At 41.9% G+C, this 57,671-nt stretch carries 59 protein-coding genes and 1 pseudogene (2 of these 60 cut by a window edge); 21 read left to right on the top strand and 39 right to left on the bottom strand.

Translation table 11 applies throughout. The annotated features are described in order from the left end of the window. From ltrA (RH061_RS10135) to RH061_RS10125, 3 genes are all read left to right on the top strand, one after another. Positions 1 to 912 carry the final stretch of a group II intron reverse transcriptase/maturase gene (gene ltrA / locus RH061_RS10135; protein WP_311075791.1) on the top strand. The gene continues 1,017 nt to the left of window position 1, outside the view, so 912 of the gene's 1,929 nt are visible here — the last part of the coding sequence; its start codon lies beyond the left edge, outside the window; the stop codon is at positions 910 to 912. Between the two features lie 333 nt (positions 913 to 1,245). Next, complete coding sequence (locus RH061_RS10130; RefSeq protein ID WP_311075790.1) at positions 1,246 to 1,824, top strand: RNA polymerase sigma factor; 579 nt, start codon at positions 1,246 to 1,248, stop codon at positions 1,822 to 1,824. Next, the gene (locus tag RH061_RS10125) at positions 1,814 to 2,923 is read left to right on the top strand and encodes a DUF4179 domain-containing protein (RefSeq protein WP_311075788.1); all 1,110 of its coding nucleotides are present in this window, start codon (positions 1,814 to 1,816) and stop codon (positions 2,921 to 2,923) included. Before RH061_RS10130 ends, RH061_RS10125 begins: the two co-directional genes overlap by 11 nt. Positions 2,924 to 3,818: 895 nt before the next feature. Here the strand turns inward: RH061_RS10125 and RH061_RS10120 are convergent. The 15 genes and pseudogenes from RH061_RS10120 to RH061_RS10055 form a co-directional block, all read right to left on the bottom strand. Next, positions 3,819 to 4,748 (bottom strand): DNA/RNA non-specific endonuclease, encoded by a 930-nt coding sequence (locus RH061_RS10120; RefSeq protein WP_311075787.1) that lies wholly within the window; start codon positions 4,746 to 4,748, stop codon positions 3,819 to 3,821. Positions 4,749 to 4,967: 219 nt separating this feature from the next. After that, complete coding sequence (locus tag RH061_RS10115) at positions 4,968 to 5,492, bottom strand: ribonuclease H-like YkuK family protein (protein WP_311075786.1); 525 nt, start codon at positions 5,490 to 5,492, stop codon at positions 4,968 to 4,970. A 162-nt stretch (positions 5,493 to 5,654) separates the two neighbouring features. Further along, a pseudogene (locus RH061_RS23085) lies at positions 5,655 to 5,858 on the bottom strand (hypothetical protein); the annotation flags it as partial. A 28-nt stretch (positions 5,859 to 5,886) separates the two neighbouring features. Further along, positions 5,887 to 6,651 carry a phosphatase PAP2 family protein gene (locus RH061_RS10110; protein WP_311075785.1) on the bottom strand — a complete coding sequence of 255 codons (765 nt, stop codon included), beginning with the start codon at positions 6,649 to 6,651 and terminating at the stop codon, positions 5,887 to 5,889. A gap of 101 nt (positions 6,652 to 6,752) precedes the next feature. After that, on the bottom strand, positions 6,753 to 7,247 hold the full coding sequence (locus RH061_RS10105) for a hypothetical protein (protein WP_311075784.1): 495 nt from the start codon (positions 7,245 to 7,247) through the stop codon (positions 6,753 to 6,755). A gap of 264 nt (positions 7,248 to 7,511) precedes the next feature. Further along, entirely contained in the window at positions 7,512 to 9,686 is a 2,175-nt protein-coding gene (locus RH061_RS10100) for a transglycosylase domain-containing protein (RefSeq protein ID WP_311076355.1), read from the bottom strand. A 531-nt stretch (positions 9,687 to 10,217) separates the two neighbouring features. Beyond that, on the bottom strand, positions 10,218 to 11,045 hold the full coding sequence (locus RH061_RS10095; protein ID WP_311075783.1) for an STAS domain-containing protein: 828 nt from the start codon (positions 11,043 to 11,045) through the stop codon (positions 10,218 to 10,220). 130 nt (positions 11,046 to 11,175) lie between these two features. Beyond that, positions 11,176 to 11,670 (bottom strand): DMT family transporter, encoded by a 495-nt coding sequence (locus tag RH061_RS10090; RefSeq protein ID WP_311075782.1) that lies wholly within the window; start codon positions 11,668 to 11,670, stop codon positions 11,176 to 11,178. An 18-nt stretch (positions 11,671 to 11,688) separates the two neighbouring features. Further along, the gene (locus RH061_RS10085) at positions 11,689 to 12,387 is read right to left on the bottom strand and encodes a Crp/Fnr family transcriptional regulator (RefSeq protein ID WP_311075780.1); all 699 of its coding nucleotides are present in this window, start codon (positions 12,385 to 12,387) and stop codon (positions 11,689 to 11,691) included. A 25-nt stretch (positions 12,388 to 12,412) separates the two neighbouring features. Continuing rightward, positions 12,413 to 12,838 carry a DMT family transporter gene (locus RH061_RS10080; RefSeq protein WP_311075778.1) on the bottom strand — a complete coding sequence of 142 codons (426 nt, stop codon included), beginning with the start codon at positions 12,836 to 12,838 and terminating at the stop codon, positions 12,413 to 12,415. Between the two features lie 144 nt (positions 12,839 to 12,982). Beyond that, positions 12,983 to 14,002 carry an STAS domain-containing protein gene (locus RH061_RS10075; protein ID WP_311075777.1) on the bottom strand — a complete coding sequence of 340 codons (1,020 nt, stop codon included), beginning with the start codon at positions 14,000 to 14,002 and terminating at the stop codon, positions 12,983 to 12,985. 215 nt (positions 14,003 to 14,217) lie between these two features. After that, entirely contained in the window at positions 14,218 to 15,225 is a 1,008-nt protein-coding gene (locus tag RH061_RS10070; protein WP_311075776.1) for a FecCD family ABC transporter permease, read from the bottom strand. Further along, a complete protein-coding gene (locus tag RH061_RS10065) occupies positions 15,222 to 16,202 on the bottom strand; it encodes a FecCD family ABC transporter permease (protein ID WP_396654891.1) in 981 nt (326 codons plus the stop codon). Before RH061_RS10065 ends, RH061_RS10070 begins: the two co-directional genes overlap by 4 nt. Positions 16,203 to 16,286: 84 nt before the next feature. Then, a complete protein-coding gene (locus RH061_RS10060) occupies positions 16,287 to 17,207 on the bottom strand; it encodes an iron-hydroxamate ABC transporter substrate-binding protein (RefSeq protein WP_311075774.1) in 921 nt (306 codons plus the stop codon). Further along, the gene (locus RH061_RS10055; RefSeq protein WP_311076353.1) at positions 17,158 to 18,003 is read right to left on the bottom strand and encodes an ABC transporter ATP-binding protein; all 846 of its coding nucleotides are present in this window, start codon (positions 18,001 to 18,003) and stop codon (positions 17,158 to 17,160) included. Before RH061_RS10055 ends, RH061_RS10060 begins: the two co-directional genes overlap by 50 nt. A 162-nt stretch (positions 18,004 to 18,165) precedes the next feature. On the opposite strand from RH061_RS10055, the gene RH061_RS10050 reads away from it, so the two are divergent. After that, complete coding sequence (locus tag RH061_RS10050) at positions 18,166 to 19,212, top strand: NAD(P)/FAD-dependent oxidoreductase (protein WP_311075772.1); 1,047 nt, start codon at positions 18,166 to 18,168, stop codon at positions 19,210 to 19,212. A gap of 152 nt (positions 19,213 to 19,364) precedes the next feature. Then, complete coding sequence (locus tag RH061_RS10045) at positions 19,365 to 20,303, top strand: endonuclease I family protein (protein WP_311075770.1); 939 nt, start codon at positions 19,365 to 19,367, stop codon at positions 20,301 to 20,303. 139 nt (positions 20,304 to 20,442) lie between these two features. Here RH061_RS10045 and RH061_RS10040 read toward each other — a convergent pair whose 3' ends face one another. Next, positions 20,443 to 20,823 carry a hypothetical protein gene (locus RH061_RS10040; RefSeq protein WP_311075768.1) on the bottom strand — a complete coding sequence of 127 codons (381 nt, stop codon included), beginning with the start codon at positions 20,821 to 20,823 and terminating at the stop codon, positions 20,443 to 20,445. 146 nt (positions 20,824 to 20,969) lie between these two features. Between RH061_RS10040 and RH061_RS10035 the strand changes: the two genes are divergently transcribed. Further along, complete coding sequence (locus RH061_RS10035) at positions 20,970 to 21,788, top strand: MBL fold metallo-hydrolase (RefSeq protein ID WP_311076351.1); 819 nt, start codon at positions 20,970 to 20,972, stop codon at positions 21,786 to 21,788. Positions 21,789 to 21,845: 57 nt separating this feature from the next. Here the strand turns inward: RH061_RS10035 and RH061_RS10030 are convergent, their stop codons facing one another. From RH061_RS10030 to RH061_RS10020, 3 genes are all read right to left on the bottom strand, one after another. Next, positions 21,846 to 22,286, bottom strand: a complete 441-nt coding sequence (locus tag RH061_RS10030) for a GNAT family N-acetyltransferase (RefSeq protein WP_311075766.1) — start codon at positions 22,284 to 22,286, stop codon at positions 21,846 to 21,848. Positions 22,287 to 22,307: 21 nt separating this feature from the next. Then, positions 22,308 to 23,153, bottom strand: coding sequence for an alpha/beta fold hydrolase (locus RH061_RS10025; RefSeq protein ID WP_311075765.1), 846 nt, complete (start codon positions 23,151 to 23,153; stop codon positions 22,308 to 22,310). Between the two features lie 70 nt (positions 23,154 to 23,223). Further along, entirely contained in the window at positions 23,224 to 24,429 is a 1,206-nt protein-coding gene (locus RH061_RS10020) for a TolB family protein (protein WP_311075763.1), read from the bottom strand. 177 nt (positions 24,430 to 24,606) lie between these two features. On the opposite strand from RH061_RS10020, the gene RH061_RS10015 reads away from it, so the two are divergent. After that, positions 24,607 to 24,801 (top strand): hypothetical protein, encoded by a 195-nt coding sequence (locus tag RH061_RS10015; RefSeq protein WP_311075762.1) that lies wholly within the window; start codon positions 24,607 to 24,609, stop codon positions 24,799 to 24,801. A gap of 38 nt (positions 24,802 to 24,839) precedes the next feature. Here RH061_RS10015 and RH061_RS10010 read toward each other — a convergent pair whose 3' ends face one another. Together RH061_RS10010 and RH061_RS10005 are read right to left on the bottom strand one after the other, a co-directional pair. After that, entirely contained in the window at positions 24,840 to 25,295 is a 456-nt protein-coding gene (locus RH061_RS10010) for a PaaI family thioesterase (RefSeq protein ID WP_311075761.1), read from the bottom strand. A 48-nt stretch (positions 25,296 to 25,343) separates the two neighbouring features. After that, positions 25,344 to 25,829: a DUF4871 domain-containing protein gene (locus RH061_RS10005; protein ID WP_311075760.1), complete on the bottom strand. Its 486-nt coding sequence runs from the start codon at positions 25,827 to 25,829 to the stop codon at positions 25,344 to 25,346. 457 nt (positions 25,830 to 26,286) lie between these two features. Between RH061_RS10005 and RH061_RS10000 the strand changes: the two genes are divergently transcribed. Further along, positions 26,287 to 26,619 carry a hypothetical protein gene (locus RH061_RS10000; RefSeq protein ID WP_311075759.1) on the top strand — a complete coding sequence of 111 codons (333 nt, stop codon included), beginning with the start codon at positions 26,287 to 26,289 and terminating at the stop codon, positions 26,617 to 26,619. 482 nt (positions 26,620 to 27,101) lie between these two features. Here RH061_RS10000 and RH061_RS09995 read toward each other — a convergent pair whose 3' ends face one another. Next, a complete protein-coding gene (locus tag RH061_RS09995) occupies positions 27,102 to 27,794 on the bottom strand; it encodes a DUF421 domain-containing protein (RefSeq protein ID WP_311075758.1) in 693 nt (230 codons plus the stop codon). 242 nt (positions 27,795 to 28,036) lie between these two features. Between RH061_RS09995 and RH061_RS09990 the strand changes: the two genes are divergently transcribed. Next, a complete protein-coding gene (locus RH061_RS09990; protein ID WP_311075756.1) occupies positions 28,037 to 28,789 on the top strand; it encodes a L,D-transpeptidase family protein in 753 nt (250 codons plus the stop codon). A 74-nt stretch (positions 28,790 to 28,863) separates the two neighbouring features. Here the strand turns inward: RH061_RS09990 and RH061_RS09985 are convergent, their stop codons facing one another. Next, entirely contained in the window at positions 28,864 to 29,418 is a 555-nt protein-coding gene (locus RH061_RS09985) for a protein kinase family protein (protein WP_311075755.1), read from the bottom strand. 433 nt (positions 29,419 to 29,851) lie between these two features. Here RH061_RS09985 and RH061_RS09980 point away from each other — a divergent pair, with 433 nt between their 5' ends. Genes RH061_RS09980 through RH061_RS09955 form a run of 6 tightly spaced genes read left to right on the top strand, consistent with a single transcriptional unit; the run spans position 29,852 to position 36,350 of the window. Then, positions 29,852 to 30,508 carry a PIG-L deacetylase family protein gene (locus RH061_RS09980; protein WP_311075754.1) on the top strand — a complete coding sequence of 219 codons (657 nt, stop codon included), beginning with the start codon at positions 29,852 to 29,854 and terminating at the stop codon, positions 30,506 to 30,508. Further along, entirely contained in the window at positions 30,505 to 31,845 is a 1,341-nt protein-coding gene (locus RH061_RS09975) for a glycosyltransferase family 4 protein (protein WP_311075753.1), read from the top strand. The genes RH061_RS09980 and RH061_RS09975 overlap by 4 nt, the downstream gene beginning before the upstream one ends. Before the next feature lies 1 nt (position 31,846). Further along, complete coding sequence (locus RH061_RS09970; protein WP_311075751.1) at positions 31,847 to 33,019, top strand: carboxylate--amine ligase; 1,173 nt, start codon at positions 31,847 to 31,849, stop codon at positions 33,017 to 33,019. 6 nt (positions 33,020 to 33,025) lie between these two features. After that, positions 33,026 to 34,087: a phosphotransferase gene (locus RH061_RS09965; protein ID WP_311075750.1), complete on the top strand. Its 1,062-nt coding sequence runs from the start codon at positions 33,026 to 33,028 to the stop codon at positions 34,085 to 34,087. 31 nt (positions 34,088 to 34,118) lie between these two features. Further along, positions 34,119 to 35,429, top strand: coding sequence for a glycosyltransferase family 4 protein (locus tag RH061_RS09960; RefSeq protein WP_311076350.1), 1,311 nt, complete (start codon positions 34,119 to 34,121; stop codon positions 35,427 to 35,429). Between the two features lie 6 nt (positions 35,430 to 35,435). After that, positions 35,436 to 36,350 carry an NAD-dependent epimerase/dehydratase family protein gene (locus RH061_RS09955; protein WP_311075748.1) on the top strand — a complete coding sequence of 305 codons (915 nt, stop codon included), beginning with the start codon at positions 35,436 to 35,438 and terminating at the stop codon, positions 36,348 to 36,350. A 414-nt stretch (positions 36,351 to 36,764) separates the two neighbouring features. On the opposite strand, the gene RH061_RS09950 is transcribed toward RH061_RS09955, so the two are convergent. The 3 genes from RH061_RS09950 to spxA form a co-directional block, all read right to left on the bottom strand. Further along, a complete protein-coding gene (locus RH061_RS09950) occupies positions 36,765 to 37,103 on the bottom strand; it encodes an IDEAL domain-containing protein (RefSeq protein ID WP_311075747.1) in 339 nt (112 codons plus the stop codon). Between the two features lie 70 nt (positions 37,104 to 37,173). After that, positions 37,174 to 37,596 (bottom strand): RrF2 family transcriptional regulator, encoded by a 423-nt coding sequence (locus tag RH061_RS09945; RefSeq protein ID WP_311075746.1) that lies wholly within the window; start codon positions 37,594 to 37,596, stop codon positions 37,174 to 37,176. Positions 37,597 to 37,666: 70 nt separating this feature from the next. Continuing rightward, the gene (spxA, locus tag RH061_RS09940) at positions 37,667 to 38,062 is read right to left on the bottom strand and encodes a transcriptional regulator SpxA (protein WP_311075745.1); all 396 of its coding nucleotides are present in this window, start codon (positions 38,060 to 38,062) and stop codon (positions 37,667 to 37,669) included. A 237-nt stretch (positions 38,063 to 38,299) separates the two neighbouring features. Between spxA and RH061_RS09935 the strand changes: the two genes are divergently transcribed. The 3 genes from RH061_RS09935 (at position 38,300) to RH061_RS09925 (ending at position 40,632) form a co-directional block, all read left to right on the top strand. Continuing rightward, entirely contained in the window at positions 38,300 to 39,172 is an 873-nt protein-coding gene (locus RH061_RS09935) for a LysM peptidoglycan-binding domain-containing protein (RefSeq protein ID WP_311075744.1), read from the top strand. Between the two features lie 120 nt (positions 39,173 to 39,292). Then, entirely contained in the window at positions 39,293 to 39,937 is a 645-nt protein-coding gene (locus tag RH061_RS09930; RefSeq protein WP_311075743.1) for a glycosyltransferase, read from the top strand. A 374-nt stretch (positions 39,938 to 40,311) separates the two neighbouring features. Beyond that, complete coding sequence (locus tag RH061_RS09925; RefSeq protein ID WP_311075742.1) at positions 40,312 to 40,632, top strand: hypothetical protein; 321 nt, start codon at positions 40,312 to 40,314, stop codon at positions 40,630 to 40,632. 82 nt (positions 40,633 to 40,714) lie between these two features. On the opposite strand, the gene RH061_RS09920 is transcribed toward RH061_RS09925, so the two are convergent. The 4 genes from RH061_RS09920 to RH061_RS09905 form a co-directional block, all read right to left on the bottom strand. Beyond that, positions 40,715 to 41,350 (bottom strand): LysE family translocator, encoded by a 636-nt coding sequence (locus tag RH061_RS09920; protein ID WP_311075740.1) that lies wholly within the window; start codon positions 41,348 to 41,350, stop codon positions 40,715 to 40,717. Positions 41,351 to 41,384: 34 nt separating this feature from the next. Beyond that, complete coding sequence (locus tag RH061_RS09915; RefSeq protein ID WP_311076348.1) at positions 41,385 to 42,623, bottom strand: cysteine desulfurase-like protein; 1,239 nt, start codon at positions 42,621 to 42,623, stop codon at positions 41,385 to 41,387. Between the two features lie 140 nt (positions 42,624 to 42,763). Next, positions 42,764 to 43,018: a hypothetical protein gene (locus RH061_RS09910; RefSeq protein WP_311075738.1), complete on the bottom strand. Its 255-nt coding sequence runs from the start codon at positions 43,016 to 43,018 to the stop codon at positions 42,764 to 42,766. Positions 43,019 to 43,104: 86 nt separating this feature from the next. Further along, a complete protein-coding gene (locus RH061_RS09905; protein ID WP_311075736.1) occupies positions 43,105 to 43,518 on the bottom strand; it encodes an Lrp/AsnC family transcriptional regulator in 414 nt (137 codons plus the stop codon). A gap of 118 nt (positions 43,519 to 43,636) precedes the next feature. On the opposite strand from RH061_RS09905, the gene RH061_RS09900 reads away from it, so the two are divergent. Beyond that, positions 43,637 to 44,398, top strand: a complete 762-nt coding sequence (locus RH061_RS09900; RefSeq protein ID WP_311075734.1) for an MBL fold metallo-hydrolase — start codon at positions 43,637 to 43,639, stop codon at positions 44,396 to 44,398. Between the two features lie 254 nt (positions 44,399 to 44,652). Here the strand turns inward: RH061_RS09900 and RH061_RS09895 are convergent, their stop codons facing one another. The 4 genes from RH061_RS09895 to RH061_RS09880 form a co-directional block, all read right to left on the bottom strand. Then, complete coding sequence (locus RH061_RS09895) at positions 44,653 to 45,105, bottom strand: DUF5946 family protein (RefSeq protein ID WP_311075733.1); 453 nt, start codon at positions 45,103 to 45,105, stop codon at positions 44,653 to 44,655. A gap of 119 nt (positions 45,106 to 45,224) precedes the next feature. Then, positions 45,225 to 45,425: a helix-turn-helix transcriptional regulator gene (locus RH061_RS09890; RefSeq protein ID WP_311076346.1), complete on the bottom strand. Its 201-nt coding sequence runs from the start codon at positions 45,423 to 45,425 to the stop codon at positions 45,225 to 45,227. Further along, positions 45,412 to 45,948: a DUF6773 family protein gene (locus tag RH061_RS09885; RefSeq protein ID WP_311075731.1), complete on the bottom strand. Its 537-nt coding sequence runs from the start codon at positions 45,946 to 45,948 to the stop codon at positions 45,412 to 45,414. Before RH061_RS09885 ends, RH061_RS09890 begins: the two co-directional genes overlap by 14 nt. 275 nt (positions 45,949 to 46,223) lie before the next feature. Further along, complete coding sequence (locus RH061_RS09880) at positions 46,224 to 46,970, bottom strand: alpha/beta hydrolase (protein ID WP_311075729.1); 747 nt, start codon at positions 46,968 to 46,970, stop codon at positions 46,224 to 46,226. Positions 46,971 to 47,358: 388 nt separating this feature from the next. Between RH061_RS09880 and RH061_RS09875 the strand changes: the two genes are divergently transcribed. Further along, a complete protein-coding gene (locus RH061_RS09875; protein ID WP_311075727.1) occupies positions 47,359 to 48,912 on the top strand; it encodes an IS1182 family transposase in 1,554 nt (517 codons plus the stop codon). A gap of 143 nt (positions 48,913 to 49,055) precedes the next feature. Here RH061_RS09875 and RH061_RS09870 read toward each other — a convergent pair whose 3' ends face one another. The 5 genes from RH061_RS09870 to RH061_RS09850 all read right to left on the bottom strand — a co-directional run bounded on the left by RH061_RS09870 (position 49,056) and on the right by RH061_RS09850 (position 56,776). Next, entirely contained in the window at positions 49,056 to 50,612 is a 1,557-nt protein-coding gene (locus tag RH061_RS09870; RefSeq protein WP_311075726.1) for a SagB family peptide dehydrogenase, read from the bottom strand. 11 nt (positions 50,613 to 50,623) lie between these two features. Beyond that, positions 50,624 to 52,573, bottom strand: a complete 1,950-nt coding sequence (locus tag RH061_RS09865) for a TOMM precursor leader peptide-binding protein (protein WP_311075725.1) — start codon at positions 52,571 to 52,573, stop codon at positions 50,624 to 50,626. Next, on the bottom strand, positions 52,570 to 54,474 hold the full coding sequence (locus RH061_RS09860) for a putative thiazole-containing bacteriocin maturation protein (protein WP_311075724.1): 1,905 nt from the start codon (positions 54,472 to 54,474) through the stop codon (positions 52,570 to 52,572). The genes RH061_RS09865 and RH061_RS09860 overlap by 4 nt, the downstream gene beginning before the upstream one ends. 169 nt (positions 54,475 to 54,643) lie before the next feature. Continuing rightward, positions 54,644 to 55,903 carry a group II intron reverse transcriptase/maturase gene (gene ltrA, locus RH061_RS09855; RefSeq protein WP_311070432.1) on the bottom strand — a complete coding sequence of 420 codons (1,260 nt, stop codon included), beginning with the start codon at positions 55,901 to 55,903 and terminating at the stop codon, positions 54,644 to 54,646. A gap of 603 nt (positions 55,904 to 56,506) precedes the next feature. Next, positions 56,507 to 56,776 (bottom strand): heterocycloanthracin/sonorensin family bacteriocin, encoded by a 270-nt coding sequence (locus tag RH061_RS09850; RefSeq protein ID WP_311076344.1) that lies wholly within the window; start codon positions 56,774 to 56,776, stop codon positions 56,507 to 56,509. Positions 56,777 to 57,126: 350 nt separating this feature from the next. Here RH061_RS09850 and RH061_RS09845 point away from each other — a divergent pair, with 350 nt between their 5' ends. Then, positions 57,127 to 57,671, top strand: the 5' portion of a protein-coding gene (locus RH061_RS09845; protein WP_311075723.1) for a TIGR00266 family protein. Its footprint extends 247 nt past the window's final position; only the first 545 of its 792 coding nucleotides appear in the window; the start codon lies at positions 57,127 to 57,129; its stop codon lies beyond the right edge, outside the window.

Raw genomic sequence — 57,671 nt, 5'->3', positions numbered from 1 at the left:
ATCACTAATCTGAAAAGAGAATCTAGTGAATTCTTAGGTTTTACCTTCCAAATGATAGAAAAAGGAAAGAAGAAATCCAACGAACCAAAATTCGTTGTGAAATCTAATGTTTCTCCTAAAGCTATCAAAAGAATTCATGCCCAGCTACGAAACCAAATTAAAGCAATCAAGAAATGTTCTAGAGGACAAGAAGCCCTTGCTGAAATGAATAAGTACAACAGTATGGTCAATGGTATTCACAACTATTACCAGATAGCCACACATGTAAGTACCGACTTCGGAAAACTAGGGTTTTACATTCTAAAAGTCCTCAACAACAGACTTACTGGATTGACTAGAAAAGGGAAGTATGAGGGAAAGCATAAAGGCATCCTAGCCTATATGAATTCTTCCATGATCAGATATTACAGGAAGTACCCAATACTACCCATTGGCTATGTAAAACATAAGAATCCTTTAAACATTAAACGCTCTGTCAATAAATACACAGAGCAGGGGCGATTGGAAATTCATAAGAAATTAACTGTCATTCCCGAATGGAAATTAGAGTGGTTGAGAAATAACCCTGTAGTGAATAAAAGGGCAACAATCGAATTTGCAGATAATCGTATCTCTAAATTCATTGCTCAAATGGGGAAATGCTCGGTATCAGGTGAAGAATTAGAACTCGATACCGTGCAATGTCACCACATTATTCCTTATCACATTAAACAGGATGACTCATACAACAATCTAACGATTGTAAGTTATGAGATTCATAAACTCATTCACGCTACCAATCGGAAAGTTATTGAGAAATTCCTAAATGCTCTGAACTTAAACAAAGAGCAGATAGAGAAACTCAATAAGTTTAGGAAAAAAGTAGGAATTGACACTTTGGAACTCCCTTATGAAATAAACAAGGTCGCATAATGAATAACTATTCCCGAATTAAATTGCTGTGAGGAAACAGAAAATCTATTAATGTCGATGGAACGCCGTATGAGTTGAAAGGCTCACGTACGGTGTGGGGCGGGGGAAAAGGCAGAGATAATATCAAAGCCTTACCTATCGCTATTATCTAACATGTATCTCATCCCCTCAGTCAATGGCTTTGATAAGTATTCTAGCATAAATATCCAAGTTCAGGAGTTGTTACATTATATAATAGGACTGTACATAGCTGAGTGATTTTTTTCGCAAAAATGAAACCTAGACACTCGTCAGAACGACATACTAGTGAAAATAACTTATGGAGGTTGCCCAGTGAGTGATGAACAGAGATTATTAAACCAAATCCGGGCAGGTAATGGAGAAGCATTCAGCCAACTGGTAGAAACCCTGCTTTCTTCAGCTTACCGGACGGCTTACCTCATACTTGGTTCGCGGGAGCTGGCTGAGGATGCTGTCCAGATTGCCCTGGAGGACTGTTACCTCAGTGTTATGCGAGATGTGGAGATCCGCCATTTTAAAGCGTGGTTTTACCGGCTCGTCTATACCCGTTCGATCGACGTTTACCGTAAGCAAAAGCGAAATCAGTTTATTGATTTAGAGGAAAACCCAGAAGCAATCTCCAAAATGAAATCCGAGTCTGCTCAGGAAAAGGCTGTTGAAATGGAAACTCGCCAGGAACTGCTGCAGCTGATTACCCATTTAAAGGAGGACCAGCGCGTTCCTTTGCTGCTGTTTTATTATGAAAACTTGTCCATCAAGGAAATCAGCCTAATTCTCAATGAAAATAGCAATACTGTGAAAACGAGGTTGTCACGGGGCAGGAAAAAGCTCGGAGAATTGGTGAAAAAGGATAAGCACTTTCAAATGGAGGAGAATTCATATGGGTTATGACAAAGATGAAATGCAAATCCCCGTTTCGCTTGAAAAGTTTACAAAGGAGCTGCCAGAGCGGTTCTCTTCTGGAGAATTTGACGATGAACGGAAGGATCGAGTGGCCCGTGAACTTGCTGATTTCAATAAATCTTTTAAAAAGCAATGGACCGTTTGGAAAAAAGTCGGTGTGACTACTGCCGCGATAGCCGCGAGCTTTATGTTATTTGTTGGTTCAGGATTTGTCTCCCCTACAATGGCGAAAATGGTAGCAAAGATCCCTCCATTAAGCTCAATCTTTGATAGTCCTGAGCAAGGCTTGTCGGAGCGACTAACTCAAGCATTGAAAAAGGAAGGATACCCTGTGAAGCAAGTGACCGAGTTTGTTGGCGGAAATAACGAAGGATTGACCGTTTCTTTGGAGGCATCTAAAGAGCAGGTCAAAGAGATGGAAGCAAGTGTGAAAAAAATCGGGCTTTCCATCGTCCAGGGCAAAGAATTCAAAGGAACGAGAATCGAGGATTATTTTATAAAAGTAAGACAGCACCGTGAGCCTACACAAAAATGGAAACAGGAACAAGAAGAAATCCAAAAGGAAAGTGATGAAGTGTTCCGAATCGTCCAGGCAGCCCTGGAACCATTTGGTTACCAGAACCCTGTCGGATACATGATTGATAAAGTTGAAATCGAGGTTCCAAACACTGAAAAGCAGGACAAAATTGATGAAATGAGAAAAGCTATCGAGGATGCCCTTGCTGCCAACGATAAGGATTATGTAGAGGTCACTATCAGGAAGTTTGATGTAGTCAAACGTGATCAATACGCACGCTGGAGCAATGCAGTTTCAGGGATCGCCCATGAATTTAAAACCTATAAAAAATACAAAGTCTCCGGCGTCGGCTATAAAAGCAAAGATGGGTTGATGACCATATTCATCACTATGGAAATGAAAAGCACTGACAAAGGTGCAGCCGAACATGCCAGCGACCTGTACATCATGGCCGAAGAATTTGTCAAATCAGATGAAATATGGCCACACGTTAAGCAAGATCCATATAGGATTGTAGTAAGGACAAAGGATAAAAAAGAGTATAGTTATGAGGATAAAGTATTTAAATAAAAATTGCCAAGGGAGTTATTCCCTTGGCCTCCTTTTAATTTTTCTGTTTCTCCAATGAACAGAATCCATATCACTTACCAAAACCGGTTATGACAGTTTTTTTGACAGATTTGTACTCTGATCCTCCAAACCTGTCACAATAACGAGCTTTTCTTGACAGCTTTAGCTCCTACACCTTCAAACCTGTCACAATAACAAGGTTTTCTTGACAGCTTTGCCCTCTACTCCTTCAAACCTGTCACAATAACGAGCTTTTCTTGACAGCTTTGCCCTTTACTTCTTCAAACCTGTCATAATAACGAGCTTTTCTTGACAGCTTTGGCCTCTACTCCTTCAAACCTGTCACAATAACGAGCTTTTCTTGACAGCTTTGCCCTCTACTCCTTCAAACCTGTCACAATAACGAGCTTTTCTTGACAGCTTTAGCTCCTACACCTTCAAACCTGTCACAATAACAAACTTTTCTTGACAGCTTTGGCCTCTACACCTTCAAACCTGTCACAATAACGAGCTTTTCTTGACAGCTTTGCCCTCTACTCCTTCAAACCTGTCAAAATAACGAGCTTTTCTTGACAGCTTTAGTCCTAACTCATTCAAACCTGTCATAAAAACGAGCTTTTCTTGACAGCTTTGCCCGCTACTCCTTCAGACCTGTCACAATAACAAGCTTTTCTTGACAGCTTTGCCCTCTACACCTTCAAACCTGTCACAATCACGAGCTTTTCTTGACAGCTTTGCCCTCTACTCCTTCAAACCTGTCACAATCACGAGCTTTTCTTGACAGCTTTAGCTCCTACACCTTCAAACCTGTCACAATAACGAGCTTTTCTTGACAGCTTGGGCCTCTGTGCCGCCAAACCTGTCATAATAACTTCAACATACAAATTTAGATGTCTTACTCACCTACCATACCGTCCCCATCACGATCATCCATATAAGGGTATAACCAATGATCACTCGTTATTGGCATGCTGAAACCTGCGGCTTTTGCTTCTTTAATCGTCACCTGTCCATTACCGTTTGTATCAACACTAGAAATATCCCCATCCGTATTTGAACTGGTTGAATCGGAAGGCTCACTGCCTGTTGAACCGAGTGATTGGTTTATCGCATCAGGGTTCACATTGTCGAATGTATCAATGATTTCGTTACCCATTAAAGTATAGGTATACTGATAACTTGAAGGAATCTGGGTTTGATTATTCGGATATGTGATAATTGCTTCAAAGTTAGTTGCTCCACCTGCGGTAAGGATCGATTTTTCCATATAAGCTTGATCACCATGACGGTTAAGTGTGCTATCTTGTGGGGTAATATTATAAGCATTCGATACCCCTCCAAGAGAATCAGCAATGACATGCCCTTCATCTATAACGTCACTTACGACACCGGGAACCTTTGCTTCATCAGAGTAGTATCTGCCAGAAGATAATACAGGTTCGCTACGGTCATCTTGGAGAATAATTTCTTCAGCAATGACGCGTACTAGCTGCCCGTACTCATTCGTAAATGCCCAATATTCACGGTCTCCGTATCCAATATCTACGACGACGTTAGGTTCACGATATCCTGACAGATCACCACCATCAACTTCAATTAGTTTGTATCCTGAGAACATTTCTTCATTTGATTGGGTTGGTTTTTCCTCAACTACTGGTTCGTCGACAACCGTGGTAGTTTCTTCTTTTTCACTATTTTCATTTGTATTACCCGTAGATACTTCTTGCGAATCTGTTTCTTTATCTGTAATAGGTGCATCTTCTACATTGGTACAACCCACCATGAAAATGGTTGTTAAAAGTAAGATTATATAGTTCTTTTTCATTTTAGGATTCTCCTATAATTGTTTCATATTGTCTATTCTATAAATCATGTAATGTTAACATAGATTAACATCGTTAACCAATTGATAATAGGACTTTCCGAGATCAACCTTTATTATATCTCTTTCAATGGCAGTTGAGAATAAAGGAAAATTGATTTCATTTGGACTCAACCAAAACAGGGATCATGAAAAATTACTTAAAATAAAGATGCATGCCCCTTATTTTGTATACCTGTTCGCATAACTGGATGCGACAAATGATTCAGGTTTGATTTGCGCCTCGAGCCCGATTGATTCGATTCGCTTTATCATTTCATCCACATATATTCTCGTTTTGTTTTTCGTTCCCCGGCCCAGGTCCAAATGCCCTACCATCTTAAAACTGGCACCTTTCTCGACATATGGAAGCACTAGATCGATAATTTGTTTTTGTTTTTTTGGTGTGAACATGCAGGCAACTTCCTGCGTGAGGTTTGTTTCCAATGAAACCTTCTCCTGTATGGTTTCAATTCTCCTTGCTATATTAACGGACCGGTAACACGCCCATACACCTTTACCTTCCCTTTGTATGACTACTCCTGTGATGAATCGGGTGTACGAACTATGTACTTGAGAGTCCGTGCCGATGATCAATCTGTGATTGCCATTTGGCTGCACTTGGATGAACGACAGTATATGCTGGAAGACCTCTTCAAAATCCATGTTCCGTTTAGATAAATTCTGAAAACCTTTTTGTAGTTTCATCTCACTCACCTGCAATTCGGAGAATAGTTGTACTCATTTATATGCTACAACACTGGTGGATATCAGCATTTCTGGCTTCTTTCGTTATTCCATGGGTGAAGCTTGTCATTTGCGAAAATGTTTCGATTTCCTTTTCAAAACTGCTATAATATCCCTAACAATTCAAAAAAAAGAGCTTCCGGCTGCTACCGGAAACTCAATGTACAGCAAGCTGCTTGAAGTGCAGCGGCCACTAATGTGAATAAGAAATGATCTACTCAAACAATTGGCGTTGCAGGGTAGGTCATTTCTTTTTGTTTCAGAAATACCTAATGCGGCTACGGCAATGACTAGAGTTGCAAAACTAATCATGATGTTCATTGCTTCATACGTAACGAAGGCACACGGGTTCCTTCTATCCCCAACTACTCAATTGCTTACCAATAAACTCCTTGAATGCCTTGATCGGTTTTCTTTGTGAGGCGCTTCTCCATTTCACATATTCCAGTGCCAGGATACAGAGGATGAGCCAGATGCTTCCTGCCAGGTAGCCAGCGATGACATCGCTTGGATAGTGCGCTCCTAGATAAATCCTGCTGAATCCAATCATCATGATCAGTAAGCCACCTGTATATAACGCGATCCACTTGATTCTTTTTCGGAGGCCTGAGCGAAACAGGAAGTAACTCAGGAATCCGTAAAAGATCAATGATCCCATGGAGTGGCCGCTTGGGAAGCTGTAGCCGATCGCGTCAATGGTTTCATCGATTGAAGGCCGTTCCCTGCCGAAATAGTATTTTAACAGTTTGGTCAGCAGGCCACCCCCACCGATTCCAACAATAAAAAAGATAATGCTCCATTTATCTTTCTTTTTCAACCAAAGATAGGAAATGATGATAACGCTAAAGATGGTTAAGAACCATACGGATCCTGCTTCAGTGAACAGAAACATTACGACATCTAAAGAATCTGTTTCAATTCGATGGAAAAATTGAATGATGCTGTCATCGAATCTATTGATTTCCGATTCCAGCATTTCCTCTGCCAGTTCCGCGAATAAGTATAGAAAGGTGATGGATGTCCCTAAGCCGATCGCAACCAGTAGGATTGGAAGGAACACGTTCTTCGCCTTTGTTTTGTTTTCAATCATAGGATGCTCATCCCTTCTCCCAAACTTCATAATTAAACGTTCCCCTTTTTAAAAACTGGCAAACAAAAACTGCACTCTAGTATTAGACATTGCGTCTAATTCCAGAGTGCAGTTTCGATAACTTATATACTTTAATTACTCAGATTTTCAGACAATCCATCATCATTCAAGTATTGGATATTAGTAATCTTGCCTTCTTCGTTAAATTTAACTCTGCCTGTAACCTCTGCAGATTCTTGATCGCCATCTTTCTTGCCGTACCATACGGTCACCTTAAAAGTATAAGCATCTTCTTCCTTTTCAACATCCACTTTTTCCACCTTTATTTCCTTGCCGTTATTATAAGCAACAAGGACATATTGGAAAGCTGTGGTTGCAATGAAGCTGTTGTACCTTTCTTCTGTAAAGTAAGGTTGATACCGCTTTTCATAATACTGTTCAAGCTTTTCGATGTTGTCAGTTCCCTCAATAAATTCTTGGTCCGGTCCCGTGAACTGATGCTCTAAAACAGTTTTTAAAGCAATAATGTTAGGATCTTGAGATGTTGACTTGACTGAAGTTGAGCAGCCTGCGACGAACAAAAGAATGCATGATAAAAACAGTTTAAATGTTAACCTATAAATCATAATAGTCATCCACCTCTCTTATCCTATTACGTACAAATATGTAAAAAAGTTCCGGTTGAAAGGGATTTATTTTAAAAAAATAAGAGACCCTTATCCATCATAGTCAATCTTTATGTTTTCCATTCGAAGCTCTCATGTTACCTGTTATCAAAAAGCCAGTGAGCAAATATCTTATATCTCCAAGTAAGAAGCCCACATACTTAGAAGGTCCTCAGCCTAGTTATTCCCAAAAAAAGAAAAGCGAAGGGTAAGGGCCCTTCGCTTCTAATCGTCATCCTTTTTTTCTTCTTCCTTTCGCTTTTTCTCCTCTTCCTTTTCTCTCTTCTCCTGTTCTTCTTCTCGCTTCTCTTCTTCTTCCTCTCGTTTCTTTTCCTCTTCTTCTATCTTCTTTTCTTCCTCTTCTGGTTTCTTCTCCTCTTCTTTCTCTCTTTTCTCCTCTTCTTTTTCTCTCTTCTCCTCTTCTCTTTCTCTCTTCTTCTTATCTTCTTCCCTTCTATCCTCTTCTTGTTTCTCCTTTTTCTTCTGGTCCTTTATCTGCTTCTCGATCGAAGCTAAATTAAATTGATTTTGTGAAAATTGATTAATAGACTTTGAGAAGATTTCTTTGAATATTATTGTAACGGTTGATCCGCTTGACTCAGTTAAATAGTGATTTTCATCTGTTTTGTCATATCCCATCCAGACTGCCCCGACAATCTCTGGAGAATATCCGACAAACCAGTGGTCCTTGGTACCTTCGTTATTCCCAGTAGGATTTTCTGTTGTTCCTGTTTTACCGGCGATTTCCCAGCCATCGACTCTGGCATTTTCACCAGTACCTTCCTGAACAGCGCCTCTAAGCATGTAAGTAATTTTATCAGCGATCTTCTCCTCGGTTACTCTGGTTGCATTGCTATTCCATTTGCCAATCAAATTCCCTTCTGCATCCTCTATACGTTTAATGGAGTGCGCCTGCACCATTGTCCCTTTATTAGGGAAAGCAGAAAATGCTTGCGCCATTAATAGTGGAGATACTCCTTCATTCATACCGCCCAGGGCTAATCCAAGCTTATGGTCCTTTTCCTCTAATTTAATCCCAAAACGTTCTACTGCATTGATTCCATACTTCATTCCCATTTTATCAAGCAGCCAGACTGGGGGTACATTATAGGAGTTAACCACCGCATCATACATGGTCACCTCTCCGCGGAACTGCTTATCGTAATTCATTGGCTGATATCCATCTATATTAATTGGAGAGTCCTCCAGCTTATCATACATATCGTAGCCTTGCTCAAGTGCAGGTGTGTATACTGCCAATGGCTTCATAGCAGATCCTGGCTGCCGCTTCAGCTGTGTTGCGCGATTAAACCCGCGAAAGGTGTGTTCCCCTCTGCCGCCAACAATCGCTGCTATCCCACCTGTCTTTGGAGTGATAAAAACGGCTCCGCTCTGGACCAGTTGATCAGATTGGCTATCTGGAAACATATTCTTATCCTTGTAGACTTCTTCAACTGCTGCCTGAATTTCAGGATTCATCTCAGTATAAATACGCAGTCCGCCAGATAGAATTTCGTTTTCAGTAAGGCCATATTTCTTTATCGCTTCTTCAATAATATGATCAACGTAATAAGGGTATTTTCCTTTATAATCATCGATCTTCTTGCCTTGCAGGACGATTTGCTGTTCCTTAGCTTTTTCGAGCTCCTTTTGATTGATATATCCTTCACTTTCCATCAAGGATAAAACAATATCTCTCCGTTCAATAGACTTATCCATGTCTTTAAAAGGAGATAAAAGTGAGGGAGCTTTTATTAATCCAGCAATCATTGCTGACTCACTTAATGTCAGGTCACTAACATCCTTGCCAAAATAAGTTTGGGCTGCACTCTGTATACCCCATGCGCCTTCTCCAAAATAAATCTGGTTTAAGTACCGTTCGATAATTTCATCTTTAGTGTATTTTCTTTCGATTTTTTTAGTAAGGATCAGTTCTTTAAACTTCCTTGTATAAGTGCGTTCCTGTGTTAAGAATGCATTTTTCGCCAGCTGCTGTGTCAGCGTGCTGCCGCCAGCGACAATTTCTCCATTTAACGTATTCTGCATAAAGGCTTTAGCTATCGCAAAATAGTTAATTCCATCATGCTTATAAAACCTTTGATCCTCCGTAGAAATGACAGCATGTATCAGATGTTCTGGGATTTGCTCAATGCTTACGCCTTCAATGTTTGACGCTGCCACCTTGCTTGCTATAGCATCATTCTGATCATAAATGATCGTCGGCTTAGGAGCTGGGTCTTCAAGTTTGCTCACGTCACTGGTCCAAATCATGATATTTAGTATAAGAAGACCCAAAAGGAGTAATCCGATACTAATGCCAATAATCTTAAACTTTATATCTTTCTTCTGAAATTCACTCCATATCCTGCTTGATGTCTTTCGTTGCTGCCTTCTCTCCATTCTTCCCACTTTGTTTACCACCTTGCTTTCTCTTGATTCTTTAACATGCTGTATATAGGGTCTATGTATTCAAGTGCACTGGATTATTATAGTTAATATGATTTTATTTAGCCAATAATAAAGCTATCACTTTAAATCCTATTCTTCTTATATCGTAATCAATTAATATAGGGTCTCGACAGAACTCGATTATATCAAGGGGTTCGGTTATTTGGAGATATATAAAAACAACTATGGAAAGTCTCCATGAATGGTTAAAATAAAATACCCGAATTACCATCTTAATTTTACTAAGCTTAGGCATAATTTTTATAGGAATCATGATTTTTATAACAATTTAATATCTTCTTTAACTAACAGACTATTTCCGTTGAACAGGTATCGATTATAAAAGAGCCCTTACTACACCAAGTACTCAAGCTATATGGCAGGGAACAATAAAAAATGCTTGGACCATAGTCCAAGCATAGTTTGTTCTATTTAAAACTAAGTGCGGTTATCTTCATAGGAGCTGTAATGGCACTGCTGTTCTTACTTTCCGTAAGCAATAATCGCTTGCTTAACGGTTCCATATGTGTTCAATTTAGAAAAATCGATTCCTGTGTTGATGACATCGACTGCGAGTTCTGGTCGTATGCCCGTCAGCATCGTCTCAATTCCAATCAGTTTAAGGACTTTATTGATATTGAAGATGCGTGCTGCAATTTCTGCATCAATCGTGGCGATACCTGAGAAGTCGATAATCAGATTTTTAATTCTGAGTTCGCTGATCTGTGGAATCACATAAGTCATAATATGGTCGCTGCGTTCGTAATCAAATTCGCCGATCAATGGAAGAATAGCCATGTCTTCTGCAAGCGGAACGATGGGCGATGACAGCTCTGTGATGATTTTTTGATTCCTGCTGTTCTCTTCATTTGCGAGCTTTTCGCGTTCGATCATGGTTTCCGTAATACTTAAATCAAGCAGATAACTGATTCGGTTATTGACGAAAACCACTTCTTTGGTGGATAGCCCTTCTGCAATTGAAATTTTCGTCATCATTTCAATCAGCTGTAGCCGAGTTTCTGCATATGGCTTGAGGATACTTGCGAGTTCGTCATGGCTGAACTGATATTCAGGCCTGTTTGCCTGTCTAGCTTTATACCACTTAATGAATTTCTCTGCCACTGTTTCTTTTGATAGGTTCAGTGTATCACCCAGAAACTCCAGGAATGCTTTATTTGTATTTATGGATTGTTGGATGATTTCTTCTGGCAGATCAATTTCAAGCTTTTTCACATTATAATCTGTAATTTCCTTACTGATCGTATCTGAGTGTTCGATGAGGTATTCAGAAAATCTTTCGATGGGATTCACAAGTTCAGCTCCTATAGATTGTTCCATTTTTTCTTTTTAAGATTATACCATGTCCAGATGATTAAATATAATCATAACTACCTCAAAAAAGAAAAACGGCAGTTAGCGAACTGCCGCGAGTGGTATGATCTTATGATACTTCTGCTTTTTCAACAACCTTGGAAGTGATAACACTTCTTTTTTCATCCTTACCTTCGCTCCATTTAAAAACGATGGCTCCTGCTATGATCACGAGCACGCCAATGAATTGCTGCCAGCTAAAAAGTACCTTCTCCAATCCCATCCATCCTAAAGAATCCCACAAGACAGCGAACCCGAGCTGGGATGTCAACACAATAGAGATCGCGAAAGTCGGTCCGAGATGCTTTATCGCCTGAACGATGCCTGCTACGACCCCGATTCCGAGCAATCCGCTGAACCAGTACCATCCTTTCATTTGCTGCAAATCGAACATTTTCCACCCTTCAAAGAAGAAGCCAAGGATGAAAGATGCCAAAAAGCCTAAACCCAATACCAATGTCGTAGTTGTCCATGAGCCTGCTTTTTCATCGACCTTGCTGTTGAAAATATTTTGAACCCCGACAAGCGTGCCGGCCATTATTGCGAATAGTAACCCTAATAACATCGTTTTTCCTCCGATTTCTTACTCATAAAGCTCTTCCTTAGCGAGGGACTTTAATCCCTCTAGGTCCTTGATGACTATTGCCCCGTTATCCCGCTCCACCAGGCCTTTCATGCAAAAATCCTTTATGATCCTATTAAGATGCCGGTAGCTCGTTCCAATTAAATTAGCAATGTCCGTAAGATTCGAAGTGCTGACCTTCCCGTTGACGAGCGCTTCGTTTTCATCAAAGGCGACCGACACGAGATAACTTGCTAACCGGGTCTCAACAGGGTACAGGATGTTATGGCGCATGAACTGGGATTTTATATAGAATTTCCTGGTGATGATTTCAAGCAAAAATTGCAGGAAAGGTGAGTGTTCTTTTAAATATCTCCGTACAACAGATTGTCGGACTCCGATCATGACGACAGGAGAAACAGCCTCCACCGTATTGATGGTGTCGATTTCCTGTACATACTCGATGTCGCCAATGACTTCCAGCGGTGTTTTAAAAGAAAGGATCAAGGTCTTCCCCTCTTCTGATGTGGTAAAAATCTTCACTTTCCCCTTCACCAGTATGTATAAGTACTCAACTGGCTCACCCTGCGAACAAATTTGCTCCCCTTTTTCAAATTCAAATAATGTTAAGTAAGCGATGATTTCGCTTGTAAATAAACTTTCGACCTTGTGAGACCGCAGATATTCTTCTATTTTTTCTGTAGCTTGTATTTCTTTCATCAGTTTCCCTGCCCTTTTTTATCAATTACCAGCCGAGGATAATCACGCCCGCAACCATCATTGTCATACCAATCAGCTGTGGAATCCTCATTTTTTGCTTCTTTACTCCGATCCATCCATTTCGGTCGATCAGGAATGTCATTCCAAGCTGTGCAATCAACATAGCAGAAACAGTCAACGTGACACCTATAAAATGAATGGCCGTAACGTTTCCAAAGACCACAATTGCCCCGAAAGCTCCGCCGATCAAATAAAGAGGCTTCACTTTTCTTAACCCATTCCATTGCCCTTTTACAATAAAGACCAAGACGAACAATGCTGTCAAAAATCCGGTTAACTGGGTAATTGAAGCGGTCTGCCATGTACCGATATCCTGGCTGATTCTCGCATTTGCCACACCCTGCAGCGTAATAAAAGCTCCCCCTAATAAAGCAAAAATCAAACCTTTCATTTTTCAATCTCCCCAAACTCTATGTTTGTTCTAATTAAATGATAAAACAAGCCAACTCAGGAAGGACATATGTCCTCAAGTTTTAAAAAATGGTATGAATTCAGCAAAAAGCTGAACCAGGAAATCCCGGTCCAGCTGCAAAAATTAATTCTTTTTAACTAATTCATACCCATTCTGCTGAATGGCATATTCCACGCCCTGCTGCAGGCTTGAAAAGGACTGAATTCCTTCTAAATTCACGTTAGAGCTCAAGATTTGAATGCTCAGTTCAGAAGATACTCCGACAATGAAGCATTGGCCGCCAATCAGGCGCACTGATTGGATCAATTTTTGAATTCCATGAATTGTGTATGCATCAACATGCTTGATACCTGTTAAATCAATTAATAAATATTTAGCCTTCAGTCTGGTAATCTCCACTAATGCTTTTTCTACCATTTGGCTAAGCCGCTCTTCATTGTACTTGCCAATCAGCGGAATGACGAGAATTCCATTAAGGACTGGGATGACTGGAGATGAGAGCTCCTGAACCAAAGAGTTGAGCTCTTCTGTACGTTCCTCTACCATCTTCTCCAACTCCATGATGCTTTCCTGTTCTTTCTTCCTTGCTAGCTCATGAATGTTTTGCGATATGGTAACCGAAGAAGGAAAAATCTCAATCTCATCATATTCATGGCCTTCCTGCTGGCTCTTCACCATTTTATACCACATGTCCTGCTTGAAAAGTCCGCTGAAAATGCCTGCCCAATGGCTCGGAAGCAGAACACCTGCCTTGTTTTTACCAGCCATCTTGAAAATTCGATGCTCCCAGCTGTTGCGTATCCTTACCACAGCCCGTTTATCCTCGTGTGAGTACTCATGAATCTCGAAGATTCCCCAACCTGCACTTTTGTAGATATCACTATATTCACTCAACAGCTCAACCACGTCTGTCCTGCCTTCGTAATAAGAGCTTACAAGATGTCCCATTCGAAACCCCGTCACTTCATAAACGGTCTTTGATACATCGCTGCCGGAAATTTCCTCAATCGTATTCAAAAACAGCTCAATCGCTGAATCCCAGAAAAGCAAAGCAGGAGCGCCATCAAATGTCAGCTCCCCTTCCTGGGTATTCCAAATAAACTCATTTTTGTTCACTTTAATCTGATGGTTAGAATTGCCCATTATATTCGACTCCCTTGGTAAAATGCATTAGTTCAATTCTATCTGAATAGAATGCGGAATTCCAATCAAATGGTCGAAAATCCCGGATAAAGGTCGAACATGTTTTAATTTAGGTTGGGATTGTCCAATAGGATGGATAAAAAGTTAACTTAGGAGAAGATTTCATCAATCAACTGCGAAAAAGCTGTCTGGCTTATTGCCCGGCAGCTTGTCTACTATTTTCGCAGTAATAAATACACAAAATACGGTGCACCAATCAGCGCTGTCATGATTCCTGCCGGTATGCCTTCTGGTTCAAGGAGATTGCGGCCGATGGTGTCTGCGAACAATAACAGCCATCCGCCGATCAACACTGCAATTGGAAGGAATAATTGGTTTCGTGGGCCAATCAATGCTTTTGCAAGATGCGGGGCCATCAGTCCGATGAAAGCAATCCCGCCTGTTACCGACACGGCGGAAGCGGCTAATGCAACAGCTGTCAAAAGCAGGACAATTCTTTCCTTTTCAATTGACACGCCCACTCCGATAGCCACAGGGTCGCTTAAGTTCAGAAGGTTTAAACGATTGGCCTTATAAAGTGTGAACGGAATCAGGACAATCAGCCATGGCAAAAGCGCCCAAATAAAGGGCCAGTCTGTTCCCCAGATATTGCCGGCAAGCCAGCGGGCGATAAAATCGACCTTTTGTCTTTCTGCTGCTGAAATAATGACAATCATCGCACCGGAAAGGGCCATTGAAAAACCGATTCCTACTAAAATCAGTCTCACAGGCTGTAGTCCAAATCCCTTTTTATAAGAAAATAAATAAATCAAGATTGCGGTCACCAGGGCACCACCGAAGGCAACCAGTGGCAGCATGTACGCAAACGAAGCGGCATCGATTGGGAAAAAGAGAAAGAAAACGGCAATTCCTAATCCGGCTCCTGAGTTTATCCCAATAATTCCTGGATCGGCCAAATCATTGCGGGTCAGTCCCTGTAAAATACTCCCCGATATCGCAAGTGCCATTCCTGCAAGAAGTGTTACGATAATCCTAGGCAGCCTAATCTCAAATAAGACAAATTCTTCTTTAAATGTGCCGTTCCCCAACAGCGTCGGCAAAATCCGGTCAAAGGAAACCGAGGAATAGCCAAGACCAAGACTCGCAATCATGGTTAACACCATTAAAAGCAATAACGTCGCAACTATGATTCTTTGTTTTTTAACAATGGAAGGGTGGATCATGCGAAGCTCTTCCCTCCTTTACGAACTATGAACAGGAAGAACGGCAGTCCTAGCATGGATATGATTGCATAGATTGGAGTTTCATATGGAGCATTGATTGTACGACCAAGTGTATCTGCAACCAGCATGAAAGAAGCTCCGAATAACGCCGACATTGGCAGGACGAATCGATAATCAGTCCCGACGATCATCCTGACGATATGCGGAACCATCAATCCGATAAACGCCATGTTCCCGACGAGTGCAACAGCTGACCCTGCCAGTAAAACAATTACGATGAATAATACCAGCTTAATAAAATTGGTCTTCTGGCCAAGTCCGACTGCTACTTCCTCACTCAAGCTCAAAATTGTTAGTTGCCTCGACAAATAAAATGCGACCAGCATTCCCAACAGAATGAAAGGCACGATTATTTTTAACTGAACCCATGAAGTGCCCATCAGGCCGCCTGCTGTCCACATTGAAACATCTTTTGAAATCTTAAAATACAGACCGATTCCTTCTGCTACGGCGAACAAAAAGGCTGACACCGCAGCTCCGGCCAATACGATCCGTAGTGGAGAAAATCCGCCTTTCTTCAACGCGCCAATTCCAAAAACGAGTACTACCCCAACAGCGGCACCGATAAAACAGGCAATCGTTATGGCCAGGTAACCGGAAGATGGACTGAGCGCCATGACCAGTGCCAGTGCGGCATTGGCGCCAGCAGTCAGACCAAGCAATCCTGGGTCAGCCAGAGGGTTTCTCGTCAATCCCTGCATAATTGCACCCGCTACCGAAAGGGCAGCACCTACGAAGATTGCGCCAACCTCTCTTGGCAGCCGAATCTCACGGATCATGGTGATTGTATCTGTTTTAACAGTTGATGTAAGTGCCAGCCATATCTCCTTTACGCTTGTATCAGCTGCCCCGAAAACCATTGCCGTCATGAAACTGGCAACCAGGACAAGTACACCTGCTACGAACTTTATGAGCATGTGATCCGAGCTGTTTTTAATCATTTGCATCTCATCTTTCTGATAGCAAGAAGAGGAATTCCGAAAGAATTCCTCCTGCTAGTTTTATTGTTCCAAGAATGATTTTTTAAAGAATTCCAGCTGATATTCAAGTGTTAAAGGATCATTGAAATAAAATTCCTTTGCATTCACTTCGAATACACGGTTATTTTTAACGGCAGGGATATTTTTATAAGTCTGTGTTTGCTGGAATGAAGTATCGCCCTCTGCATTCTTGCTGAAAACCACATAATCACCCGCATATTCAGAAAGTACTTCTGGAGAGATTGCATAATAACCAGGCTCCAGTGCTGCTTCCTTTACTTTTTCAGGCATGTTCAAGCCCATTTCCTGATACAGGATTTCTGTTCCTCTTGCCCAGTTATCGCCAAATACGTAAAGTTCCTTGTCAAAGTTTTCGATGACGGAGACCGTTGCATCTGCACCAATTTTCGCCTTGATTTCCTCACCGGCAGCTTTTGAATCTGCCTTGAAGTTATCGATCCACTCTTGAGCTTCTTTTTCTTTATTTAAAACTTTCCCGATTTCCAGGTGCTGTTCAAGATAATCAAGCTTTCCGTATGTAAATGTCACAGTAGGCGCGATTTCCTTCAGCTTTTCAACATTCTTAATATTAGAAAGACCAATGATTAGATCTGGATTCAATTCAATGATCTTCTCCAGGTTTTCATCCGTCACTTCTTCAACATCCTGCAATTTCTCAAATCGCGGATTCATTTTTGACCAGGAGTCAACGCCAACGATCGGCACATCAAGGGCCATAACATTTCCAGCGAACGAAGAAAGCACAATGACTCTTTCCGGATTTGCAGGTACCTCTACAGGACCATTTTCAGATTCATAAGTAATGGTTTGCGGCTTATCATCTTCTTTTTTCTCGCTTGAGCTATCTTTCTTTTCTTCTGCTCCACAGGCACTAAGAACAAGCACCAGCATAAGCAGGAATGGCATGATTAATTTCTTCATTGTCTTCTTCTCCTTTTAATAAGTTGTACGTGATGCAAATCGGCTTATTTGTTCGGGGATCTCTCCCGATTTCAGCGTCAATGTTGAACACTTTCCTGAGCACTTTCTTATTGATGACCTCTTCACTTGTCCCTGTTTTCACGATGCTTCCTGCTTTCAAGGCAACAAGGTGGTCGGCGAATCTTGCTGAATGGTTCAAATCATGCAGCACCATCACGATGGTCCTTCCTTGCTCCTTGTTCAGCTTTTGTAAAAGCTCAAGGATTTCAAGTTGATGGGCCATGTCCAGATAGGTGGTTGGTTCATCAAGGAAAATCATTTCCGTTTCCTGGGCGAGCGCAAGTGCAATCCAGACTCGCTGACGCTGACCGCCGGATAATGAATCGACTGGCTCGTACTTATAATTCGCCGTTCCCGTCACTTCAAGAGCCCAATCAATGACTTCGATATCCTTTTTCGTCAGCCTCCCGAATCCCTTTTGATAAGGAAAGCGTCCATATGAGACTAATTCCCCTACCGTCAGGCCTGCCGCACTTTCGGGAGTTTGGGGCAAAATGGCCATCTTCCGGGCCAGGGTTTTCGTATCTTCCTTAGAAATACTCGAACCATCCAGGAATATGGATCCAGACTGATGCGGAATGATCCGGGACATTGACTTAAGCAAAGTCGATTTTCCGCACCCATTTGGGCCGATGATAATCGTGATTTGCTGATCAGGGATTTCTAAAGTCAGGTCATTCACGATTGTCCGTTCCCCATATCCCACTTTTAATTGGTCTGTGTATAAGCGGACCATCATCATTCCTCCAAAGTTTTTCATTTTCTCGTTGATAATGATTATCAATGTCGTTTACAATGTATACTATAAAGCTATTATTTTATTCAGTCAATGACAGATTTGTGAATTATTCATTTTTTCATTTTTTGTTCCCGTATACAATTTAGAGGAGTGTTTCCTATGGATAAAAATGAAATCTACGATATTAGTATTATTGGCGGCGGACCTGCTGGGCTATATTCTGCCTTTTATGCCGGTCTACGCGAGATGAAGACTAAGGTCATTGAAGCCCAGCCAGAACTTGGCGGCAAGATTCATGTCTATCCTGAAAAAGTGATCTGGGATGTTGGCGGCATTGGTCCTATAACAGGGGCTAATTTGATTAAACAGTTAAAAGAACAAGCTATGACTTTTAGCCCAGATGTTGTGTTGAATGAAAAAATTGAATCCATCAGCAAAGACCAAGATTTATTTTTACTAAAAGCCGCTTCTGGGAAAGTACATTATTCCAAATCGGTCATTGTTGCCATTGGAAGCGGGATTTTGAAGCCGCAAAAATTAAATATTGACGGGGCGGAAAAATTTGAGTTATCAAATCTACACTATATGGTCAATTCCATCAAATACTTCAAGGATCGGACCATCGTGATATCCGGCGGAGGCAATTCAGCCATTGATTGGGCCAATGCATTAGAATCGGTGGCAAAAAAAATCTATTTGGTACACAGGAGAGAATGCTTCTCGGGCCATGAATCACAGGTCACCCAGCTGATGAACAGCTCTGTGCAATGTTTGTTCCATTCAAGCATTACTAGATTAATTGCAGACGGAACCCGGACATCCATTGCACATGTCGAAATAACAAATCAAGCTACTGGTGAAGTTCTTCGCCTTCCTATTGATGATGTACTGGTGAATCATGGATTTGATCAGGATGCTTCCTTACTTGAGAATAGCGAGCTAGAAACGAAAATGGTTGATGGTTTCTACATTGATGGAACGCCAACAAGTGAAACTTCTGTACCTGGCATGTTTGCTGCAGGAGATATTTTAAAGCATGAAGGGAAATTGAACTTGATTGCCGGGACATTCCAGGATGCAGCCAATGCGGTCAATAAGGCAAAACAGTTCATCGAACCTGAAGCTTCCCATTCAGCTATGGTGTCATCTCACAACAAAGTATTTTCAGAGAGAAACAAGGAAATGATTCTTGAGCTAATTAAGTAATTTAAAGGTAGCAAGTAACAGTAGATGGAACAGGACGCTGAACGAACTCGCTTTACCAACTCATGATTCTTTATTCGACTTATTCATTTCTTTGAAGGACAAACTCTGAAAGGGTAAAATAAGGATAAGATGACAAGAATGAGGAGTTCGGTATGTCAAAATATAAAAAACAACGACAACAGGTTCGCTGGGAACATAAATATGATTCTCTCGACCTGAAACAGCTGCTGACAATCCTGAAGGAGAACAGGCGCGATATCCAGCATAACCAGCAGCTTTATTATGATCCTGTTCAGGATAAGCTGGATATAGAAGCGTATTACCGAGGTGCGCAGGAATTGGATTTGTCAGGGTTGGCCCTGTTTTACAAATTCCATACAATCGTATCCCAATCTCACAAAAATCAGCTCCCATACTTCCTGGCTAAGGATTTGTATTTGTACACATGGGTGGACCTTTATCCGGACGGGACTGCTAAAAGCATTTACTCCAGCCAACAGAAGGATCCAGAGTCATTGCTCATTGAGGATAATGAAACACTGAGGGAAAAGTACGATGAATTCAGGAGGCGTTCCCGAAAAATCCAGGTGAATGGTTTTGACTCGATTAAAGAGCTGAAGGTTTTTGAGGATCATTTTAAAATGAACACCGAGCACATCGTTCCTCAGTCCTGGTTCGAGGGCGCAGAACCAATGAAGGGCGACCTGCATCACCTGTTTGTATGCGAACCGGATTGCAATATCTCCCGTTCGAACCACCCATTTGCCGATTTTGATTTTTATAACCCGGAATCGGAAAACGAACCGATCCAGAACAACTGCGGAGTCACAACAGGCTTTCAGTTCGAACCCGAACACGGCAAAGGTGCCTCCGCCCGGGCAATGCTTTATTTTTTCCTGAGATATCCCAAAAGAGTTAAGAACGAGTTCAAAAAGAAGGTCGACATCGCGCTGCTATCTCGCTGGAATGAAGAATTCCCGCCCACCCTATATGAAAAGCACCGGAACCAGGCCATCTACTATATCCAGGGAAATCGCAACCCCTTCGTTGACTTCCCAGAGCTCGTGAAGAAAATCGATTTTCCATGGTAAAGCTGGACCAGTATGATTGTGGTTCAGCTTTTATATTATTGGTTACGTATTTTCAATCGTTCATGGGCATCTTGTTACCATGGTTACTGATTCTGCGCTTTCACGGGCACAAGTTTCACCATCTTGCTAAACGAATCACTCACCCTTCTAGTAACTGAATATAATACAGGACCTCTCCATCCTCCGTTTCTACATAAATCGTTCCTGTATACCCATCGTTCGTATCATACAGCACGGTTCCTTTCGGTAACTTTGTTGCTGAAAAATTGGAGAAAAACAAGCTAGATGTTGTGGCTTTTTTGATCTTCCCGATTTCCTCCCCTTTTTGGATCCGATCCTTTACTTCTTGAAACCATTCCAAGTCTGTGGCATTGCTATAGATAAATCCCTCATACTTAAGGATATCCGCGTCTTCATTCTGCTTTAGTACATCTCTCGCAGTCACTCTCTCGCCATCTGCACTGCAGCCAGCCAGGCTCAAAACAGCCATGAGCATGAAAAATACGGTGAATCTCTTCATACAGTCTCTCCTTTTCAATGTATACTACTAGCTCCTCCCATTACTGAACAAGCGGCATACAAGAGCCTTACACAGGGTATACTCAAAGAGATGCTCATATATGGGAGGTTTTACTAGTGAAAGAAAGCTCTTCGACAGAACGTTATATGCCTATGACTTCAACAATGAGCGGGATGATTCAGAATGGGGAGAATGGTGTCTACAGCCTTACTGTCCAGATTGTTAATGTTTGTTTTGTCCGTGTTTCTGAAGAACCAGGAAACTGGGTGCTTATTGATGCCGGAATGCCCAAATCTGCTGAAAAAATCATTGAAGCAGCAGAGGAGCTTTTTGGCGAAGGAGCAAGACCAAAGGCAATCATATTGACACATGGCCATTTTGACCACGTTGGCGCGATCATCGATTTAGTAGAGCGTTGGCAGGTTCCTGTTTATGCCCACCAGCTCGAGTTGCCTTTTTTAACAGGCCAGCAGGATTATCCGAAGCCAGATGCCACGGTCGAGGGAGGCCTCGTTGCCAAAATCTCACCTACTTTCCCGCATGAGGGAATTGATCTTGGAACACATGTACAAGCTCTCAACGAAGATGGAACCATTCCACATATGGACGGATGGACATGGCTTCATACACCGGGACATACACCGGGACATGTCTCGCTGTTCAGGGAGTCCGATCGTGTCCTGATTGCAGGCGATGCTTTTGTAACGGTCAAGCAAGAATCCTTGTACAGCGTGCTGACCCAGGAACAGGAAATAAGCGGCCCTCCACGTTATTTGACGACCGACTGGGAAGCAGCGCGCAGCTCAGTCCAGAAGCTGGAGGCACTGCAGCCTACTTATGCCATTACCGGACACGGAATCCCAATGGCAGCCGGTACATTGAGAGAAAACCTCAGAAAGCTCGTTGATGAATTTGATGACATCGCCATCCCTGATTACGGGAAATATGTGGACGGGGAAAAATAGATGGTTAGATGGGCTTGCCTTCTTCAAGGCAGGCCTTTATTTTTGAAAAAGCAGGATCTACAACTGCTTTTCAAGGATTATTTTATGTAATCCCTCTTCATCCATATAAGTATTTATCACGTCAAAACCATTTTTAATATTCATAACAAGCATACCGCGCCATCTGTTCATCGTTTTTGTTCGAATCATTTTGTATCCCTTCTCTGTTAAAAATTGATGCTGTTTCTGCATCAATTCAGTCGCAATTCCTTGCCCTCGGTAGCCGGGGTCAACACCTCCCAACCAACTGTAGAAGATTTCGTTTGAAAGTTCGTATCCAATTTTATAGCCAATCACTTTTGAACCAGACATTGCCAGGACAATTAATAATTGTGGTTTTTGTGCCATTTTATCGATCAAATCATCAGAGGTGCCGAAAATTTTCTGGTGTAATTGAGTCAATCGCTCTGCAGTTTCATCTTTGGGAACGGAAGTAAATATGACGTATTCAATCTCCACCTGCTCTCCTCCTTATTAAAGCTAAATGCTCATTTCACGCAAATCCTTAATCATCTCTTTGAATCCTTCCTTTTCCTCAAGGAAGGGGGAATGATTGCTTTTTTCATAAACATAAAGTTTCGAGTTGGTAATTAAGTTATGTATTTCTTCCGAAAAAACAAAAGGACACTGCGAGTCATGCCTGCCGCAATAAACAATAGTTGGCGTTTCGATTTTTGAAATGTCCTGCCTAATATCGAAAGATGGAAGTTCTTTATACGAAAAATAATCCAATCGCTGCTGAACGACTTTTCCGCTGCTTGGCTTAGAAAAATACTCATCAAAGCGGCCGGAATCAAACAATGACATTTCGGTCCATTCTCTGCCAGCCTGGATTCTTGCTTCCCTTGTTGAGTCACTTGACTTAAGGACGGAGAGGATTTCCTTTAATCTCTTATTTGCAGGGTTCTTAGCACTGTAAATGCTATCTTTATGCTCCATATATAGATTTGTAGCTGATGCCCCGCCTACAATCAGACTTCTTAATGAACCAGGATACTGAGCAGCATACACTAGCCCTAACATCCCCCCGGTCGAATGTCCGCCAAAACTCCATTTTTCAAAACCCAGTGCCAGCCGAATAGCTTCCAAATCCTCAACTGACTGACTCATGCTCAGCTCATATTCCTCTTTTATCCTGGCTGATTTCCCTGCTTCCTTTAAATTCACAAGATAGACTGTGAAATAATCGGCAAACATATCCGCAAGGTAATTTCCTAAATGATTGAATTCGCTATAAAGATGGGTCACACAAAGCGGTTCCCCATCACCTGCCACAAATACCTCAAACTGTCCCCTCTTTGTTTGAATCAGCCTTTGTTCCCACATATCTTTCTCCTTATTGATTTAGTTATATAAAGATAAAAATTCCACAAAAAAAGCGCTAATCCTCCATGGACTAACGCTTTTGTCGAAAAACAGGCTCTTCCTCAATGTTCTCGATCCATTTATATTCCTGGCCATCCAAGCCCTTTTTCATCCATACATCAATTTTATTGCCATCTTGACGAAGCCACGTAATGTTAGTTCCGACAGTTTGTGGCTGGCGATCGAATTCGGTCTTTTTGGGATGAGAAATCTGTATCTGTTCATCTGTTTTCAAATCGATGGCATACAATGCCGTGAACATAGTTGGAACCGGCCCTTCATCCCACTCCTTGTTTTCTTTCGAACGAGCTACAATTACTTTGTCAGGGGAGAACCAATCTAAATCAAGGTCTACATAGCCTTCAGGAGTATACTGCTTTTGCTGGATTGCAGCCGGCATATCCGCTATGGTGGTTTTCTTGTTTTCCACAAAGAACCTGCCTTCTCCAGAAATATAGGCAAGCTGATTTTCTGATGGCGCCCACTTCACCCAGTCTCGAAACCCCAGCATATTTCCCACTGATTGAAATTGTTTCCCGTCGTTTGATAAAACACATAATGTATTGCTATCCATCGACCATGAAGCCGTCGGGATCAAAATAAAGGAGACCCATTCACCATCATGACTCCATTTGAAAAAGTCGGCATCAATTCCGAACAAATCGGGTTCACGTGTTTTAATGGTATAAAAGGATTCCATCTTATTCTTATCCAGGTTTGCGTCTATCGGTATTTTATACAGTGGAACGGGTCCCCACCCGGTTGGCCGCAAACTGGATTGTGAGGAAACAATGAATTCTCTCCCATTTGGAAACCATTCAAATCCACTCACACCCAGGGCCACATTTTCAAAGCCCTTTGGCCTGCCATCCTTCATTTTCGTCACATTCAACACACCATGAGAATTATAGGCTAATTGATTATTAATCGGTGACCATTTATAATCAGCTGTCTCAATTTGATAAGGCTGAAAGCTCTCTTTTTCACGGGTATCATAAATGAACAGATCCGACTTTTCACCGTGTAGATCTCCGTCGGTATAGGCAATAAACCGGCCATCATACGACCATTTTGGCGATTGTACATATCGGCCCTTCGTCACTTGTTCCTCCTGATCGCCCGTCTTGATCCATAGCTGATGGTCACGGACGAAAGCAGCAGTCAGCTGATCTTCCGCACTGACTTCCATTGGTAAAAGAAAAAACAACAGTGCATACAATAATATCCTCAGTCTCAAGAACATCCCTCCTTTTAATAGAGTGTCCTGTCGTTGGAAGAAGATTCTTATTGAGAGGGTTATTTTTACGATAAATATGGGTATAGAATTGGTATGCTAACTCACTTGCTTACTAAGTGCCTTCTGCTGAGCTTTCTTTTTCTGATGGGAAAGGAGGGTTTTGCGGGAGGTGGTTGGATGAGCAAAATCTATGGAATTTCCAATCTGGTCGTGTACCTGGCCTCGGCATGCTATCCGCTTACCGAGGAACAGATCCAGCAATTCATTGATGAGAAAGACATCCCGCATCTGAGACCTACTCAAAGTCTATATGTCTTTAACTCAGACCATATTGATTGGTGGATCCAGACCAAGATGCTGGACCATAGATAAAACCCTGCGATTGCAGGGTTTTACTTTTTAGCAGTACTTTATTCTTGTTCATTGAGTTCGATAAAATAATGGTCCTTGCGGTAAGAAACTGCCTCCATTGTTGCAATCAGGCTTTGCTCATGGAATATCTCAATTCGATAAAATCCCGTACGAAAGTTCCTTCTTAATTCGGTTGCTCGAGCCGAAATTCTGTCTCCTGGCTTTGCTGCTTCAATAAACTGGATGGTTGTCGAAAGTCCTACTGAAGTTTTTCCATATGCATTGCATGCTACAGAAAATGCATGATCGGCCAAAGCATACAAAACTGCTCCGTGAACAGTTCCATGTGCGTTTACCATATGGTCCTGTACTTCTAGCATGGCTTCGGCAAAACCAGCCTCGAATTTTGTTAGCTTAATGCCTAACGATTGGGCATATGGGTCGTTTTTGACAAGATTATAAATTTGTTCATAGTGTTTTTCATGAATTTGATTCTCATCAATTTTCTTCTTCAAGATGACACCCCTCTTTATCTGAAAAAGTGGTTCTTTATGAAAACCCTCTTAACCTTCATACACTTTTACGAAAACCGTCCCAAATAACTTATCGCCGATATGTGCCTCCAATTTCCATAAACCTTTCTTAGGAAGAGACATATTAGAGGGAACGTGATGATCTGCTCCGTTATTAGGGCCTGCCAAAGGGCGGCCTTCCAATATCGTAATCTGTTCCCCGCTCTCTTTATGGAAGGCGATCACCTTTAATTCACCGTTCAACTCGTCATCATTTCCCCAAAAGTGCCACATATATTTTTGTGTTTTATCAGGATAAAATTTCGTCTCTTCGGTGTTATCATAAATAAATCCTAAACGTCCTTCTTCACCAATCATCTGATAATCGTTGACTTTAAAGATTGGACTTTCTTCCCAATCCTTAGCCGCACTGACCACCTTTTCTTGTTCCGTCACTGTTTTATCGACCTTATTATCATCACACGCAGCCATCGTAAAAAAGAAACCTAAAACAACCAAGAATATGGATAACCTCAAGTAAACACCTCCTATCGGATTTAGGGGTTTATTTACAATTAGGAGTTCTCCATTTAGTGTCTATTTTCCTTTTTGTCGCTGAAAAAGAAAAAGTCACCTCTCTAGTCAATTAACACTATATTTCTATTTTTAATCAATTCCAGAATATAAAAGTTAATGCACGTATTTACCGGACTGAAAAGAGCAAAGATGAAAGGGCTGAACAGAAAATGTAGCACTAATATCCAGTTTTAGTATATACACTTCATGAAATCTTACATTCTAAAAACCTATTCTAAATTCCTCTAAGGCAGATAGTGACTGAATAATAGAGAAATCAAGTGTATCAAGAGTTGTGCCAAATTTTCCCTTATGTTATTCTTTTAAAATAAAATCAAAACTGTCACTGACTTCTATCTAACCTAGGAATTTCGCATTTTTACTACACAAAAGTGATCTACTTATATGGAGGCCTATTATGTATACATATGAAACTTTCGTTACAGTTGGCGCATTTACGCTGATGAGACCAGTATTTTTCACATTGATGATTCTATCAATCTTGTTTTTTATAATAATAATTTTACCAAAGTTACGGAAAAGGCTGCTGAATGGTTTCAGCGTAGTAAGCTTATCCTTCATTTTGGGGATCATCACTGTCCAAGTCACCTATTATGATGCGATCATCGTAGATGAAATTGCATTAGGCGGAGACCCAACAACTTTTTACCTAGCATTAGTCACTCTGACATTATGTGTGATGAACCCGATATTATTTTATTGGATAAATACAAAAACGGTAAAAAGCTGAGCCAATTTATAGACCATTGGTTCAGCTTTTTGTGTCTTAACCTTTAATTCGATGTAATCTAACGGTTGGAGCATTTAATTTAACGGTTGGCTCGATTAATTTAACGGTTGGAACACTATTTTGTGCGTTGTTCAAGTTTAATCCTCGTTGATCCAATTATAATCCCTGTTGAAGACAATTTATTCCCGGTTGATCCAATTATAATCCCTGTTGAAGACAATTTATTCCCGGTTGATCCAATTATATCTCCAGTTGGATCATTTTTATCTCCAGTCAATCAAATTTTATCTCCATTTGGATCATTTTTATCTCCAGTTAACCCGATTTTATCTCCAGTTGAACAAGATTAACTCCATGTCGGTCAATCCCTGTCAAATTAATCAAGAAGCACATCATCATACTGAGCACAAATAAAGCTGAGTCAGCAAGTGCCGGACTCAGCCATAGAATACATCTAGTTAGATGCTTCCGTCTTTCTAAGGTCAATTCGCCTTCTTCTCATACTTCAACACATAAAGTGGTTCATTCTCCATCCACTCGGCAAATAAGACATCTTCAAAGTGATGGATTTTTTGCTTTTCTAATTCATTTTTCAGCCATTGTTCATCGAGACCGGCTTCTTTAAGATTTTTGCTCACCACTTCCCCGTCAAGGATCATGTTGACTGGCAGGTTAGGATTGTCTGCTTTGATTTTCAATTCGCTATTTTTAGGCGTGTCGTAATCCGCTTTGGGCAGGACACTGACCATTCCATTCGTTTCAATGATTGCGTATTCAACTTCCCTGAGGGAAAAATACCCTTGTTGTCTGACAAGACTTTGCAGCTGGTTGATATCCAGCTTTGCCTTTTTCAAGGCCTCGAATTTAATCTTTCCTTTGCGAATCACAATGTTCGGTTCGCCCTCCAGCAGCTTCCTCGATGATATGAATTTTTGAGTAACGGTCTCTGTAACATAAACAAGAACTCCCCACAAGGTTACAGCAAAGGCGATTTCACCAACCTTCACTTCGTGATCATAAATTGCATTACCTACGAGTTCACCCAGGATGATGGCCGAAATAAAATCAAAGGGAGTAATCTGAGAGAACTGCGTCTTCCCCTGCAATTTTGTCATGATAAATAAAAAGACAAATCCACTTGCTAATTCTACTGCAATTGATAAGTAATGATTCAACACTCCCACTCCTTCCTTCCCATTATGGGAAGATTTTTGGAAATTGAACCGCTCTTTTTTTAAAAACCTCCATAATACGACAAAACACAAATTTCATGTCATAAAAACAGGAAGAATTTTATTTCCATATAAAGGTAAAATATGTAACTTTTATAAGAAAAAATCGTTTATAAGGGTGTAAACAACAGGCCATAACTATTTAGGCAGATTGGCTCTGAAAATATAATCAAGGGGGATGGGGAATGAAAAAACTGATGGTTTCAATGATGCTTCTTGTATCGCTTCTGTTCTTTGAGGCACCGGCAGAAGCTGCTGGCGGGGACATGATTATCATCAATAAGTCTAACAATCAACTAGCTTATTATAAAAATAATAAACTGGTAAAAACCTTCAAGGTGGGAACCGGGCGGAAAGCTTCCTATACGCCTGAAGGCAAGTTCAAAGTCGTTAACAAGATCAAGAATCGTCCTTATTACAGCGGGAAAATACCTGGAGGAGATCCAAGGAATCCGCTTGGCGACAGATGGCTTGGTTTAAATGCAAGAGGAACATGGGGAACAACGTATGCGATCCACGGAAACAATAACCCTAAATCGATCGGCGGATATGTAAGTGCCGGCTGCATCAGGATGTACGATAACGAAGTGCAATGGCTTTATGATCAAGTTAAAGTAAACACCCCGGTAGTCATCACATCATCCAAGAAATCCTTTAACGCCATCGCATCTGCTAACGGTTATAAAGTTACCGGCCAGGCTGCAGTTCCAGTTATCGCGGCGCCAACAAGCAGTACTGTCCTCAAAAAAGGCATGCGAGGCCCTGAAGTAAAGCAACTGCAACAGGTGCTCACCAATAAAGGATACAGCACAAAAGGAATTGACGGCGTATTCGGCCCTGCTACTGAAGCAGCCGTAAAGAAATTCCAAAAAGCGAAGAAACTCAAAGTTGATGGAATTGCAGGGCCTGCCACAAAAAAAGCGCTGGGAATGAAATAAGCAAAGAAGGCTCAGTATTCTGAGCCTTCTTTGCTTATGTTTTTTCATCCCTTGTAAAACGCAGCTGCCGCAGCCTATATATGCTTTTTCCAGGAAAGGAATGATTCTGGATCCACATGTTTCACATGTTCAAGGAACTCTTTTGCTAATCCGAATTTTCCCATCCCTTTTAAAAGCTTCGTTGGAACTCGTGAGTCAGATGTGAACGCGCGTTTGTGATCGATAACCTTAAAATCCCCATTTTCATCCATAAGCATATGGCGAACCTCAGTATCCCATCTTGTGAAGCCTAATTTCTTGAATTCTTCAAGAACAAATAAGATCTTCATCGTCATGTTTTCATCGATTGTCCCATGCCGCTTCATATGGCGTGCTAGGGAGATGCCTTTGACGAATTCCATTACGATATAATTGTCTCCGTATTCATATAGCCGGGGCATAATGGAGGAAGCTTGCCCCATTTGCATTGCCTCCAGTTCCCTATGATGTGTTTCTTCTTTAAAGAAGTATTTTACGACTTTATCTTCAGCGACTTTGTATATTTCTCCATCCTTCCCATCACCGATCATTTCAAAGGCAGCAAGATCCTTTTTCGTGATTTCCCCTCTTCCGTTAAAAAGTTTCTCCACCCATCTTCACTCCTTTACATGGTGTTCATACACATTTTCTATATTGTATAGAGATGGAAACGTTTTTGTAACCGAGCCAAACGTTGAATTTACTAGAATTGCTGTAAAGCTATCTTACATTTTGGCTTAGTAGATAAAGAATTCCGTTAAACGGCGCACATTTTTTTGACTAGAGCCACACAGTGATCCAGCAACCTATTATAAAGGAAGAAACATGGCGTTATGTTGACGTTTTTTAGGAAAAGACGCCCGTCAGTTAAGACCCGGACTTTGACACACTCCCCTCCGATTTTGCCATGAAATCAGTATATTTCTGGAGAAAAGGAGATACTGAGGCTCTCGAAACAAACATTTGCCCTGTGCTATTGTCTGTTTCGACTATGATACAAGCTACATAAGCTAAGGGTAATAGAGTCAGAATGGGGTGAAATAAATGAAAGAAACTGTATTGGTCATAGCTGCGCATCCGGATGACGAACTACTAGGTACGGCAGGCACGCTAAAAAGACTAGTAGATCAAGGTAATAGGGTCATCTCGATCATTACAGCAAACGGACGAAAAGAAGAGGCTCATCATATTCAAGAACTTGCCCGAAAAGCAAACAAAGAAATAGGGATCGAAGAAGTGATTTTCCTGGAGCATCCTAATCTTGAGCTTGAAATGATGCCACTTCATCTTTTCACCAAAGAAATTGAGAAACTAATCAATATCTATCAGCCTGCTAAAATTTTTACCCATCACTATGGTGATGTGAACCGTGATCATCAGATAACGTTTCAAGCCGTACTGACGGCTGTCCGGCCGATACCGAATTCTCAGCCAATCGAATTGATCACATTCGAAACCGTATCCTCAAGTGAATGGAATACCCAAACAAATGATAAACAATTTAAACCGAACTATTATGTTGATGTCTCATCAACGATTGATGAAAAGATTGCTTCCTTAAAACATTATGATGTTGAAATGCGAGACTTTCCACATCCTCGTTCCTATGAGGGAATCAGACATTTGGCAAGGGTAAGGGGCATGACGGTCGGGCTGCCGTACGCCGAAGCATTCGAGGTCATCAGGAGGGTATGGGTATGAATGAAATGCACTTTCCTTATCCTTATGTCATCAATGCCTTAGACAAATATTATGGAGTGGTGGCCAAGCCGGTCACTCTGAAAATAGCTGGTACTGAAAAGGATAAGGACAAGGATTCCAAACGGAAAAAGAAAGACAAAAAGGATAAAGCAAAAAAAAGGAAAAGCAAATCAGGAAAGAAGCTACGTATTCTTATCGCCACGTTCTGGGATTACCCCCACACCGGCGGACTATCAAACTATATTACTACTTTGAAAGCTGGATTAGAAGATTTAGGACACAAAGTAGACGTTATCTCCCCGAATCAGTTTTCAGCTGGCAAAGTGGAAGCACTGCGTGAAGCCATCGTACCGCAGTTGAAGACCTTGTTCCAGAACCGGTACGGCTCCTGCACTAGCAAAATCATCCAAAGCTCCCGTCTCCTTTATATTTACGAACAGATGCTGCAGTCAATCAAACTCGAAAAATATGATATTCTTCATGCCCAGGATTTGTTCACGGCCAATATATTGGGCAGATACAATGAAAACCTCGGCAAATCACTCTTATTTACACCGCATGGGATGTATACCTTCAGCCGCCTTAAATTCAACCGGATCGCTAGCGGTTCTGAAGAAGAAGCCTACTACAAGGAGATTGAGAAAAAAGCCATTGAATATGCGACACATATTGTCATCCTGAGCGACTCATTCCGGGAACCACTCGGCCAGCTTGGTGCGCCACCCTCTAAACTGACAACAGTCAATACAGGAATCGATTTCCCTCCTGTTTCACGCAAAGGCGAAAACGGAAAAGTCATCATATCCTGTGTTGCCAGATTGGGGCCGAGAAAAGGTCATTCCGATTTATTGCTGGCTCTATCAAAATTAAAATCTTTGACCCAGCATGTGGAATTGCAAATAGTCGGTGATGGGGAAATGCGTGAAGCACTCGAATTACAAGTGAAGGAACTGCAACTCACCAATGTTAAGTTCCTCGGAAAACGGGACGATATTCCGTCCATTTTAAGCAAAACCGATATCTTTGTCCTGCCGACCCTCAATGATAACCTTCCGATTTCGATTATTGAAGCCATGCATAGCGGGACGGCCATACTCACTACCGATTGCGGAGGAATCACTGAAATCGTTCATCATAATGAAACCGGCATCATCATCCAGCCGGGAAATGTCGTGCAGCTGGCAACACAGCTGGAGCAATTAATTGTCAACAGTACCTTAAGAAGCCAGCTTGGAGATCATGCTTTCCGATATGCCAAGACTCACCTCACACGTGAAGCGATGGTGCAGAAAATTGAACACATCTACCAAAATCTATTAACCCCGGGAGGAGATTGATATGCCATCACATCCAGCCGTTGTACTCGATTTAAGTGCCAATGGAGTGGGCATCATCCATGCCCTTGCCAGAAGAGGTATTGAGGTATACGCTTTTGACACATCAGGTCCTTATTCTAAAGGAAAATCAAGACTCGCCTCCTGCGCAGTATGTCCAAGTCCCTTGACCCAGCAAAAAGCACTCCTTTCTTTTTTAAAGGGAGTAGCGAGGAAGTTTGAAAAAAAGCCGGTTCTATATGCAGGGGCAGATGATTACGTTGTGTTCATCTCGACATACAGGGAAGAATTATCAGAGTATTACCTGTTTCTTTATCCGGATCATTCGATGATTGTAGATTTATTGGATAAAAAGAAGACCTATGACCTTGCGATGAAATATTGTATCCCGACGGCAAAGACCTTTTTCGTCGAAAATGATGACCAGCTTGATGAAGCCATATCAGAGCTTGAATTCCCCTGCATTTTGAAGCCGGTGTACGGTCATGAGTTCAGAAAACACATCAATAAGAAAGCCATTAAAATCCAGGACGCTAATCAATTAAGGGAGGTCTTTCCGCTATACAGCAAATATGGGGAATTGATCATCCAGGAATTGATTCCGGGTGATAACCAGAGCTTTTATAAAGTGGCTACCTTTTTCGATGACGACATGAATCTGCTGGCACTCTTCACGCTTCAGAAGAACCACCAGTTCCCTGTCGAATTTGGTACGGGAGCACATATCGTAAGCAAGCGGATACCAGAGCTTGTCGAACTTGGCGTTCCTCTTTTGAAAGAGCTCAAACTAAAGGGTGTCAACATGATTGAATACAAAAAGGACCCCCGCGACGGACAGTATAAGCTTATCGAAATCAATCCCCGTTTCTGGCTCACTCATAGTTTAACGGGCCCTTCCGGAGTGGATTTTGCCTATACGTACTATCTCTATCTCACCGGGAAAAATCCAGCCCCCCAGCTTGAACAGATTGATGGAGTCCAGTGGATCTACCTCGTTCGCTATTTCCTTACCTTCCTGGAGAAGCGAAGGAATGATGAAATGACGTGGAGAGACTTCCTGAAAGGATTTAAAGGAAAGAAAGTATTCGCCCTCCTCGCTTTAGACGACCCGATGCCCTTCATCAGGAGCACCTCATCGCATCTATGGAATGCATGGAAAAGAAAACGAAAGGAGTGACTCTTTTTGCACACAGATAAGGAATTATATTCCCTTTTTCAAAAAAATGATATTGAAGATAAGCTCTCTGCTTCCCTCGGTAAAAAGGTAAAGATCGAAGAAGCATCCATTCAAAACCTGAAATCAACAAAACGGAGCAGCATCTTTCAAATGCAGCTTGAGAATCTATCAACATCCTTCCCTATCATTTTTAAAATCTACCATTCAACCAAATATAAAAATGAAGTCGAAATCAATATATACGGCAGAGCTTATCCTTTTTTGAAAGAATTCCTTCCAGAAATCTACTTGATCGAAAAACACGGAAGTGATACATGGGTATTCATGGAGTTCGTCCGTCAAATTCGGGGACAACTGACCTTTACACCTAAGCACTTTGATTACATCATCCCGACCCTTGCGAAACTTCATGCCCACACCTATGAAGACCGGTTCACGAACGAAAAAGACGCTCTCGAACCCTGGCTCCCGCAATACAGCTCGGTCAAGATGAAAGGAGAAAGGGAAAAGTTCATCACGAACACCATGAGTTTTCTGGAACAGGCCAAGAAGGATAAACAACTGAAAGACCTTATCAAGCCGCATTACAAAGCATTGAAATCCATATACAGTAAAGGTCCTGACTTTTTCCCGGAATTGATTCAAAGCGGTTCTGCCATCACCCACGGAGACCTTCATATGCAGAATATCTGCTCAAAGGATGTGAGCAGAAACGAGCCATGGGAGATTCAATTCATCGATTGGGAGTCCGCGAAATTCTCCCCGGTTTGGTTTGACATGATCGTTCTCGTGGAAATTCTACTCGCCTTTCGCAAGGATTGGCAGGATAATGCTGATGAAATCCGCACACATGCCGTCGAAGTGTATACAAATGAGATGAAGAAACATGGAATTACATTCAAAACAAACCCGATGGACCTGTACAAAATGGCCTATCTTCAACGCACACTGGAAAAAGGCCTGCACACTCAGTTTAGACGGTACTTTGAAAACCGCGGCGGTGAACTTCTGCCTTATCACTTGGAAAAAATCGCTACTTGGGGAAGCGAACTCGGAATCTATAAGTAGTTACCTGAAAGGATGAAATAACTTGAGCACAATGCCTCCTCTCAAAATTCATCCGTCTCTTTTGGCCGCCATGGATGAATTTTATGGATTAGACCGGGTAATGGAGGACCCGGTTCCACTTCATTCCTTCGGCCAGAAATCAAAGGTGGGTGGAAAGAAAAAAATGAAAATCTTATACGTCACTTTCTTTCGCCATCCTAACACTGGCGGATTGTCTCATTACATCACATCCATTCAAAAAGGATTTGAACAGCTCGGCCATGAAGTCGATGTAATCGCACCGAATCAGATGCCTTCTCTCCAGATTGAGCAATGGGTTCCGCAGGCAGCTGATCAAGCGAGAATCTTTATGCGCAGCCGCTACGGTACGGTGAATGAGAAAATCGTCAAAAACCTTAGCTTCCTTCATGTATTTGAACTGTTCTTAAAAGAAAAAAATCTTGACACCTACGATATCATCCATGCCCAAGATTTATTTGCCATTTTCATACTCGGACACCTCAACCAAACACTCCAAAAACCGCTGTTCTTTACTCCGCACGGCTTCTTTACGAAAAGCAGGCTGAAATTCAATAAAATGCAAAAAGGTTCTGTAGAAGAAGCTTTTTTCACCAGGCTGGAAAAAGAAGGTATATCTGCAAGCACTCAAATCGTGCTGATTGCCGATTCTTTCAGGCCAAATTTAAAGGATTTTGGCGCAAAGGATGAAAAAATGACTACAGTTCATACGGGAATCGACTTTGCACCGATTCCTCCAAGAACCCATGAAACTACCATCCTCAGCAGCGTCTCCCGCCTTTCTCCAAGGAAAGGACACAGATTTCTTTTAGAAGCTTTGGCCATGATCCGTGAAGACCTTGCCAATGTAGAAGTGTGGATCGTTGGGGACGGAGTTATGAAGGATGCTCTAATGAAGCAAGCAGAAGAATTGGATCTGTGTAACGTAATTTTCTTCGGAAAGCGTCATGACATACCGGAGATTCTGTCGATGTCCGACATTTATGTGCTTGCGACCGTCAATGACAACTTTCCCCTTTCAATCATTGAAGCGATGTTTGCACGGCAGGCGGTCATCACAACAACCTGCGGAGGCATACCGGAAATGGTGCGACATGAAGAAACCGGCATACTCTGTGAACCTGGCAATGTAAAAGAGCTCTCCGAAGCGATTAAACGATTCATCATCAATCAAAACGAACGGGAAGCTTTTGGTGGGGCGGCCGAGACATTTGCCAGGCAGCACTTAACAAGCAGGGTAATGACGAGCAAGATCCAAGGAATTTATCAAATGTACGCAGATAGAAAGGAGACTCATCATGAGGGAAAACAATCAGATTCATGATCGTTCATGAAAATTCTAGTCACAGGCGGCGGCGGTTTTATTGGCTCCCAGCTTGTCGAAACCCTTCTCGCCGAAGGACATACGCCAATCATACTGGACAACTTCTCGAACGGGAGGAAGGAAAACCTGCCAGAAGGCGTTATATGCTACCGCAGAAATTTATTATCCGACAAGGTTGAAAGGATTTTTAAAAAGGAAAAGCCAGACATCGTCATGCATCTTGCTGCACAGGTCAGTGTTGCCAAATCCCTGGAAAATCCTGCAGACGATGCTGCGGTCAATGTCCTCGGCACCGTCAAATTGCTGGGATACTCAGTCAAATACGGAGTCAAAAAATTCATCTTTTCTTCTTCCAGTGCGGTCTACGGAACAACAGATGAAGTTTTGACCGAAGAAAGTGCCACAAGTCCGATTTCCTTTTACGGCACCTCTAAATTAGTATCTGAATCCTACATCAAGCTGTTCGGAACAAGCTATGGCCTTCCCTACACCATCCTGCGCTATGCCAATGTGTATGGACCGAAGCAACGATCTGACGGTGAAGGAGGCGTGATCAGCATCTTCATTCAACAGCTCTTAAACAATGAAACGCCTGTCATTTACGGAGACGGCACCCAGACCCGTGACTTTGTCTATGTCGAAGATGTCGCCCGTGCCAACCTCCTCGCAATTGACAATGCAAACAACGAAATCATCAACATCGGCACAAACAGCCAAACTTCCATCAACCTGCTTTACACCCTGCTATCAAGCAAGCTAGATAAACCAGGAACACCCGATTACCAGGGAACCCGTGACGGGGATATCAAGCACAGCCATCTGTCAAACGCAAAAGCACTGGACATTTTGAAATGGGAACCGCAATATGATTTGATTAAAGGGTTGGAGAAGACAGTGGAGTACTTCAGGGATAAAGCATAGTGCCTCCAATAGCAGAGTGGCACTGAAGACTGGTCATTGTGGCAGTTCGAGTGCGCCAAGGAAGTTACAAGGGGTATAGATGACAGTTAGGTAATTGATGCACCCGGCATTTTTGTCCGGGTGCTCTTTGATTGTACATTACTAACTGAAGAGGCAGTATGATATTTTAAGATTCTAAAAGTCTTCTCGAACAAAGATAAGTCATTTATAATCTGTTCCTTATAAATGCAAAGAAAATAATCTCTTTCACTGGCAATAATGAATTCAATTCACAGCGGAAATTTATATGCAATGTAATCTTATTCCCCAAAAAGAAGCAGTCCAATTCAGTTGCAAGTTGGACTGCTAGTGGATAATTGGGTTTTCACAATACACCTATTATAGAGTGAAGATCCATTTAATTTAAATGCCTAACTATACTCGTATACCCTTAACAAGCTCCCTTATCGATTTAAGCTGTTCAGAAAGTTCCAAGAACCATTCTTCATCACCAGTGGCAAGCGCCAAATCGATGAGATATTGGATTTGTTCCTTGTTTTGCACCTTCGGGTCAGGCAGTTTTTTCACTCCATTAGATGACATTGGAATGGTTTTGCCTACCATGGATTCGTCATCACTTGATGTGATCGTTGCATTTACCTTATCATCCAAGATATCAAGTGACTCTATATATCCGATGAATAATTCTCCATCCCTGGATTTACCCTTGATCCAATCGCCTACTCTTAGAATCGTCTCATTATTGGACAACATATAAGTCACCTCATTTTATTTTAATCTGTAATATTTTTCATTACATTTATCAGCTAAGAAGGCACGCCCCTTAGTTACAGCAGTTCGTTTTTTTGATTAAGTCAACTACTTCCTTTATTGAATACTGCCTCAAATACTCTCCCAAGTGCTCTTCGGCACCAAGGAAAATGGCAAACAGAATTTTGTGCATATTCGCGCCAACAACACATTTTTCATTAGAATCCGGACATTTAGGCTGCAGTGCCCCTTCGGAAGTCAATTTATAGATGTCCCAGAGGTTCACTTCATTCAAGTCCAGCGCAAAAATGAAGCCACCGCCTGTTCCCTCTTTTGATTTGATGATGCCGTGTTTTTTCAACAAACTTAGCACTTTGCGGATCCTTACAGGGTGAACTCCTGCACTTTCCGAGATCGCCTCGCTTGTAGACATTCTGTCCGGCTGCAGAGCAAGTAATGTTAAACTGTGAATGGCAAGGGTAAAATCGCTGTTCATTGCCTGCCTCCTTACAGATTCGTTATGCTATATTCTACATTTCAACCAGCTAATTTCAAAGCAAAATGAACTAATTCGCGAGATCTTCCCACTCAAGGCCTGAGAATGTACGCAGTTTGCGTGGCAAGAAACTGCGAATTTCTTCCTCATTGTACCCAACCTGCAGGCGTTTATGGTCCTGGATAATCGGACGTCGCAGCATCTGCGGATTCTTTATGATTAAGTCATATAATTTATTTAGCGGAAGTGAATCGACATCCACATCCAGCTGCTTATAGGTTTTAGAGTTCGTCGAGATGATGTCTTCCGTTCCATCTTCTGTCAGCCGCAGAATTGATTTAATTTCATCAACGGTCAGTGGCTCAGATACGATATTTCTTTCAATAAAATCAATCTGATGTTCCTGCAGCCAAGCCTTTGCTTTCCGGCAGGAAGCACAGCTAGAAGTAATATATAAAGTGACCATAATCCACAGCTCCTTTGTTCAACTGTAAAATTAAAAATTACAGATAAACTACAATAGGTTCTTTTCTGAAATCAAAATACTAATACTGTAATAATAAACTTTACAGTTAATAAAGTCAATAGTCGTTTCTAGGTCTCCCCTCTTTTCTTCACCCATTTTCTCCTTCCTTTTAAAATAGGCTTATCCCTTCGAAACTCTGCTGTAATCATCTCGTCAAACTATTTGAGGTGATAAAATATGAAGAAAATAAAACGTTTTATGCAGCTGGGCTTGAGTCTCTTGTTGATTGGTTCCTTACTCTTTTTCGCCAATGGAACTGGTTTTGCAGATGATCATTCTGTCATTGTTAAAAAGGGTGATACATTATACAGCCTTTCCAAAAAACACAATCTGACTGTCGAGGAATTGAAGAGTTTCAATGGACTTGAGAACAATACAATCTATATTGGCCAAAAACTCCTCCTTCCTGGCCTGAAGGAATCAGAACCGATGTATGCAGTGGTCGGGGGTTCTTTTTCCAATAAAGAAAATGCAAGCAAGCAAATCGCAGTCCTGAAAAAGAAAGGAATAAATGCAACTGTCATCACAAAGGTGATAAATGATAAAACTTATTACCGCGTTCAGGCTGGAGTTTTTTCGAAAAAAGGAAATGCAGAGAAACAAAAAGAGCTGTTACGCAAAAACGGCATTAAAGATGCCTACATTGTGACGAATAAAAATCTCCAAGTTAATGGTGTATACAATGGCTCCACATACAGCCAGCTTCTGCAGCAATTCGGGAAACCAGTCAAAACCGAGGACCAGCTGAATATCAGGTCGTTGTATTATGATGACGATGGTGCTGGAGTCACAGTGAAATTCAATATGGAGAACGGATCAGTGTTCGGTCTGCAAGTCTATCCGGAATTTTTAAAGCTCAGTTCCCTTCCGAAAGATAAAAGCCAGGTGATCAATGTGTATGGATACCCGAATGCCGTAAAAAACACATCTTGCTATGAAAGCGCGACTTGCGAACAATTCATCTACCAATTTAACAAGAACAAGCTAATCATCCAGTTTGACCGGGATGGAAAGACTGTCCAGTATTTTGACTTAAGCAAAATGCAATAAAACAAACCTTAAAGGCCGCCACTTGGCGGTCTTTTTTCCATCAACACTTTTTATTGGATAGAATTTTCCCACGAATAAATAATAAAGGAGGATACATTTCAACTAAAAGGAGACGATTCGATGAAAAAATTACTGTTGATGGGTTTCATTCTTTTCTTGTCGCTGAATATGATGGGCGGAACAACCCCAGCTTACGCGAAACCACATCATAAATGTATGACCCAATCGGAGGTTAAGTTTGAAAATGATTTCCGCAGACTATGGGTGGACCATGTATTGTGGACAAGCAATTACATTACAAGTGCGACAACAGCGGGTGCCGAGGATCAAAAAGATGTGCTCGAAAGGCTCCTGAGAAACCAGGAAGATATCGGCAATGCCATAAAACCAGTGTACGGAGAGGACGCTGGGAACAAACTGACGGAATTGTTAAAAGAGCATATTGTCATAGCCGGAGGAATTGTTGAAGCAGCTAAAAATGGAGATCAAGCAAAGCTGAATCAGTTAAACAAAGAATGGTACCGAAATGCAGACGATATCGCAGCCTTCCTAAGCAATGCCAACCCAAACTTAAAGATTGAAGATCTGAAAAAGTTACTATATACACATCTGGAAATGGTAGCAGATGACTTGAATGCAAGCTTGAAAAAAGACTGGCAAGCACGGATCGTTTCGATTGATGACGGAATGACTCATATTATTATGATGGCCGATGCTATTTCTGATGCAGTCGTCAAGCAATTCCCTGAGAAGTTTAAGAAATAAGGAACAATTCGCCCTGGAGTCTTACCGGACTCCGGGTTTTTTCTTTTAAGAAAATCATTGTTAGTAAATTTACTGTAACCAATCCGATGGTGCTAATGCTTTACAACGACCATGCAATGATTTTGTTATTTTTAGGTACCTCCTTGTTCTTCAATACTTTGACGAATTTGTATGGCATAAATAAAAACGCCAAAACAGATAAGTAGAAAATTTGGTTCATTTTTATGTCTCCATTCTTGTCTGATTAAATATTAGAGTAGATACAACTTATTTCTTAAACTTTGGATTCTTAATAACTTGCATCCCCGCAAGTTATAATCCTCTCTGGACAGGCATAAAGTGTAATGTACCTTGATCAAAAGGAGCCCATACTATTGAAACAAATAATTGCACTTTCATGTTTACTGTTACTCTGCATTTATCTGGTTTATAACACACCTCAAATTTCCAAGCAAAACACTGAGGTTGAAACAATGGAAACAGGAGCAACTCATAATCCGGAAACAACTGAGGAAATGCTGGATACAATCATGCATGAATTTGAATATGTTCATGAGAAAGCTATTGACAAAGAAGTGGACGGGTACATCGTTGAAACATATAGAGAGTATGAAGTTCACCGTGACCAGAACGGCAAGATCGTAAAACAAATCCCAATATCAAACTATGAGTATGTGAGATATAGAAAGTACTAGTTAAAATTATTCTTTTAGTAGTCATTAAATTTTTCTACTCTAAAAAGAGCCTGGCACATGTCCAGGCTCTCTTACTATTAGATTAAGAAGCAGCTTTTGTCTTCAGGAGACTGATGCCCATTCCGATGAAAACAATGCCAGTCAGGCGGGTTAGGACGGTTCCGGCTTTTGCATTCTTTCTGATTCTTGATGTTGCCATCGAGGAAAAATAGACCGTCAACAGACTCCATGTTCCCCCGGTCAATGTGAATGTCAGTCCCAAAATGATGAACGGCAGCGGGCTTGCAGCCCCTGCATCAGCGGTGATGAATTGCGGCAGAAATGCCAGAAAAAACAAAGCCACCTTAGGATTCGTCACATTCGTGATCATGCCCTGAAAAAAGATTTTTTTATTGCTTTGGATTGGCAATGCTTTCTGCCCATTTCCGTGGCTCTTTTCCATTATCATCTTTAACCCCAAATAACCGAGATAGATGGACCCGGCAATTTTTATTGTTTGGAACAAAAAGGCTGACTGCGTTAATATAACTGATAAACCGAAAGCTGCAAGCAAGGTATGGACAACCACTCCGGAAGAAATTCCAAGAGCCGAATAAATTCCTGCCGTTCTTCCTTGAGATATGCTTCTGCTCACAATATACATCGTATCTGTGCCTGGAGTTAAATTTAACAGAATCGCAGTTATTAAAAACACTTCGAAATTACTGATCCCAAACATCGTTCATCTTCCCCTGCCGTTTATTACTTTTCTATTAAACTACATTCTGCTGATGCTGGTGAATGTAAGCTGTTAACGCTTCTTTCAATTGCTGGATTTCTTCTATTGTATTATATGGCGCAAGGCCGATCCGCACCCATCCGCCTGTTGGATAGACATCGAGAACTTCTGCCATTGTGGAGGCATAGAAATCCCCATCAGCGACACACATATTGTATTTTTCCGAAAGCCATGCCGTAACATCGCGCGAATGATGACCTTCAATGGTAAAAGCAAATGTAGGAGTCCGGCGTCCAGAAGCTGCACGATAAAGCGTGACTTCCGGCAGACTGCGTAAAAAGCTTTCCACTTCAGCTGCAAGCTCATTTTCATAATCATCGATTGTCTCCATTCCTGTCAGCAATCGTTCCCTTCTCGACTCCCCATAACCCAGTTCCTCAATGAACTGAATGGCCCCCATTACCCCGGCGATTCCTTCATGATTTTGAGTGCCTGTTTCAAGCTTGTAAGGAATTTCGGCAGGTGCAGGCTTCAGTTTGTAGACCGGTAGTTTTTCAAACAAGCTCTCCCGTACAACAGCGATGCCGACATGCGGACCGAAGAACTTATAGGCCGAACATAGAAGGATGTCACATCCTAACTCCTGAACATCAATACATAAATGCGGCACTCCATGAACTGCATCGACAACAGAAAGAGCTCCAACTTCCTTCGCACGTTGTATTATTGGCTGTAAATCCGTCACAGTTCCTGTCACATTCGATGACATCCCGGCTGCTACAAGCCTTGTTTTTTCAGTAATGATTTCTTCTAAATCATCTAATTCTAAAGTGAAAGACTCAGGATTCAGTTTAATAAATTTGATGGTCGCGCCACAGTCTCTGGCAAGGGTAACCCAAGGATCCACATTTGCACGGTGGTCGAGCTCTGTGACCACAATCTCATCACCTTCTTTGATAAAACCAGCCAGACTCCGTGCAATCGCAAAAGCAAGCGTCGTCATATTGGCACCAAATGCTACTTCAATCGCATTGCACCCCAACAAATCAGCGACCGCCTCCCTTGCTTTGTCAAGCATGGCATCCGTTTCACCACTGGTGTTGAAGGTGCCATGAAGATTCGCCATGCCATTCCTTATGTATCGATACATGGATTCCATTGCGTGATCGACCATTTGTGTACCACCCGGGCCGTCAAAATAAATCACTTTTTTGCCATTGTCTTCGCGGTTTAGTGCCGGGAATCTCTCCCTCACCTGTTCAATAGGAAACATATTAGCCAATCCTCATCACTCCTTCTGCCAAATTAAAATCTATTTCCTTTCATTATGTCATAATTTTCTAAAAATTACAGGTGTAATCTTTCGACAAACGAAAGAGGAACCATCTTCAACGGCTCCTCTTTCATTCTTCATTATCCCTCTTCAGGAAAATACGGGCAAACTATAAAACATTGACCGCTCTCTGAACAAACAATCTCGCATTCGTCGAATGGATCTTCGCCAACTCCGTAGCATGCTAAATAACAAATTGGTCCTACACAAACCAAAACACAGTCATCCGGCACTTCACGGACAGGAATGATCCTTAATCTTGGAAAAGGCACGCTATTCACTCTATGGTCGCAAAACAAATCAGATAAATCACCCTTCTGATCCTTTCTATCCATTATCTCACCTCCATACTATTACGGTATTCACTGAGTGAGACAAGTGTATGGATATTCGCTAGGGAAAGAAGGAATTAGGCGTTCTTCTACTGTTTATTAATCACAATCGATAATTTATAGCTCACATGATTGCTTAAGCCTGTCAGGAATTCATCCAGGATTTCATTTGAGGGAAATTTGCATTCTAACAGGTAACAGCTTTCCCCACTGACTTTGTAATTGTTCATCACGTATGTTCCTTGTTCTTTCAGGAACGAAAGATAAGGTTGGTGATTCGTGGTTTTCGTAAAAATATGTATGATTGCATGAACGGAATAACCCAATTTCATTTGGTTCACTTTTATCGTATATCCTTCAATGATTCCCAGATCTTCTAACTTGGCGACTCTGGATGAAGCAGCCTGGCCTGTCAAATGGACTTTTTCACCTAGTTCCTTCATCGTAATCCGGCTGTTCAGGGTCAGTTCTTCTATAATTTTCAAATCGGTGGAATCCAACATTTTCTCAAATCCTTTCAATAATCAAGTGAAAGAGCAAAAAGACTTGATTTAAGCTATGTAAGTCAAAAGCGGTCTTATTATAAACTATATATACATTATTGAAAAGGAGCTAATGAATATGAATATACAACAAATCCGAAACGCAACATTAGTTGTGCAATACGCTGGGAAGAAGTTTTTAATCGACCCATTTTTAGCTGAAAAAGGGGCTTATCCTCCTTTTCCAAATTCTTTAAGGCAAGACCAGAATAACCCTCTAGTCAGCTTGCCGTCCTCTATTGATGAAATTATTAATGATGTGGATGCTGTCATTCTAACTCATTTACATTTGGACCACTATGACGATGCTGCCAAAGAGGCACTTCCGAAGGATATAAAAATGATTGTACAAAATGAGGAAGATGCTAATTCTATCAAAAATGACGGATTTAATAATGTTGTAGTCCTACAGGAAGATACCGTTTTCGAAGGCATTCAGTTAATAAAAACCAAAGGTGAGCACGGCAGAGGGGAAATATTAAAACTAGCCGGTCTCGTATGTGGTGTCGTCTTTAAGCATAGTACTGAGAAAACCTTATATGTGGCTGGAGACACAGTCTGGTATGAAGGTGTACAAGAAGCCATCAATACCCATGCACCAGAAGTAATTGTGGTAAATGCGGGTGATAACCAATTCCTCGAAGGCGGATCACTCGTCATGGGCAAAGACGATGTTTATGAAGTCCATAAAGCCGCTCCCTCTGCAAAAATCATCGCCAGCCATATGGAAGCCGTTAACCATTGGACATTATCAAGAAAAGAACTAAAAGGTTTCCTCAATGAAAAAGGAATCTCATCCAGTGTGTTAGTGCCAAATGACGGTGTTTCATACACATTTTAATTTCCACCAGTAAATACTAAACGAAGCTCAGAGACATGAGTAGGATCTGAGCTTCGTTTGTCGACAAAATGGGTTTGGGAAAAGTTTCTAGAATTCTGCTCGCTGCCGTTGTACGCAACCCTTTTGTGACAATTTACAAAACACATTAATATTAACATACTAAATAACACACAAAACGTTTGGATTAATCCAAGCGTTTTCAATCTGCCCATATTTCTTTATTCAAATTAGGTACGTTAGTTGAATAGCAAACTTTATTGACTTTTTAAATCCTTTCTAATTTGTTCCTTCCATTTATTTATTTTGTTTATCGCATTTTCCTCACCGCCTATATATAGATCTTCAATTGTCATTGACCACTTTCTATATAAACGTTCTCTTTTGCAATTTGGCAATGGATTGGTTACTTTGCCTATCTTTGAAACAAGTTCTCTATTTTTCCTAAGAATAAAACTAATATCCCATTCATGATCATACGCTTCAGTGAATAAATCCACCAAATGCATATATCCATCTTCAGTATAGTTAGAGGGGTGTTGAATCATATAACAAGAAACAAGCCAAAAGTGTAAAGCATACAATTTGGAGTCGTTATGTTCCCAAACTAGAGGGAATTGAAACATCTCATAGCAGGAAAGTCCGTCTGTTTCCTTTGCCCCACATTCAATACATTTACCAGATTCCATTATTGTGTTATTGTCGACCATTGCAGATAATTCCTCCACATAAAATAATTCCACTCAATAAGGTAACGTAATATTTTTGCAAATTTAATAACAAAAATTAAAGTGCTAAAACCCTTTTGAGCTAGCACTTTAATTATTTTTTATTCAGGTTCTTCCCAAAATAATTCATCCAGAGTTTTGCCTAGTGTGTGACAGATTGCTAGGCACAGGTTTAGTGTAGGGTTATATTTACCTAATTCAATTAGTCCGATCGTTTGACGAGAGACACCTACTCGCTCTGCCAATTCTGCCTGTGATAAGTCATGTTCTACCCTAGCCAATTTCAATTTAATATTTTTCATCATCTTCACCAGATTCGTCATCATCAAGAATTTTGTTTATCGCCTGGTCACTGCTCTTTTTGATCACATCATGACCGACAACAAGAATGATGAGAAAAAATGGTACATAGATCATCAATGAGACCCCAGCAGTCACAAAGAAGTATGAAATGCTTTGACTTACTCCCTCTGCATACTGGACTGCACTATTGATACCAAAAAAAAGAGCAATACCAATACCAAGTGCCAAACCGGAGTATAGGTTTTTCTTTTTCTGAGGCCATTTGCTTCTGCTATCATGCATTTCAACCTCCGCAGAATAAATCCCCAACTTGGTTGACCTATATAAATAATAACTGCCACTTAACATCAAAATAATTAATTCCGTCGCTACAACTCCTATACCAACACCATATATTAAATATTTCACCACAAAAGAAATAATGCAAATCACACTAACCAAAATATAAATTTCTGCGTAAATCTTGTTTTTAATATTGGTGATACGTTCATCTTCTACCTTTGATGCATTATATAGACCCATTGATATCCTCCTTGTTCTTTATATAACATCATTATATGTTAGTCAATACCTTTTTGCAATATATATATGTCATTAAGAAATATAAATTATTCATAGGGACATGTATATCATCCTTATTTGCAACAAGCATGACAAAAAAATATAGCTCTTTTACTCCTATTCAGAATGAAAAAAATCCTATACGTAAATTTTACGCATAGGATTTTTTATCAAATTTTATTGAGCGAGTAATGGTGCTAATACCCAAGAACTAATTAAGTACAGATGTGCTCTGACTAAGCTAATAAATAAGATATAACTTCCGGGAACCGTTTCTTGAAGGCTTGATAGTTATGTTCGGCTCCCTCAATCACTTTCAGCTCAGCTTGTATTCCCTTCTGCCTGATCAGCTCGAAGATGGCGAGATTGGTTTCCAGGAATGGCCCAGCGAGTTTCTCGCCACCCTTTTTCGTGCCGCAATCTAAATATACTTTTTCCAATTGTGATAAATCTGCAGTTTTCAACAACTGCTCTATTTCCTCCTGGTTACGGTAAAAACCGGACGAAAGCCCTGCTATTCTTTTAAAAATATAAGGATAAGTACATGCAGCATATGTAGTGACTAATGCTCCCAATGAGATGCCGGCCATATAGGTTTCATTGGGATTTGTACTAAACTTTGAGTCTACAAGAGGCTTCAACTCATTCACAATGAATTCCACGTACTCCTTGCCTTTCCCGCCTTCAGAACTCGGTTTGCCAAGAAGCTTCGTAGTATATTCACCATTTATCCAAGGACAATATTCATTGATCCGCTCCGGAGAATTCTGGTCAATCGCCACGACGATAAGCTCTACATCATTCTTTTCCAAATAGTCATGCAGCTCCAACGCAACACCGCCTATTGCTTCATCATTGCCAAACACATTCTGCCCATCATGCATGTATAAAACAGGGTATCTTGTTTCGGAACGACCAGAAGGCAAATTAACTCTTATGTTCCTTTCCTCTCCAAACAATGACACTGCGAAACTTTCCATCATAACTAGCACACTCTTTCTTTTATATTGAAGAAAATTTTACCATATAGTCGATCTCTCTACTAGATGAATTTTAGGGAAGCATTATCAAAGAGGGTGTCCCAAAAGTATAAACTTTTGGGCACCCTCTTTATTTTTGAGACTACTTGTAAAAATGGTCCGTTGATTTCCGTTCCAGGCGCTTCGCTTTCCGCGGGGCTGGCGCTGAGCCTCCTCATCGCTTCGCTCTTGCGGGGTCTCACCTGACCAGCTGCGCCCGCAGGAGTCTACGCGCCTTCCACTCCAATCAACTCAGGTTTCTAAATTCATTTTTTGTGCAAAAAAATACAAGAAAAACCTCTTTTGTTATAATTAAGTCACCACAACCAACTATACAAAAGGAGAGATTTTCTTGTATAAAAATTATAACACAAACCAATTGATCCTTCCAATGGACATTCAAGTTTTGATTCCTCAACAGCACCTTGTTCGATTGATTGATTTTGCCGTCGACCAGATGAACCCCAATATCTTTCTCTCTCTTTATCCTGGTGGAGGACGGCCGCCTTACCATCCTCAAATGATGTTAAAAGTCATTCTTTATGCATATGCCAACCGTATTTATTCCTCTCGACAAATCGCGAAACAGCTAACAGAGAATATTATGTTCATGTGGCTCTCCGGCGAACAGAAGCCTGATTTTCGTACCATCAACCGTTTCCGTTCCGAACGCATGAAAGATGTCATCTATGAGACGTTCTTTTCCATAGTCGACCTCCTTCGGGAGGAAGGACTTGTGAAGCTAGAAGACTATTTCCTGGATGGGACCAAATTGGAGGCAAACGCCAACAAGTATACTTTTGTTTGGAAGAAGTCCACTGAAAAATACGATAAAAAGTTGGACGAGAAATTCCGCCAGATTGTCTTTGGGATTGAACAAATCACCAAAGAAGATGAAGAAGCAGAAAGGGAACAAGATTTTCAGGAAAAGCTCGAAGAGACACCCATCTCTTCTGCAAAAATTGAAGAAACCATTAAAAAGCTGGAAGAGAGACTGGAACAGGATCCAAAAAACAAACCTTTAAAGAAGGCAAAGCGCCAACTGGAAAAAGACCTTCTACCTCGAAAGCAGAAGTATGAACTTCAGAAACAGACTTTTGGAGAGAGAAACAGCTTTTCTAAGACGGATACCGATGCCACTTTTATGCGAATGAAAGAGGACCACATGATGAACGGGCAGTTAAAGCCTGGATATAATGTTCAGATTGGAACAGAAAATCAGTTCATCACCAACTTCAGCCTCCATCAACGGGCTGGAGATCCTGGATGCATGATTCCCCATCTTGAACTTTTGGAAAAACATAACCGCCCGAAGCCAAAGGCCGTTATTGCCGACTCTGGTTATGGAAGCGAAGAGAACTATGCACATTGTGAAGAACAGGAAATAGAAGCGTACATTAAATACAATACTTTTGACAAGGAACAGACAAAGGCATGGAAGGAACAAATTGGCCGAGTTGAAAATATGGAGTATGACGAAGAGCTAGATGAATGGATTTGTGCAAACGGAAAACGCCTGGTTTTCCAGTATGAGAGTCAAAGAAAGTCCGACAACGGTTACGATTCCGTGAAGCGCACGTACCGCTGTACCGATTGTATGAACTGTCCATTCCAAACAACCTGTGCCAAAGACAAAGATACAAAGACCGTACAGGTCTCAGTGAAAAACCAACAACAACGAAAAGAAGTTCGGGAACGATTGGCTGCGGAAGAAGGAAGCCAAAGATACAGGCAGAGAAAAATAGATGTCGAGCCAGTATTTGGGCAGATTAAACACAATCGAGGGTTTAAAAGATTTGGGTTAAGAGGCCTCTCCAAAAATACCACGGATTGGGGTCTTATTTGCGCTGCACACAATCTTTTGAAGTGGGCAGCCAACAAGGAAAGCGAACAAAAATTAGGGTAACTAAGGGGAGGAATATCCCTCTTTCCCTTATAAATCCATCAAATCCAAACCCATAAATTGGATAAAAAGTAAAAGAGGCGACTCTCAGGTCGAATTTATTCAACCTTTTGAGTCAGCCTCTCTCTATCGATTATTTTTCATTCCTAGCTATGCATCCCTCCTTTTAACCATGCCCGTGGACGAAATGAGCCGATGGGAATCTGGATTAAGCTGGTTTCCCGTTCCATTCTATAAAGCTCATCGGCCTTGCTTGCATCGAACCCTAGCAGAGGATGGCCCCCTAACCCAAGAGCGGATGCTGTTAAAAGTAAATTTTGAAGGAGCATTCCTGCTTCCATTTGTAATATCCGGTAGCCTCTGTATCCTAACTCTTCTCGTAAAAAATCTTGATTGCCAGCGATATGCAAGCAAATTGGTATTTGCATGAGGTTTACATTATCAATGGACAACCCTGTTTGTAATCGCAGACGGTGGTCTCCCTGCTGAATTTCTTGTAAAGAATGTTCTGCATGGTTGTAAAAGTAAGCTCCATTTGGGATGCCTTCTACATTATAGAAACAGCCGTAAACCGAAACTCTGGGCTCCTGGCTGCAATAAATTTCGTCCAAGTCATTTCGGTAGGAAAAAGCAGACATCGACTCCTTCAACAAGGACGCTAGCTGCTGCTGACTTACCGGGGACATAATAAAGTCCATTTCTGGAGAAGAACGTTTCTTGCTTACTTCTGCCAAATCAAATGCCAATGATTCCGTTAGCGGGAGACTGATCTGCAGACTTTCCTCAATGTCTCTAGACGGGTTAAAGACCCTAGTAAACGACTTGGTCGACTCCTGTTTTGAGGCTTCATTCAAGGTTATTAATTTCGGAAACTCTAATACTTTTTTTGACCTTTCATATCTTTTAAATTCAATCGGATTCAGTTCCCTTTTCAATTCTTCTGACGTAATATTTTGCCATGATGCTGCTCCACTTGCAGACCAGTTGGTCATATCCACTGACAGCGGAATAATTGAATAGACACTCTCCTCCTCTTCAGATAATCCGAGAAGATGATTGATTGCAGAATCCAGATACTGAAAATAAACACCAGTAGCAAAACCAAAACGTTTTGCCGCTGCCAGCAGCTGCCCCATCAGCACACCAGCATCCAACCCCTGCAGCCGGTAGGAAAAATTATTGTATTTAAAGAAGTTTTTCCAGAACATTGTAGAAATGAATGCCGTCCCAAAGCAGGAAGAGATTTCGCACCGATCACCAAGTGAGGTAGATATATAAGAATCAAAATTTCCAGCCCTAAGCAAAACAAGGCGGTGATGGGCCGGGTCATAGTGGTAAAGCCCTTCTGGCAGGTCTTTAATCTTCAAATATACATAAAGTTCATTAGGGTACAGTCCCCCGCCGGAAGGAGCATGCCTCCTAAAGGTATGGACGGGATCACCATCATCAGAATAAAACGACTCGCTCACTTGTGTAATTCCATAAGCATGCCAGAGGAAATGCCCTATCTCTTCAATACCCGGCCTTGCTGGCGGTTTGTTTTCTGCCAGGGACAAGGGCAGCTCCCCGGACAGCGGCACTACCGGCATTCCTTGATACAGTTTATAGGAAAGAGGAGCGTCCTCCCAGTTCGGTTCCCAGTTTTCCTGATTGGCACGTTCTATATCAAACTGAAGATCATTTAAAAATTGATCAAGTTTCATCCTGCTGCCTCCTAAGGGAACGGATGCGGGAAAGTATTTAGTTCTTCAAATGTCAACGGTTCTTTCACATATCCAAGCTTCATTGGGACGTGGAGCACCCGGTCTAACCCTTTCAGACGGGTCAGATGGTGTCCAAAGGTCATTGGCAGCATCCCCGGTATTAATACTTTCACACAATACAGCCCATTTTTCTCTAATTCAGGAGGAGTCTGGTCGACCACAATGACATTGAGACCCAAATTGCGGAATCCATCCAGAATATCATTCATATCCTCCGTCAAGTCCGCATGACGTGATGCCTTTTGGAAAGCATCTTGAAAGCTCTGTAAAGGCCGGTCATGATCGAGCAGGAAGCCTAAACGTTCCTCCGTCTGCGGCAATCCATACAGCATTCCGTGGTCATCCATCTCTCGCACCAGTGAACCATCATCAAGCATTTGCAAGTACTTCTCCTTGTTCCCTTCCAATTTTTCATCGAGATTAAGCATCATGCCCGCGAGCTCCTGAACAGCACTTTTGGCAGCCTTAACCGGATCAAGATGGGCCCCCGCCGCACAGATAATGTTCAATCCTTTATCCTTCCTGTTTTTTGCCATCGCCCAGACACTTGGAATACCATGCTCCATCGTGCTATTAAATAAATACAAGTCATATCCAGCCACAGCCCTCATCCGCTCCGCCATCAATAACAGTTCTTCATCTTCAGCAGATTGAAGATCTAGACGTGGCAGTTTCAATTTTGAATACCATGACAACAGGAAAGAATCACGCTCGACCACTTCCATGATGCCATAGAAAATCGCCTCTTCCCTGCTTCCGCCAAGAGCGCACCCGTTTGAGGTTTCATAGACAAATCCCGCTGCTCCGCACCCCAGACTATAATAGGATAGAAGCTCCGGCACGAGAATCGGCCGCTCTTCTATAAGAGAGTATCCCCAAACCCAATCTATCGGCCGTTCAGGGTCGAATTTTTCAAATGGAAATCCGGGCTTTTCATATTCTTCATCAGCATGGACACCTACTTCTAATGGGTTCAATGCCTGTTTTTCAAGGTTCCGGTAACTATCATGTACGACTGTCCGTTTCCCGCGGGGCTGAAGTCCGCAGTGTCGCTCAAGTCCTTCCAGGATGGCAGTCAATTCGCTTTCTGCGTAGCATTGAGTCCTGCCGGCTGTACCCTCATTGCCTCCCGAAATCATCGGAAGATTGACGCTCGCATCAGCGAATGGGGTGACCAAGTCGTACATTTTACTATTTAAAAGCCCTGTCCGATTGTCAAAATAATCATCAAAGAGAACTTCCTTCATCTTGTCCAGTGGAGTGCATCGGTAGCTGTTCGGACTAATCTTCAAGCTTTGATTTAATGAGATTTCTGCAAGCGAAGCGGAATCGTCTGGAATCGTACTGCAAAAAAGGCATAGGGAATCGGCCAGGAACGAATGCCAGGATCCCTTCAACGTCTTTAAGTCGGCAAAATACACCCGTCCTGCCGAAAGGCTCTCTTTGCCCGCTAGCACACGGTCTGCTTCGGTTACAATTAAATGAACCAGATGCAGAAGTCCATTTTTCGATGCCCATGGGTCAAAAGCTGTTTCTTCTCCAGCCGCCAGCTTTCGCTTCACCTCCTGCATTTCGCTTCGCTCCTGACCTCCTAGCAATTTCCTCAGATCAGCACATTGCGAACATCCAGGAGTACCAGGCATGACGAGCGGCCCAATGATACCCTCTCCAAACGATACAAAGGCCCGGAGCCATGGACTGCCAGTCTGTTTGACCACTTCTTCCGCTTTCTGATGCGCAACGGGGTTCCAGGTATCATGGAGGACAAGCATTAGCTCTGAATTCTCTGGCAAACCATACTCAAAATCATTCCTTCTGAACACCTGGTAGCGAGATGATAATTCATCAGCAACAGAATCTGCCAGCCAGCCTTCCCCAATTATGACGACGAAGGAACTCAACCCAATCCCTCCTCTCGCAGCGATACACCGAATACGCCTTCAAGCTGCTGGCTGAAAATCGGCTCAAAGTTTAATTCATACACTGACATGTCCGTTCTGTCCTGTTTAAGAACCTCCATCGCCGCCTGTAAAGTTTCACTCTGAATCCTTGCTGAACATTCCGGTAAACTTAAGTGCTGTTTATCTCTTTCCAAAATATGAACCTCTGAGTCTTGCAGAACTTGACATTCAGCTCCTGCTGACTCATTTTGAAAATGAGATAATGCATCCTGCAATGCGCTTCTTAACGCCAATGTTCCATTCAGGCCAACGCTGCCATGCCAGCCTTTCTTCGTTCCGATCCAGAAAACAGGGAAACCATGAACTTCCTTTCCGATCCCTGCTCTCGGTGCTCCCTGTATCGTCGTCAGAGCTTTTAAATAGTAAGCACATCTCTCATCTTCAATCTGCTCTAGATCAATAAGGGAAATGCACTCTTGTTCGCTGAGCTTACGAATATTAAATTTCTTAGCGAGAAAGTTTTGCAGCCCTCTTCCAACAGCTTCCGCAAAGGATTCACCGGCACCCACACCTAAAGTCCGTCCGTTTTCAATTACTTCTGCCAAGCGGGCTGAGTATGCTTCAATTCCAGTTAACGCTGCCTCCGTTCTTGCTTCTTCATGTGTGAATGCCGTGCACACACTTGCTTCCAGTAATTCGGAAGGCCCATCTGACAGCGGATCGGCTGCACGTACCCTGCATTGTGCCAATGGAAGCTGCTTTAGGTCTCCTTCTTCCCACTCATGTAAAATACCGGTCTCTTTTGAAGTCAATAGGCTAAAATATTGGAGAAATTTTTCAGGATCAGGTTTTCTTAGGTCTTGACCGAGCCGATTTTCAAAATTCCTCACTTCCAAGCATGAGTAATCTCCAGTTACTTGCGGATGTGGTGAAACTCTATGCCAGCTTCCCTCAAGCGTTTCTAAATTCAGCAAATAGATCCGGTTACTTTGTTCAGCTGTCGTGACGCCGGCAAGTTTTTTATATAATTCAAAGGTAATGACATTCGCCAGCAATGCTCCAGTGGTTATGGAAAGCACCGTGTCCTTCTGTTCTTTTTCTAAAACCGAGGAATGCAGTCGCCTCCACGCCGACTCCCAGCATAGCTCTGAATCAGGATCAAAAATTGGACCAGCCAGGCCTGTTTGCTTGAACAGGATGGCGGGAATGAATGTTTTCCTCTCCTCTTTACAAATTAATTGCAAGAGCCTCAGTTCTTCGACATTGCCATTTTGTGAAACATATAGGACAGAGTCGAAAGGCCTCAGCAACTCGCTCCAATCCTTACTGTTAAACTCCTCGTATTCCACCTCACAGTCAGTTTTACGTGCATGATTCACAAGCTCAGCCAACCTTTTTCTATTGGTCGGGATTTCCTCTGTAATAGAGACACAAAGTTTCTGCAGACCGGATTCCAGCATAGTGGAAACAAGAGAATTCAACATGGGACCGGAGCCGACGGCCAGTACCTTTGCATTGCGGAATGCCTGGAACCTTGCTGCCCCGGAACCAGCCAAATTATCGGCATACTCTATTTGCGAGGCGAATTTATTCCTTACCTGCTCCGATAATTGATGCTTGTCATCCTGGCTCACATCCCGGACAAAACCATTCTCTAATAGAACCCCAGCAATTTGATAAACGCGCTCCCTGTAAGGTTCAGGCAGCCCATCTGTCAATTTTGCAAGCGGATACTCCCCGTTAAACATTGGCAGCAGCTTTTCAACCCACTGATCAATTCCATTTCCTTCAAGTCTGAATGAACATGAATTATTCCTAAAATACACACTCCGATTTGGTTCTGCGAGATAAAATGTATCTCTTTTCACCTTCAATATCATAGAAGGGTCCAGCTTCACCATCTCACTCCTCCTCAGGCACAAATGCCTTTACTATCCTAGATAGACTGTCATTATCATCGTATGTACCTCAATTTGTCCCTTATGTCTCCCATATAATCGAGTAGGAGGGGGTGACTAACCCCCGACCTCTCACACCACCGTACGTACCGTTCGGTATACGGCGGTTCAATTAAGTGTGACGTAGAAATTCATATCTTTGATATAGACTTTTGAGCCCTCGATGACTCCAATAAGAGTTATCGAGGGTTTTGTGTAAGATTGGACTTGAGGCAATTCTCCAAAATTTCTTTCTGGAATTTCCCCATTCGTATGCCTTTTGGTCTGGAACGCCAAGACTTTTGAGTTTTCTTACTCTTGTCTTCGGGTTCTTCCATTGTTTCCATTCAATCATACGGAGTCTTCTTCTAATCCACTCATCAAATTCTTTGAATTTACTTGGTGTATCAGCTAATGCAAAATATCCACACCATCCCGTTAGAAATTGATTCAATTTCTCAATTCTAACTTCCATGGGGATTGGTTTAGAACGGGATGTTAACTTTCGTATTTTAGCTTTTAGCCTTTTAACACTTTCGTTGGCTATTCGAACCTTCGGTTTCTTATTAACCGTAAAGCTAAAGCCAAGGAATTTTCGTTTCCACGGGCGGTCAACCGCTGATTTCCCTCTGTTTACTTTGAGCTTTAATTTCTGCTCAATGAAGCATGTAATGGAGTTCATTACTCGTTCTCCAGCTTTCTTCGATTTCATGTAAATATTACAATCATCGGCGTATCGGACAAACTTGTGACCTCTCCTTTCTAGTTCTTTATCAAGCTTATCCAAAAGTATATTCGAAAGAAGAGGGCTCAGGGGACCTCCTTGTGGTGTTCCTTCTTCTGCATCGTAGACTACACCATTTATCATGATTCCTGCTTGGAGATATTTTCGAATTAGCTTCAAGACCAATCGGTCTTGGATTCTGCTTGCCAATATCCCCATCAGCTTGTCATGATTCACTTTGTCAAAGAACTTCTCCAAGTCCATGTCAATCACCCATCTGTAACCTTCACTTATATATCCCCTTGCTTTACGTACAGCGTCATGGCCTCTTCGGCTTGGCCTAAACCCATAACTATGTTCCGAGAAGGTTGGGTCAAAAAGCGGAGTTAAAACTTGGGCGATTGCCTGTTGGATGAAACGATCTATCACGGTAGGTATTCCAAGTAACCTTACTCCACCGTTCGGTTTCGGGATTTCGACTCGACGTACTGGGTTAGGTTGATAGGTACCTTTCCTTAAAGAATCACAAAGGGTGTCCCAGTTCTCATAGAGATGTCTTCGTAGGGATTTTACGGACATTCCATCTATGCCGTGACTCCCTTTGTTCTTCTCCACACGTTTAAGTGCTTCTATTAAGTTTTCCCGTGATAGAATCAGATTCATTAACATGTGATATTTCCTTTCGACGTGAACGTAGAAATCTAATTATGTTATTCCTGCTCCACCCTCATGAAGTCCCCTGTGGATTCACCACTTCCTCCTTCAAGTAAGTCCTTTCGGATTGTCTGCTTCTACACAGGAATTGTATGCCTAGTTCTCGTTCTTCCTAATTGTTCAGTCCTTCCCTTACCGTCTCGAGCCGGTAAAGTACTATGACCTCTGCTGACTTCTGATTGTTCAGCTATCTATTGCTAGATAGGTTACCAAGTGTACTTGGCTTTCCAATCAGACCTCCCCGGGTAAGAGTACAGTCTTTCCCTCCATCTATCTGCTTCATTTACTCTGTACCACCTTCGGCAGTAAGGACTTTGTTTTGTTCTGCAAACTCATCCAATGGTACCTAGCCTTATATGAAGTTCGTGTTCCTCAGACCGGAGGTTTGCCGCTCGCTTCCTTCAGATTCCGCGTCACCGCGGACACCCTTGCGTTAAGCTAACCACTACTACTGCCTTCATGGCTCGGGACTTACACCCTATAGACTGCACCCATGCCGGGCGCACAGAACAAAGCCCCCGCGAAAATTCGCAAGGGCTAAATCCTGGTTTGTCTAACTTAACCTCGATGGCAGCGGCCACAACCTCCGCAACGGCCGCAACGTCCACAGCCTCCGCAGCGGAAACATCCACCACAGCGGAAACAACCTCCGCAGCTAAAGCAGCTAAAGAAGCAAGAAAATCCGAAACAACCGCCAAAACCGCCCAACCCTACGCCTAGAAAACGCTCATCACCGGAATGGTACTGATTCTGATCCCAGGTTACCGGCTGAGTTGCCTGGAAATCACCGACATTCAGCATTTGCAGTTCATTCTGAAAATTATTCATCAATATTCTTTACCTCCTCGTAAAATCAGGGCACCAAAAACAAGTAGCAACGTCGAGCAATATCGGATATATTCCTGTATACATAGTACAAACGAAATTAATAAGAATACTCTTCATCAATTTATGTAAACGGAAGGGCCATTGTCACATATGCAAAAGCCTATTTTAGGTGGGGAGAGTTCTATATAAGTAAAAATCGTTGAAACTTACATTCCTTACAAGCAGTCCCAGGGTATAAAGCAACACCATCGAAAATTGAAATACTCAACTGATGCTTTTAAAAATATTCCAACCTTCATCGCAACGTTGTACAATGAACATGTAATGTCAATTGTTTAGGAGGGAAAGTCATGAGAAACCACGAAATTGATTATAAAATTTATGGCGATGACATGCAGTTTGTTGAGGTTGAGCTGGATCCGAATGAAACGGTTGTTGCTGAAGCTGGCAGTTTGATGATGATGGATCAGCAAATCGAAATGGAGACCATTTTTGGCGATGGATCCGGAAGCGGTGGCGGTTTGGTTGGCAAGCTGTTTGGAGCTGGAAAAAGGTTATTGACGGGAGAGAGCCTATTCATGACCACATTCACGAACACTGGCCATGATAAGAAGCATGTATCCTTCGCCTCACCTTACCCTGGTAAAATCATTCCAATGGATTTAAGCCAGAATGGCGGCAAGATTATCTGCCAAAAAGACGCTTTCCTCGCTGCAGCCAAAGGCGTCTCTGTCGGGGTTGAATTTCAGAGGAAGCTTGGAGCAGGATTCTTCGGGGGAGAAGGCTTCATCATGCAGAAGCTTGAAGGAGACGGAATGGCATTTGTCCACGCAGGCGGAACGATACATAGAAGAGAACTTCAGCCAGGAGAAGTCATCAAAGTCGACACAGGCTG

Source organism: Mesobacillus jeotgali (assembly GCF_031759225.1).
GTDB classification, from domain to species: Bacteria; Bacillota; Bacilli; order Bacillales; family Cytobacillaceae; genus Mesobacillus; species Mesobacillus jeotgali_B.
The sequence above is the reverse complement of the archived record's forward strand: the minus strand, read 5'-3'. Positions and strand labels throughout refer to the sequence as shown.

Bases quoted from the DNA above. Each gene is read 5' to 3' on its own strand.
- spxA (WP_311075745.1), bottom strand. From the start codon at position 38,062: ATGGTCACTTTATATATTACTTCTAGCTGTGCTTCCTGCCGGAAAGCA.
- RH061_RS10100 (WP_311076355.1), bottom strand. From the start codon at position 9,686: ATGGAGAGAAGGCAGCAACGAAAGACATCAAGCAGGATATGGAGTGAA.
- RH061_RS09990 (WP_311075756.1), top strand. From the start codon at position 28,037: ATGAAAAAACTGATGGTTTCAATGATGCTTCTTGTATCGCTTCTGTTC.
- RH061_RS10000 (WP_311075759.1), top strand. From the start codon at position 26,287: ATGTATACATATGAAACTTTCGTTACAGTTGGCGCATTTACGCTGATG.
- RH061_RS09920 (WP_311075740.1), bottom strand. From the start codon at position 41,350: ATGTTTGGGATCAGTAATTTCGAAGTGTTTTTAATAACTGCGATTCTG.
- RH061_RS10050 (WP_311075772.1), top strand. From the start codon at position 18,166: ATGGATAAAAATGAAATCTACGATATTAGTATTATTGGCGGCGGACCT.
- RH061_RS10025 (WP_311075765.1), bottom strand. From the start codon at position 23,153: ATGTGGGAACAAAGGCTGATTCAAACAAAGAGGGGACAGTTTGAGGTA.
- RH061_RS09975 (WP_311075753.1), top strand. From the start codon at position 30,505: ATGAATGAAATGCACTTTCCTTATCCTTATGTCATCAATGCCTTAGAC.
- RH061_RS10115 (WP_311075786.1), bottom strand. From the start codon at position 5,492: ATGAAACTACAAAAAGGTTTTCAGAATTTATCTAAACGGAACATGGAT.
- RH061_RS09900 (WP_311075734.1), top strand. From the start codon at position 43,637: ATGAATATACAACAAATCCGAAACGCAACATTAGTTGTGCAATACGCT.
- RH061_RS09950 (WP_311075747.1), bottom strand. From the start codon at position 37,103: ATGTTGTCCAATAATGAGACGATTCTAAGAGTAGGCGATTGGATCAAG.
- RH061_RS10055 (WP_311076353.1), bottom strand. From the start codon at position 18,003: ATGGTCCGCTTATACACAGACCAATTAAAAGTGGGATATGGGGAACGG.
- RH061_RS10090 (WP_311075782.1), bottom strand. From the start codon at position 11,670: ATGTTATTAGGGTTACTATTCGCAATAATGGCCGGCACGCTTGTCGGG.
- RH061_RS09960 (WP_311076350.1), top strand. From the start codon at position 34,119: ATGCCTCCTCTCAAAATTCATCCGTCTCTTTTGGCCGCCATGGATGAA.
- RH061_RS09980 (WP_311075754.1), top strand. From the start codon at position 29,852: ATGAAAGAAACTGTATTGGTCATAGCTGCGCATCCGGATGACGAACTA.
- RH061_RS10105 (WP_311075784.1), bottom strand. From the start codon at position 7,247: ATGATTTATAGGTTAACATTTAAACTGTTTTTATCATGCATTCTTTTG.
- RH061_RS09870 (WP_311075726.1), bottom strand. From the start codon at position 50,612: ATGAAACTTGATCAATTTTTAAATGATCTTCAGTTTGATATAGAACGT.
- RH061_RS10075 (WP_311075777.1), bottom strand. From the start codon at position 14,002: ATGGGCAATTCTAACCATCAGATTAAAGTGAACAAAAATGAGTTTATT.
- RH061_RS10085 (WP_311075780.1), bottom strand. From the start codon at position 12,387: ATGAAAGAAATACAAGCTACAGAAAAAATAGAAGAATATCTGCGGTCT.
- RH061_RS10070 (WP_311075776.1), bottom strand. From the start codon at position 15,225: ATGATCCACCCTTCCATTGTTAAAAAACAAAGAATCATAGTTGCGACG.
- RH061_RS10045 (WP_311075770.1), top strand. From the start codon at position 19,365: ATGTCAAAATATAAAAAACAACGACAACAGGTTCGCTGGGAACATAAA.
- RH061_RS10015 (WP_311075762.1), top strand. From the start codon at position 24,607: ATGAGCAAAATCTATGGAATTTCCAATCTGGTCGTGTACCTGGCCTCG.
- RH061_RS09905 (WP_311075736.1), bottom strand. From the start codon at position 43,518: ATGTTGGATTCCACCGATTTGAAAATTATAGAAGAACTGACCCTGAAC.
- RH061_RS10035 (WP_311076351.1), top strand. From the start codon at position 20,970: ATGCCTATGACTTCAACAATGAGCGGGATGATTCAGAATGGGGAGAAT.
- RH061_RS09955 (WP_311075748.1), top strand. From the start codon at position 35,436: ATGAAAATTCTAGTCACAGGCGGCGGCGGTTTTATTGGCTCCCAGCTT.
- RH061_RS10120 (WP_311075787.1), bottom strand. From the start codon at position 4,748: ATGAAAAAGAACTATATAATCTTACTTTTAACAACCATTTTCATGGTG.
- RH061_RS09935 (WP_311075744.1), top strand. From the start codon at position 38,300: ATGAAGAAAATAAAACGTTTTATGCAGCTGGGCTTGAGTCTCTTGTTG.
- RH061_RS09890 (WP_311076346.1), bottom strand. From the start codon at position 45,425: ATGAAAAATATTAAATTGAAATTGGCTAGGGTAGAACATGACTTATCA.
- RH061_RS10065 (WP_396654891.1), bottom strand. From the start codon at position 16,202: ATGCTCATAAAGTTCGTAGCAGGTGTACTTGTCCTGGTTGCCAGTTTC.
- RH061_RS10080 (WP_311075778.1), bottom strand. From the start codon at position 12,838: ATGAAAGGTTTGATTTTTGCTTTATTAGGGGGAGCTTTTATTACGCTG.
- RH061_RS09880 (WP_311075729.1), bottom strand. From the start codon at position 46,970: ATGATGGAAAGTTTCGCAGTGTCATTGTTTGGAGAGGAAAGGAACATA.
- RH061_RS09860 (WP_311075724.1), bottom strand. From the start codon at position 54,474: ATGGTGAAGCTGGACCCTTCTATGATATTGAAGGTGAAAAGAGATACA.
- RH061_RS09850 (WP_311076344.1), bottom strand. From the start codon at position 56,776: ATGAATAATTTTCAGAATGAACTGCAAATGCTGAATGTCGGTGATTTC.
- RH061_RS09895 (WP_311075733.1), bottom strand. From the start codon at position 45,105: ATGGTCGACAATAACACAATAATGGAATCTGGTAAATGTATTGAATGT.
- RH061_RS09930 (WP_311075743.1), top strand. From the start codon at position 39,293: ATGAAAAAATTACTGTTGATGGGTTTCATTCTTTTCTTGTCGCTGAAT.
- RH061_RS10125 (WP_311075788.1), top strand. From the start codon at position 1,814: ATGGGTTATGACAAAGATGAAATGCAAATCCCCGTTTCGCTTGAAAAG.
- RH061_RS09910 (WP_311075738.1), bottom strand. From the start codon at position 43,018: ATGGATAGAAAGGATCAGAAGGGTGATTTATCTGATTTGTTTTGCGAC.
- RH061_RS09915 (WP_311076348.1), bottom strand. From the start codon at position 42,623: ATGTTTCCTATTGAACAGGTGAGGGAGAGATTCCCGGCACTAAACCGC.
- RH061_RS09970 (WP_311075751.1), top strand. From the start codon at position 31,847: ATGCCATCACATCCAGCCGTTGTACTCGATTTAAGTGCCAATGGAGTG.
- ltrA (WP_311070432.1), bottom strand. From the start codon at position 55,903: ATGTTAATGAATCTGATTCTATCACGGGAAAACTTAATAGAAGCACTT.
- RH061_RS09885 (WP_311075731.1), bottom strand. From the start codon at position 45,948: ATGGGTCTATATAATGCATCAAAGGTAGAAGATGAACGTATCACCAAT.
- RH061_RS10110 (WP_311075785.1), bottom strand. From the start codon at position 6,651: ATGAAGTTTGGGAGAAGGGATGAGCATCCTATGATTGAAAACAAAACA.
- RH061_RS09945 (WP_311075746.1), bottom strand. From the start codon at position 37,596: ATGAACAGCGATTTTACCCTTGCCATTCACAGTTTAACATTACTTGCT.
- RH061_RS10040 (WP_311075768.1), bottom strand. From the start codon at position 20,823: ATGAAGAGATTCACCGTATTTTTCATGCTCATGGCTGTTTTGAGCCTG.
- RH061_RS10060 (WP_311075774.1), bottom strand. From the start codon at position 17,207: ATGAAGAAATTAATCATGCCATTCCTGCTTATGCTGGTGCTTGTTCTT.